A 57,671-nucleotide genomic window follows, 5' to 3' on the forward strand; every position below is an offset into this window, starting at 1 on the left:
ACTGTCTGGCACGCCGCCGCGGCTGTTAAGCCGCTTACAGAGCTGCTGGGCCCGCTGCTGCCAGTTCCCCTGATTGCGCGAAAACGCCTGCCCCAGATCGCTGCTGCCTCCGCGCGGCGGCTCCTCAAGGATAGCCGCCAGTTTGGCCGCCGTGGCAATCTCATCCTCCCCCTGCGCGGCCACCAGCATCGCGGCCAGACGCGGATCGTTGCCCAGTGCCGCCATTTTCTGGCCGCGTACCGTCAGACGTTCGCCTTCCAGCGCACCAAGCTGGGTCAACAGGTTGCGCGCAGCGGTGAGGTTCACGGCTGGCGGGGAATCAAGCCAGGTAAGCTGTCCAGGATCCGGGCAGCCCCACTGCAGCAGATCCATCACCAGGCCAGACAAATCGCTTTGTAAAATTTCCGGTGTGCTTTGCTGCGTCGCGCGTTCCGCCTGCTCTGCGCTGGTCAAATGCAGGCAGATACCCGGCTCAAGTCGCCCCGCGCGGCCCGCGCGCTGCACCATTGATGCCTGGCTGATGCGCTGCGTCAGGAGTTTAGTCAACCCGGTGCGCGGGTCAAAGCTTGCCACCCTCTCCTGCGCGCTATCAACCACCAGGCGAATACCTTCGATGGTCAAACTGGTTTCAGCAATATTGGTTGCCAGTACCACCTTGCGCTGTCCAACCGGGGCAGGAAGGATAGCTTTACGCTGCTCCTGCAGCGACAGCGCGCCGTAGAGCGGGCAGAGCAGTACATCACCGCCTACGCGAGAGGAAAGCTGCTCCTGCACGCGCTGGATCTCCCCGACGCCCGGCAAAAACAGCAGCAGCGAGCCGGGTTCCTGACGCAGCAGTTCTGCGGTGGCAATGGCGACCGCTTCGTCAAAACGCTGATGGGAGGGAAGCGGTTGATAGCGGCGTTCAACAGGAAACGCCCGCCCTTCAGAGCTGATGACAGGCGCATCGGGTAGCGCCTGCCGTAGCCGCGCATTGTCCAGCGTGGCCGACATTATCAGCAGCCGGAGATCGTCACGCAGTCCCTGCTGAACGTCCAGCAACAGCGCGAGGGCCAGATCCGCCTGCAGGCTGCGCTCGTGAAATTCATCCAGGATCACCAGCCCGACGCCGGTCAGCTCCGGATCGTTTTGCAGCATGCGGGTGAGAATGCCCTCGGTGACCACCTCAAGGCGCGTGGTCGGACCCACGCAGGTCTCGGCGCGCATCCTGTACCCTACCGTTTCGCCCGGTTTTTCATTCAGCAGTTCCGCGAGGCGCTGCGCTACGTTGCGCGCGGCCAGCCTGCGCGGCTCCAGCAGGATAATTTTCCCGCTGATGTTCCCCTCTTTCAGAATCTGCAGCGGCAGCCAGGTGGACTTACCCGCCCCCGTCGGGGCATTCAGCAAAACCTGCGGGGAATGGCGTAAGGCAGCGAGAAGGTCAGGAAGAACAACGGCGACCGGCAATGAGGACACTAACAGCTCCAGAGGGTTAACATTCGTCGGCGTACATTGTAGCATCGGCGCATATCATTACCGAGTCCTCCGTATGCCTGAGTCGAAACGGCTGTTTTTTGCCATTGAATTGCCCCCCCCCTTACAGCGTCAAATTGTTCGCTGGCGCGCTGACCACTTCTCGCCGGAGGCCGGTCGCCCTGTCGCGGCGGCCAACCTGCACCTGACGCTGGCCTTTTTGGGCGACGTCAGTGCCGAAAAACAGCGGGCGCTAGCCGCCATGGCAGGACGTATTGCCCAGCCGGAATTTACGCTGCACCTCGACGACGCGGGCCAGTGGCTGCGTTCGCGCGTGGTCTGGCTGGGTACGCGACAGCCTCCGCGCGGATTATTACAGCTGGCGAACATGCTGCGCGCGCAGGCGGCGCGCAGCGGCTGTTATCAAAGCCCACAGCCGTTTCATCCGCACATCACCCTGCTGCGCGATGCCGGTCAGGCCGTTGCCATCCCGCCGCCGGGTTTTCACTGGGCCTTTCAGGTCAACACATTCGCGCTTTATGAATCCGTCTTTATTCAGGGACGCACCCGCTATACGCCGCTACAGCGCTGGACGCTGGGCGACACCGAAAGGAATTCTGATGAAGTTTAGTCCTCCCCTGCAGCACGCTACGCTTGTCCAACGCTACAAACGCTTCCTCGCCGATGTGATCACGCCAGAAGGCGAACAGCTCACCCTGCACTGCCCCAATACCGGTGCCATGACGGGCTGTGCGACGCCGGGCGACAGGGTCTGGTATTCCACATCAGAAAATACTAAACGCAAATATGCTCATACCTGGGAAATGACCGAAACCCAAAACGGGGCATTTATTTGCGTTAATACCCTGCGCGCCAATCAGTTAGTTAAGGAAGCGCTGACCCATGGCGTTATTCCCGAACTGGTTGGTTATGGCACGCATAAAAGCGAAGTGAAATATGGCGATGAAGGCAGCAGAATTGACTTCATGTTACAGGCGGAAGACAGGCCGGAGTGCTATATTGAAGTAAAATCAGTGACGTTAGCGGAACAGGAAAATGGCTACTTCCCGGATGCGGTAACGCTACGTGGCCAGAAGCATCTGCGAGAGCTAATGAGTGTTGCGGCGGCGGGCAAACGCGCCGTATTGCTGTTTGCGGTATTGCATTCAGCCATTGAACGTTTCTCCCCTGCCCGCCATATTGATCCTAAATACGCGCAATTGTTGAATGAGGCACAAAAGCAGGGGGTAGAGGTTTTCGCTTATAAAGCGGAACTTTCTGCCGATAATATGACTCTGAGATCCTCTCTTCCCATTGTCTTATAAGGGATTAGACGATTGACTATTAAGTGTTCTGGCCGCGTGCGCAAATACGCTTTTCCTCACAGGCTTGTCAAGTGTTACGTTTAGATAATTGCCATACGGAAAAGCATCTGCTATTTATAGCGACCTGATTTTTCCCCCAACACGGGGATCGATAGTGCGTGTTAAGGAGAAGCAACATGCAAGAAGGGCAAAACCGTAAAACATCGTCCCTGAGTATTCTCGCCATCGCTGGGGTGGAGCCGTATCAAGAGAAACCGGGCGAAGAGTATATGAACGAAGCCCAGCTGTCGCACTTCAAGCGTATTCTTGAAGCATGGCGTAATCAACTCAGGGATGAAGTCGATCGCACCGTTACTCATATGCAGGATGAAGCTGCTAACTTCCCGGATCCGGTAGACCGTGCCGCTCAGGAAGAAGAGTTCAGCCTCGAACTGCGTAACCGTGACCGCGAACGCAAACTGATCAAAAAGATCGAGAAAACGCTGAAAAAAGTCGAAGACGAAGATTTTGGCTACTGCGAATCCTGCGGTGTTGAAATTGGCATTCGTCGCCTGGAAGCGCGTCCAACCGCCGATCTGTGCATCGACTGCAAAACGCTGGCCGAAATCCGCGAAAAACAGATGGCCGGTTAACACCAGCGCTGTTTACACACTCCAAAGGCGGGAGTCTCTCCCGCCTTGTTACTGTTGATATGTCTGAATCACACTATATTGGGCGCTTCGCGCCATCTCCTTCCGGTGAATTACACTTCGGCTCATTAATTGCCGCGCTCGGCAGCTACCTGCAGGCTCGCGCCCGTCAGGGAAAATGGCTCGTCCGCATTGAAGATATTGACCCTCCGCGTGAAGTTCCCGGTGCAGCAGAGACAATTCTGCGTCAGCTGGAACATTACGGTCTTCACTGGGATGACGAGGTTCAGTGGCAGTCGACACGTCACGAGGCGTATCGGGAACGTCTGGCCTGGCTTCGCGCTCAGGGGCTTTCCTATAACTGCACCTGCACCCGCGCGCGTATCCAGAGCGCAGGCGGCGTCTATGACGGCCACTGCCGCACGTTGAACAACGGTCCTGAAAATGCCGCCGTGCGAATACTGCAGCGCTCGCCGGTGACGCACTTTAACGATTTACTCTCCGGTGAGATTCATGCCGATGAACGTCTGGCGCGTGAGGATTTTATTATTCACCGTCGCGATGGCCTGTTCGCCTACAACCTGGCCGTGGTGGTGGACGATCATTTCCAGGGCGTGACGGAAATTGTGCGCGGGGCGGATCTGGTCGAGCCGACCGTACGGCAAATCTCGCTGTATCACCAGTTTGGCTGGACGGCACCGGACTATATTCATCTGCCGCTGGCGGTTAATGCGCAGGGCTTAAAATTATCAAAGCAGAACCACGCCCCGGCCCTGCCAGACGGCGATCCGCGTCCTGTTTTGATCGACGCGCTGCGTTTTCTCAACCAGAATGTAACCAACGAATGGCAGGATCTGCGTATTGACGAACTGCTGAAAATGGCCATCGCCAACTGGACGCTCAGGGCTGTGCCAAAAATCCAGCATTCTCAAATGCGTTGCGCTGAGCTATGATTAGCCGCTTTTTTCATAACAAAACACACTACGAGGTGTACCATTTTTACCCGAGTCGCTAATTTTTGCCGTAAAGTGCTAAGCCGCGAAGAGAGCATGGCGAATGATGCTATTGCACAGCCACACATGTCGGTTATTCCGCGTGAGCAGCACTCTATTTCCCGCAAAGATATCAGTGAAAATGCCCTCAAGGTACTCTATCGTCTGAATAAAGCGGGCTACGAGGCCTATCTCGTCGGCGGTGGGGTGCGTGATTTACTGCTGGGCAAAAAACCGAAAGATTTCGACGTGACGACCAGCGCCACGCCTGAGCAGGTGCGCAAATTATTCCGCAACTGTCGTCTCGTTGGCCGCCGCTTCCGTCTGGCTCACGTGATGTTTGGGCCGGAAATTATCGAAGTGGCGACCTTCCGCGGCCACCACGAAGCGGGCGCATCCGATCGCACCACGTCGCAGCGCGGCCAGAACGGTATGCTGCTGCGCGACAACATCTTCGGCTCTATTGAAGAAGATGCCCAGCGTCGCGACTTCACCATCAACAGCCTCTATTACAGCGTGGCGGATTTCACCGTGCGCGATTACGTCGGCGGCATGCAGGACCTGAAAGAAGGTCTGATCCGCCTGATCGGCACGCGGGAAACGCGCTACCGTGAAGATCCCGTGCGTATGCTGCGCGCCGTGCGTTTCGCCGCCAAGCTCAATATGCGCATCAGCCCGGAAACGGCCGAGCCGATCCCGCGTCTGGCGACGCTGATTAACGACGTGCCGCCTGCTCGCCTGTTCGAAGAGGCGCTGAAGCTGCTGCAGGCCGGCCACGGTTTTGAAACCTATAATCTTCTGCGCGAATACAACCTGTTCCAGCCGCTGTTCCCGACCATTACCCGCTACTTCACCGAAAACGGTGACAGCCCAATGGAGCGGATGATTGCGCAGGTGCTGAAGAATACCGATACCCGCATTCGCAACGACATGCGCGTGAACCCGGCGTTCCTGTTTGCCGCGATGTTCTGGTATCCGCTGCTGGAAACGGCCCAGCGCATTACCCAGGAGAGCGGGCTCGCCTATTACGATGCGTTCGCGCTGGCCGCCAACGACGTGCTGGACGAAGGCTGCCGCACGCTCGCCATTCCGAAACGTATTACCACTCTGGTGCGCGACATCTGGCAGCTTCAGCTGCGCATGTCACGTCGTCAGGGCAAACGCGCCTGGAAGCTGATGGAGCATCCTAAGTTCCGTGCCGCCTTCGATCTCCTGTCGCTGCGCGCTGAAATTGAACGCAACCAGGAGCTGCAGCGTCTGGCGCAGTGGTGGGCTGAATTCCAGGTCTCCGCCCCGCCAGAGCAGAAAGATATGCTGACCGGGCTGGATGAAGAGCCGGAACCGCGTCGCCGTCATCGTCGCCCGCGCAAACGCGCGCCGCGTCGTGAAGGGACAGCATGACCCTCGCGTATATCGCCATCGGCAGCAATTTAGCCTCACCGCTGGAGCAGGTGAATGCTGCCGTAGAGGCGCTGGGTGAGATCCCGCAAAGCCGCATCGTGGCGGTCTCCTCGTTCTATCGCACCCCGCCGCTGGGGCCGCAGGATCAGCCAGACTACCTCAACGCCGCCGTGGTTCTTGAGACTGAGCTGGGTCCCGAAGCGCTGCTGGACAATACCCAGCGTATTGAGCTTCAGCAGGGCCGCGTACGCAAAGCCGAACGCTGGGGGCCGCGCACGCTTGATCTCGATATTATGCTGTTCGGCCATGAGGTGATTAACACTGAACGCCTCACCGTACCGCATTACGACATGAAAAATCGCGGGTTTATGCTCTGGCCGCTGTATGAAGTTGCCCCTTCCCTTACCTTTCCTGACGGGCTCTCGCTAAAGGCCGTTCTCAACAGTCTCGGTGCGGAGAAACCCGCCCGCTGGTAAGGCTGTTTTTTTAGCGATTAACCATAAAATATTTATGGTTAATCGTTTACCTAAAATCATTGTTCCCTCGAATGTTACTGTTAGAATGCGCAAAGATTCGCTTTTGGGCTATCAGGAAACAGTATGAAACCAACCACCATCTCCTTACTGCAGAAATGCAAACAGGAAAATAAACGCTTCGCCACCATCACCGCGTATGACTACAGCTTCGCCAAACTGTTTGCCGAAGAGGGGATCAACGTCATGCTGGTCGGGGACTCGTTAGGGATGACGGTACAAGGACATGATTCCACCCTGCCGGTAACGGTTGAGGATATCGCTTACCATACCCGCGCCGTGCGCCGTGGCGCCCCAGCCTGCCTGCTGCTTTCCGATCTGCCGTTTATGGCCTATGCCACGCCGGAACAGGCATTCGAAAACGCGGCGGCAGTGATGCGTGCCGGTGCCAATATGGTCAAAATTGAAGGCGGCGCCTGGCTTGTGGATACGGTGAAGATGCTCACCGAGCGCGCCGTGCCGGTGTGCGGGCATTTAGGCCTGACGCCGCAGTCCGTCAATATCTTTGGCGGCTATAAGGTGCAGGGCCGTGGCGATGCAGCCCAGACGCTGCTGGATGATGCCCTGGCGCTGGAAGCCGCAGGTGCCCAGCTGCTGGTGCTGGAGTGCGTGCCGGTTGAGCTGGCGAAACGCATCACCGACGCGCTGTCCATTCCGGTGATTGGTATCGGTGCAGGCAACGTCACCGACGGTCAGATTCTGGTGATGCACGACGCCTTCGGTATCACCGGCGGACACATCCCGAAATTTGCCAAAAATTTCCTCGCCGAAGCGGGCGACATGCGCGCTGCGGTCAGGCAGTATATTGCCGACGTTGAATCCGGTGTTTACCCGGGTGAAGAACACAGTTTCCATTAAGGAGTCTCGTTGTGCTAATCATTGAAACCCTGCCGCTGCTTCGCCAGCATATCCGCCGCGCGCGACAGGAAGGTAAACGTATCGCACTGGTCCCGACCATGGGCAATCTGCATGACGGCCACATGAAGCTCGTCGACGAAGCCCGTGCGCGAGCAGATATCGTGGTGGTCAGTATCTTCGTGAACCCCATGCAGTTTGACCGTGCCGACGATCTGGCACGCTACCCGCGTACCCTGCAGGAAGATTGCGAGAAGCTCAAAAAACGCCATGCGGATATCGTTTTCTCACCTGCACCGGCGGATGTTTACCCGCAGGGTACCGAAGAGGCAACCTACGTTGACGTCCCGGGCATTTCCACCATGCTCGAAGGCGCGAGCCGCCCGGGCCATTTCCGCGGCGTTTCCACCATCGTCAGCAAGCTGTTCAACCTGGTACAGCCGGACGTAGCCTGCTTTGGCGAGAAAGATTTCCAGCAGCTGGCGCTGATCCGCAAGATGGTTGCGGATATGGGTTACGATATCGAGATTGTCGGCGTACCGATTGTACGCGCCAAAGACGGTCTGGCACTCAGCTCGCGAAATGGCTACCTGACTGCCGAACAGCGTAAAATCGCGCCGGGCTTAAGCAAGGTCATGAACACCATGGCAGAGCAGATGCTGGCAAAAGAGTTAACAGCAGAAGAGATTATCGCCCTTGCCGAGCAGGCGCTTAACGATAAAGGCCTTCGTGCTGACGACGTACAAATTCGTGATGCTGATACGCTGCTGGAATTAACCCAGAACAGCAAGCGCGCAGTCATCCTGGTGGCGGCCTGGCTAGGTCAGGCGCGTCTGATCGACAATAAAGTGGTTGAGCTGGCGTAGTTCCCTTCCCCCCTGATAATGATAGGTAAACGTAATGATTCGCAAAATGCTGCAAGGTAAGCTTCACCGTGTGAAAGTCACACAGGCCGACCTGCACTATGAAGGCTCCTGCGCCATTGACCAGGATTTCCTTGATGCAGCAGGTATCCTCGAAAACGAAGCGATTGATATCTGGAACGTGAACAACGGCAAACGCTTCTCTACCTACGCGATTGCCGCCGAGCGCGGGTCCAAAATCATCTCCGTTAACGGCGCAGCCGCGCACTGCGCGGACGTGGGTGATATCGTGATCATCGCCAGCTTCGTGATGATGTCTGACGAAGAAGCCCGCCGCTGGCAGCCTAAAGTGGCCTACTTCGAAGGCGACAATGAAATGAAGCGCACCGCAAAGGCGATTCCGGTTCAGGTTGCATAAGCACTACCCCTGCGGCTGATTGCTGATCAGCCGCGACATCGTCTCCAGCGAATCCGTTCTTAAGATGTACAGGCGTTTCAGTAAGAACGGATTATCCCCCGGCTTCACCTTTCCTTTCACCGTCGTCACCGCCAGATGGAAACCGGCATCATTCGCCGCCTTTATCGCTTTATTGTCGTAGCCGCCGAAGGGGTAAGAGACATACAGCACGCGCGGGTTAAACTGCGCCAGCGCGCGACGCGAGCGTTCAAAATCAAACAAAATCACGTGATAGCTGCGGCTCAGTAAAATCGGATGCTTATTGGCATCCACGCGGTGCAGGAAGTGGGTATGAGACTGAATATCGAACACATCCTGAATCCCCTTAATCTCCTGCACGCTCATAAACTGCAGCGATTTAGGGTCCCACTTCTGCGGATGGCCTTTTATGCGGGAAGAGATAATAAACGCGGTAGCCTTGAAGCCGTACTCTTTCAGCACAGGATAAGCATAGCGGCTGACAGATTTCAGGCCATCGTCAAAGGTTATCACCACCGATTTCGCAGGCAGGTTCATTTTGTTACGCACGTACCCTTCCAGCTGGTACATCGTCAGGGTGGTATAGCCCTGATCGCGAAGCCATGCCATCTGGTTATTAAACGCACGTACGCTGGTCGTTGTGGACGTATGTCGAAAGCGCGTGTTTTCTTCATCGCGCAAAATATGATGGTAGGTCAGAACAGGAAGGCCGTTATCTTCCTGCGCATCCAGGCTGCTGATCCACGCCAGACGATTACCGATGCGGATCTGAAACCAGGTCTGGTTTAAACGGTCTTTAAGTTTGTTCAGGATCGGATAGCGAAGATTGGCGCTTAAGGTGCCGAAGGGTGCGCTGCCGTTGTTCGGGGCGTTATAAACGGGCGTGTCTTTCCACGTTATCAGGTTTTGATTGCTCAGCGGTTTGTTCAAATCCCCCAGGCCATCCTCGACGCGCTGTTTGCCCTGAACCGGCTCCAGATGCCCCTTGTCGATAAAGCCCGTGCCAAATCCGAAGCGAAATTCATAGTAGTCCGCCGCCGCAGGCACCACCGCGAGGATCTGCCCTGCCCGCACGTTGCCAACGTTAATGACGCTGTTGCCGATCTGCGCCCAAATCGCCGCATCTTCGGTGGTTTGCATATATTGAGCAGGCAGTCTTTGCTGACTTAATAAACTGGCAGAAACAGTGCCGGACACGAACATCAATAGCAGGAAAACAATACGCGTGAACATGAGGGTCTTATTCGAAGCGGAAATACTTACGCCATTGTAGCAAAAGCGACATCAATACCAATGTTTAATTCTTATACAGGTCATGCAGCAGGACAAAGGGAGGATTTTTTTGCTGTTGATGCCACAAGCTGCTGACGCCCGGGGTACCCAGCGAAACGATAGCGTTACGGAACGCTGCGCTGGTTAAGGTCTCGCGATGGGGATACATCATTTCAAGCAGTGGAAAGCTAATACCGGAGATCACCTCGCAGCAGTCGTGCTTATGGCTCATCAGGGCCGCAGCACGGTACGGCGCCGCGCCGGATTTATCGGTAAGGAAAATCACGCCGTCTCCGGTGTCGGTTTCATGAAGGGCATCGCACATCATCCGGCCAAGCATGTTGGTACTCAAGCCGCGCCAGTAGTTAACCGCGCGACACTGTGGCAGCGGACCAAACCTGGCTTCCAGCTTCAGCAGCATGTCCTGCGCCCGTTCATCGTGGCAGGTGATAACCCATCCCAGCATAACTCTCTCCTTAGCAGGCAAGTAGTTTAGCGGAGTGAAGGTTAGCTTTCGGTGATAACTGTCAAAGAAAGTGCCCGGCAGACAGAATGTCGCCGGGCTGAGGGCTAGCTGCGCAGACCGCGTCCACGCTGGATCAGATACCAGCACAGCAGGTAGAAGACGATGATGAACACCACCAGCACCGCCACCGTGGTAAACAGCGGCACATCGGTGATGCCGAGGAAGCCAAAGCGGAAACCGCTGATCATGTAGACGATCGGGTTCAGGTGCGACAGCGCCTGCCAGAACGGCGGCAGCAGCGTCAGGGAGTAGAACACCCCGCCGAGATAGGTCAGCGGCGTCAGCACGAAGGTCGGGATCAGGCTGATGTCGTCAAACGTTTTGGCAAACACGGCGTTCAGCAGACCGGCCAGCGAGAAGAGGATCGCCGTCAGGAGCAGGGTCAGGGCCACGAAAAGCCAGGAGTGCACCTGGAACGGCACGAAGAACAGCGAGATGGCCGTCACCAGGATCCCAACACACAGACCGCGCGCCACGCCGCCACCGACGTAACCGGCAATGATCACATGCGTTGGCACCGGTGCCACCAGTAGTTCCTCGATATTGCGCTGGAACTTGGCGCTGAAAAAGGACGACGCCACGTTGGCATAGGCGTTGGTGATCACCGCCATCATGATCAGGCCAGGCACGATAAACTGCATATAGGTAAAGCCGTGCATCTCACCAATCCGGGAACCAATCAGGTTACCGAAGATGATGAAATAGAGCGTCATCGTGATGACTGGCGGCACCAGGGTTTGCACCCAGATGCGCATAAAACGGTTAATCTCTTTCGCCCAGATACTTTTCAGCGCGACCCAGTAAAGATGCGTCATGCCTTGTCTCCTTGTTTATCCTGCACCAGAGAGACAAACAGCTCTTCCAGTCGGTTCGCTTTGTTACGCATACTTAAAACCTGAATACCCTGCGCGCTCAGCTGGGAGAACACGCTGTTAATCCCCTGCTCGCGCAGCACTTCCACTTCCAGCGTCGAGGTATCCACCAGACGATACTGGTACCCTTCAAGCTTCGGTAGCGGGCTCTTTGCCGCCAGATCGAGAATAAAGGTTTCTGATTTCAGCTTGGAGAGCAGGTTCTTCATCGAGGTGTTTTCCACCAGCTCGCCGTGCTGAATGATGCCGATGTTGCGGCACAGCATTTCCGCCTCTTCCAGGTAGTGGGTAGTCAGAATGATGGTGGTGCCTTTGTCATTGAGGTCTTTCAGGAAGCCCCACATGGAGCGGCGCAGCTCAATGTCTACGCCCGCCGTCGGCTCATCGAGGATCAGCAGCTTTGGCTCGTGCATCAGCGCACGGGCAATCATCAGGCGGCGCTTCATCCCGCCGGATAACATCCGGGCGCGTTCGTTACGCTTTTCCCACAGATCGAGCTGCTTGAGGTATTTTTCGCTCCGCTCCAGGGCCTCTTTACGCTCAACGCCGTAATAACCCGCCTGGTTAACGACGATCTGCTGCACCGTCTCAAACGGGTTGAAGTTGAATTCCTGCGGTACCAGACCCAGCTGGCGCTTGGCGTTGACCACATCTTTTTGCAGGTCGTATCCGAACACGCTGACGCGGCCGGAGGTTTTGTTCACCAGCGAGCTAATGATGCCGATGGTAGTCGATTTCCCCGCCCCGTTCGGCCCCAGAAGCGCGTAAAAATCACCGGCCTCTACTTTAAGATCTATTCCGCGCAGCGCCTGAACGCCGCCCGGATAGGTTTTTTTAAGCTGCTCAAGCTCCAGTGCAATTGCCATGAAATTAACTTACCTTCAGTTCTGACACACGTTGTGTGGTTTCATTAAAAGTCGGGTTACCCTATAGTAGCGCAACGCAATTACTCGGTTACAGGTCGCTAACCTCCATGAACAACATAGATACACTCATCAGCAACAATGCACTATGGTCAAAAATGCTGGTGGAGGAAGACCCCGGATTTTTTGGAAAACTCGCGCAGGCGCAAAACCCACGCTTTCTCTGGATTGGATGCTCCGACAGCCGCGTACCGGCGGAGCGCCTGACCGGCCTCGAGCCCGGCGAACTGTTTGTTCACCGCAACGTTGCCAACCTGGTGATTCACACCGATCTCAACTGTCTTTCTGTTGTTCAGTATGCCGTTGACGTTCTGCAAGTCGAGCACATCATCATCTGCGGCCACTACGGCTGCGGCGGCGTGCAGGCGGCGGTTGAAAACACGGAGCTGGGGCTCATTGATAACTGGCTGCTCCACATCCGCGATATCTGGTTCAAACATAGCTCACTGCTGGGCGAAATGCCGCAGGAGCGCCGCATGGATACCCTGTGCGAACTCAACGTGATGGAGCAGGTGTATAACCTGGGCCACTCAACGATCATGCAATCGGCGTGGAAGCGCGGGCAGAAGGTCTCGATCCACGGCTGGGCGTACGGTATTCACGATGGTCTGCTGCGCAACCTGGAAGTGACCGCCACCAACCGCGAAACGCTGGAGCAGCGTTACCGTTCGGGAATTGCCAACCTTCAGCTTAAGCACGTAAACCATAAATAAACAAAGCCGGGTGGCGGCTGCGCCTTACCCGGCCTACATGTGCCCATTCTTAGGCCCGGTAAGCGCAGCGCCACCGGGCAACAAACCGCAATTACTCGTCCAGCAATACCACTTTCCCAACATACGGCAGATGACGATAACGCTGTGCGTAGTCAATGCCGTAACCGACGACGAACTCGTCCGGGATAGAGAAACCAACAAACTCCACCGGCACCTGCACTTCACGGCGGTCAGGCTTATCCAGCAGGGTGCAAATCGCCAGCGATTTTGGCTCACGCAGGCTCAGGATCTCGCGCACTTTTGACAGCGTGTTGCCGGAGTCGATGATGTCCTCAACGATCAACACATCTTTGCCACGAATATCTTCATCCAGATCTTTCAGGATTTTCACATCACGGGTGGTGGACATGCCGCTGCCGTAGCTGGAGGCGGTCATAAAATCGACCTCATGGGGCACATGCACCTCACGGCACAGGTCTGCCATGAACATGAAAGAGCCGCGCAACAGACCGACCAGCACCATTTCGCTGCCGCTGTCCTTGTAATGTTCGGTGATTTGACGACCCAGTTCGGCGATACGCGCTTTGATCTCGGCTTCCGGGATCATCACTTCAACAGTATGTTTCATATTACTAACCAAATGATTTTAATGAAAATCTCTCAATACGGATGCGTTAATATCCAGCATTGATACGCAAGCCAGCCATTATATCAGCAAATGGATAACCCTGGCGTATGAGTTATAAAAAGCAAATATTGTGATTCCGATCACACTTGTTAATACCTATAATTAGTTGCTAGCAAATTATTAACAAAAACTGACGAGTACACTTTCTATGGCTGAAACAAACTCTAAACAGCCGCGTCTACTGGTGACATTAACAGCGCTATTCGCCGCCTTCTGCGGCCTGTACCTGTTAATCGGTGGCGTCTGGCTGGTCGCGATCGGCGGCTCTTGGTACTACCCGATTGCGGGCCTGGTTATGCTTGGCGTAACCGTCCTGCTCTGGCGTAGAAAACAATCTGCACTGTGGCTGTATGCCGCACTCCTTCTTGCCACCATGATCTGGGGCGTCTGGGAAGTCGGCTTTGACTTCTGGGCGCTGACGCCGCGCAGTGACATCCTGGTCTTCTTCGGCATCTGGCTGATCCTGCCGTTCGTCTGGCGTCGCCTGATCGTGCCGTCCAGCGGTGCGGTCGCGGCGCTGGTGGTAGCGCTTTTAATCAGCGGCGGTATCCTGACCTGGGCTGGCTTCAACGATCCGCAGGAGATCAACGGTACGCTGAACGCAGAATCGACGCCTGCGGCGGCGATCTCTCAGGTTGCTGACGGCGACTGGCCTGCCTATGGCCGCAACCAGGAAGGTCAGCGCTACTCTCCGCTGAAGCAGATCAACGCGGACAACGTTAAAAACCTGAAAGAAGCCTGGGTATTCCGTACCGGCGATCTGAAGATGCCGAACGATCCGGGTGAACTGACCAACGAAGTGACGCCAATTAAAGTCGGCGATATGCTTTATCTCTGTACGGCGCACCAGCGTCTGTTCGCGCTCGACGCGGCCACCGGTAAAGAGAAATGGCACTTCGATCCGCAGCTGAACTCCAACCCGTCCTTCCAGCACGTGACCTGCCGTGGCGTCTCTTATCACGAAGCGCGCCCGGATAATGCGAGCCCGGAAGTCATTGCCGACTGTCCTCGCCGCATCATGCTGCCGGTGAACGATGGTCGTCTGTTCGCCATCAATGCCGAAACGGGCAAGCTGTGCGAAACCTTTGCCAACAAAGGTATCCTGAATCTGCAGACCAATATGCCGGACACCACGCCGGGTCTGTATGAGCCAACCTCACCGCCCATCATCACCGATAAAACCATCGTGATTGCCGGTTCGGTAACGGATAACTTCTCTACCCGTGAAACCTCCGGCGTTATCCGTGGTTTCGACGTGAATACCGGTAAACTGCTGTGGGCCTTCGACCCGGGCGCGAAAGATCCGAATGCGATCCCGTCGGACGAACACACCTTTACCTTTAACTCGCCAAACTCCTGGGCACCTGCAGCGTATGACGCGAAGCTGGACCTGGTCTACCTGCCGATGGGCGTTACTACGCCAGATATCTGGGGCGGTAACCGCACGCCGGAGCAGGAACGTTATGCCAGCGCTATCGTGGCATTGAACGCGACCACCGGTAAGCTGGCCTGGAGCTACCAGACCGTTCACCACGATCTGTGGGATATGGATATGCCGTCCCAGCCGACGCTGGCGGACATTACCGTTAACGGCAAAACCGTACCGGTGATTTACGCTCCAGCGAAAACCGGCAACATCTTCGTGCTGGATCGCAGCAACGGCAAGCTGGTTGTGCCTGCACCGGAAAAACCGGTTCCGCAGGGTGCGGCGAAAGGCGATTACGTCAGCAAAACGCAGCCGTTCTCTGACCTGAGCTTCCGTCCGAAGAAAGATCTCAGCGGTGCAGACATGTGGGGTGCCACCATGTTTGACCAACTGGTATGCCGCGTGATGTTCCACCAGCTTCGCTACGAAGGGATTTTCACCCCACCGTCAGAGCAGGGTACGCTGGTCTTCCCAGGTAACCTGGGGATGTTCGAATGGGGCGGGATCTCCGTTGACCCGAACCGTCAGGTCGCTATCGCTAACCCAATGGCGCTGCCGTTCGTGTCCCGTCTGATCCCACGCGGTCCGGGTAACCCAATGGAGCAGCCTAAAGACGCGAAAGGCAGCGGTACCGAAGCCGGTATTCAGCCGCAGTATGGCGTACCGTTCGGCGTGACGCTGAACCCGTTCCTGTCGCCGTTCGGTCTGCCGTGTAAACAGCCTGCCTGGGGTTATATCTCCGGTCTGGATCTGAAAACTAACCAGATCGTGTGGAAAAAACGTATTGGTACGCCACAGGACAGCATGCCGTTCCCAATGCCGGTTCCGGTGCCGTTCAATATGGGTATGCCAATGCTGGGTGGCCCAATCTCCACCGCCGGTAACGTGCTGTTCATCGCGGCAACCGCAGATAACTACCTGCGCGCGTACAACATGACCAACGGTGAAAAACTGTGGCAAGGCCGCCTGCCAGCGGGTGGACAAGCCACGCCGATGACCTATGAAGTGAATGGCAAGCAGTACGTTGTCATCTCTGCGGGCGGTCACGGTTCGTTTGGCACGAAGATGGGCGACTATATTGTCGCGTATGCGTTGCCTGACGAAAACAAGTAACTGAAAAGCCCGGTGGCGCTTACGCTTACCGGGCCTATGGATACGCTATGTAGGCCGGGTAAGGCGAAGCCGCCACCCGGCTTTTTTTATACGGTAAAGCCCAGCATCATCCCCGTATCTTCATGCTCCAGCAGATGGCAGTGCGCCATATAGGCAAACTCCTTCGGCGCATCGTGGTCAAACTTCACCAGCACCTCGCTGACGCCGCCTTCCACCTTCACCGTATCCTTCCAGCCCGCGCGATGCGCGTCCGGGGCTTTGCCGTTCTCAGAGAGAATGCGGAACTGCGTGCCGTGGATATGGAACGGGTGCAGCATCATGTCCCCTTCACCTGAAATCACCCAGCGCTCAAGCTGCCCTTTTGTCGCAGCAAACATCGGCGTGTTCATGTCGAACGCTTTGCCGTTGATCATGTTGGCGTTGTGGAAATCAAAGCCATGGTCGCCGTGATTCATGTTCCCCATGCCGCCCATTTTGCCGTGATCCATATTCATATGGCCCATCATCTGCCCGTGGTGCATCCCCGCCATCGCCTTATCGCCATATTTCGCCATCAGCGCCTGCATGCCCATCATATCGAGCATCGGGTTCATGGAGAGCTGCAGTTTCCGTTGCGTAAGCCCATCCAGCGACGGAAGTGCCGGCAGCGTGGTTAACGTATCAGGGAGCGTGCCGGAAGCGGTCACCCGTAACGGCTGGATACGCAGCACCGGATGCGGCTTGTCAAACGGCGCGACCGCCATCCCCATCTGGCTAACCGGCAGGGTCACAAGATCGAACGGCTTGCCGTCGCTGATATCCACCAGCACCTCAAAGCGCTCCCCCATCAGCATCGGCAGTTCGTTGACCTTCACCGGCTCAGGCAGCAGCCCGCCGTCGCTGGCGACCACGTACAGCGGACGCTTATCGCTGGTGGCGAAGTTGAGGGAACGCGCGTTACAGCCGTTAAGCAGACGCAGGCGCAGCCAGCCTTTCGGCGCGGCGTGCTGAGGATAAAGGGTGCCGTTGGTCAGAAGCGTGTCGCCAAACCAGCCGACCGCCGCGCTCATCACGTCCAGCTGGTAGTCAATTTGCCCGTCAGCGGTGAATTTCTTGTCCTGCACAATCACCGGCACATCATCGATGCCCCACTGCTTCGGCAGGCGCAGCAGGCGGCTTTCGTCGTCTTCAATCAGCACCAGCCCCGCCAGCCCCATCGCTACCTGATGGCCCGTTTTGCCATGCTGATGCGGATGGAACCAGCAGGTCGCGGCGCGCTGGTTGGGCGTAAAGGTGACGCTGCGCGTGCCGCCCGCTTTGATGATGCCCTGCGGCCCGCCGTCTACCTCGCCCGGCACTTCCAGTCCGTGCCAGTGCACCGTCGTCTCTTCAGCAAGCGTATTGTGGATATCCACCGTCACCGCTTTACCTTTGCGCAGCTGTAGCGCAGGACCGAGAAGATTGCCGTTATAGCCCCAGGTTGTCGCGTTGTGCGCACCGAACAGCATGTTACCGGACTGAACGACAAGCTGGATACGGCTGCGGGCGTCAGCGGTCAGCAAATCAGGGATGGGTAAGGCAGGCCTGTCAGCCGCGAAAACCGCACGGCTCCAGAGGGGTAAGGCGCTGGCAGCCCCCAGCGCCACGGAATATTTTAAAAAATCACGACGTTGCATGTTCATTTCCTTATTTCCAGCAGGCGATCTTTTGAGCATAAACCCTCCCCTTACCGGAAGGTCAAGTAAAGCGGCAATAATAAAGATCGTCGCACTGGCATCAAGTATGCTAACGTTAATTTTCCGTGAAGAAGTGGTAGAAGCAATGAAGACGTTTTTCAGGACAATTTTGTTCGGTAGCCTGATGGCAATGTGTGCGAACAGCTATGCGCTCAGTGAAAATGAAGCGGAAGATATGGCCGATTTAACGGCGGTTTTTGTATTCCTGAAAAATGATTGTGGCTACCAGAATTTACCCAACGGGCAAATTCGCCGCGCGCTGGTCTTTTTTGCCCAGCAGAACCAGTGGGATCTCAGCAACTACGACAGCTTTGACATGAAGGCGCTCGGCGAAGACAGCTACCGTGACCTAAGCGGTATTGGCATTCCCACGGCTAAAAAATGCAAAGCGCTGGCTCGCGATTCGCTCAGCCTGCTCGCCTACGTCAAATAACCTTCCCGACGCCTCCTGTTAAACCTATAGCCGTGCAACCACGGTTATAGTTAGCTATCATGTTTCGCTCATTTTTTGTGAGCGTAACGGATGTTAACAAAGGAGGAGTCCGCGTATGGCCGACCACACGTTGTGGCATGAAACACTGCATGACCAGTTTGGTCAGTACTTTGCCGTTGATAACGTGCTCTATCATGAAAAAACCGATCACCAGGATCTCATCATCTTCGAGAATGCTGCCTTTGGCCGCGTGATGGCGCTGGACGGCGTCGTGCAAACGACCGAGCGAGATGAGTTTATCTATCATGAGATGATGACCCACGTCCCGCTGCTGGCGCACGGCCATGCAAAGCATGTCCTGATTATCGGCGGTGGCGACGGTGCAATGCTGCGCGAGGTTTCCCGCCATCGCTCGATTGAAACCATCACCATGGTGGAAATCGATGCGGGCGTCGTCTCGTTCTGCCGCAAGTACCTGCCCAACCACAATGCCGGTAGCTATGACGATCCGCGTTTTAATCTGGTGATTGATGACGGGGTTAACTTTGTTAACCAGACAACCCAGACCTTTGACGTCATTATCTCCGACTGCACCGACCCTATCGGCCCTGGCGCGTCGCTGTTTACCTCCTCGTTCTACGAAGGCTGCAAGCGTTGCCTGAACCCGGGCGGGATCTTCGTCGCCCAAAACGGCGTCTGCTTCCTGCAACAGGATGAAGCGCTGGATAGCCATCGCAAGCTCAGCACCTATTTCGAGGATGTCAGCTTCTATCAGGCGGCCATTCCGACGTACTACGGTGGGATCATGACCTTTGCCTGGGCGACGGATAACGACGTATTACGTCATCTTTCCACCGAAATTATTCAGGCCCGCTTCCATCAGGCCGGTCTACAGTGCCGATACTACAATCCGGCTATTCATACCGCAGCGTTTGCTCTGCCGCAGTACCTGCAAGACGCATTATCCACTAAGGGGGTGAGCTAATTGAAAAAGCTTAAACTGCATGGCTTTAACAATCTGACCAAAAGCCTGAGTTTTTGTATTTACGATATCTGCTATGCCAAAACAGCGGAAGAACGCGATGGTTACATCGCCTATATCGACGAACTCTACAACGCCAACCGTCTGACCGAGATCCTGTCAGAAACCTGTTCCATTATCGGCGCCAACATTCTGAATATTGCCCGACAGGATTATGAACCCCAGGGCGCCAGCGTGACCATACTGGTCAGCGAAGAGCCGGTCGATCCGAAGCTTATCGACAAAACGGAACATCCGGGCCCGCTGCCGGAAGTAGTGGTTGCTCACCTGGATAAAAGCCATATCTGCGTCCATACCTACCCGGAGAGTCACCCGGAAGGCGGGCTGTGTACGTTCCGCGCCGATATTGAAGTGTCGACCTGCGGCGTGATTTCCCCGCTGAACGCACTGAACTATCTCATCCACCAGCTGGAATCGGATATCGTCACGATTGATTACCGCGTGCGCGGCTTTACCCGTGATGTCAACGGCATGAAGCACTTCATCGACCACGAGATCAACTCTATTCAGAACTTTATGTCCGAGGACATGAAGTCGCTGTACGACATGATGGACGTGAACGTGTATCAGGAAAACATCTTCCATACCAAGATGTTACTTAAGGAGTTCGACCTTAAGCACTATATGTTCCACACGAAGCCGGAAGATTTGAGCGAAGAAGAGCGTAAGGCGATTACTGACCTGCTCTGGAAAGAGATGCGCGAGATCTACTACGGCCGCAACATTCCGGCCGTGTAAGTGTTGCCCGGAGCAGGGATGCTTCGGGAAATTACCGCTGTTTCATGAACTCGCGGTAGGCATTCACCACCTGAAGGAAGTCTTCTACGCCGCACAGCGACAGGCTTTCTTCGTCATAGTAGCTCATCCCCTCTTCCATCTCGTCGCCTGAAAACTCGAGCTGGTTGGCACGCACCATGACCTCTTCACCGTCCATCCACAGCGTGTATTCGTGCCCGGCGCGTTGCCAGGAGCGCTCACTGCCTTTCACCGTCTTTGCCGCCTGTTCAACCTCATCAAGAAGGGAGAGATTTTCTTTCACCTCTTCGTTAAACCAGTGTCCAACGGCTTCGTGGCCCATCGACATACGCACTTTCACCACTCCGGTGATGTCGCGCAGAAATTCGTAATCCATAGTGTTTTCCTCTGCAAAGCCATTAAGGTAATTATCGCAGCAGCGAGGAAGAAAAAAAGCGTGGGAGGTGGGAGGAATGAAAATAAAAAACCCACCGTAGTTGCGATGGGTTTTGTAGGCCCGGTTAGCGTAGCGCCACCGGGCAATGGGTCAGGTGCGGTCTGGTGCCCTCACCCCCAGCCCCTCTCCCACGGGAGAGGGTAGCATTTATACTGCCGTCTGGAAGATAACCCCGTCTGCCTTCTCGGTGTACTGAGAGAGCTGGTCGAAGTTCAGGTAGCGATAGGTATCCACCGCCGTCTTATCCACCTGAGCCACAAAGGTCTGGTACTCTTCCGGCGTTGGCAGTTTGCCAATCAGCGCCGCAACCGCCGCCAGCTCCGCAGAGGCCAGGAAGACGTTCGCACCGGTACCTAAACGGTTCGGGAAGTTACGGGTCGAAGTGGAGACCACCGTCGCGCCGTCGGCTACGCGCGCCTGGTTGCCCATACACAGGGAACAGCCAGGAATTTCAATACGCGCCCCGCTCTTACCAAACACGCTGTAGTAGCCCTCTTCGGTCAGCTGAGCCGCGTCCATACGGGTTGGCGGCGCCACCCACAGACGGGTTGGCAGCTGGCCTTTGTGGGTATCCAGCAGCTTACCGGCCGCGCGGAAGTGACCGATGTTGGTCATGCACGAACCAATGAACACTTCGTCGATCTTCTCGCCCTGGACCTCAGACAGCGGACGCGCGTCGTCCGGATCGTTCGGTGCACACAGGATTGGCTCTTTGATATCCGCCAGATCGATGTCGATCACCGCCGCGTACTCTGCGTCAGCATCGGCTTCCAGCAGCTGCGGATCGGCCAGCCATTTTTCCATGCCCTGGATACGACGCTCCAGCGTACGACGGTCGCCGTAGCCTTCTGCAATCATCCACTTCAGCAGCACGATGTTAGAGTTCAGGTACTCAATGATCGGCTCTTTGTTCAGCTTGATGGTACAGCCCGCAGCCGAACGCTCGGCGGAGGCATCGGTCAGCTCGAACGCCTGCTCTACTTTCAGATCCGGCAGACCTTCGATTTCCAGGATACGGCCAGAGAAGATGTTTTTCTTCCCTTTCTTCTCAACGGTCAGCAGACCCTGTTTAATCGCATACAGCGGGATCGCGTGAACCAGGTCGCGCAGGGTGATACCCGGCTGCATTTTACCTTTGAAGCGAACCAGCACCGATTCCGGCATATCCAGCGGCATCACGCCGGTCGCGGCAGCAAACGCCACCAGACCGGAGCCCGCCGGGAAGGAGATACCGATTGGGAAACGGGTATGGGAGTCACCGCCGGTACCCACGGTATCCGGCAGCAGCATGCGGTTCAGCCAGGAGTGGATAACGCCGTCGCCCGGACGCAGGGAGACACCGCCGCGGTTCATAATGAAGTCAGGCAGCGTGTGGTGCGTGGTCACGTCAACCGGCTTCGGATAGGCCGCGGTGTGGCAGAAGGACTGCATCACCAGATCGGAAGAGAAGCCCAGGCACGCCAGGTCTTTCAGTTCGTCACGGGTCATTGGGCCAGTGGTGTCCTGAGAGCCCACGGAGGTCATCTTCGGCTCGCAGTATGCGCCAGGACGGATACCGGCTACGCCGCACGCGCGACCCACCATTTTCTGTGCCAGCGAGAAGCCGCGGTTGCTTTCTGCCACGTCTTTCGCGTGACGGAAAACGTCGGAGTGCGGCAGACCCAGCGCTTCACGCGCTTTGGTGGTCAGGCCGCGCCCGATGATCAGCGGAATACGGCCACCGGCGCGCACTTCGTCAATCAGCACGTCGGTTTTCAGTTCGAAGCTTGCCAGCAGCTCGTTGGTGTCGTGGTTACGCACTTCACCTTTGTACGGGTAAACGTCAATCACGTCGCCCATGTTCAGGTTGGAGACGTCCACCTCGATCGGCAGTGCGCCCGCATCTTCCATGGTGTTGAAGAAGATCGGTGCAATTTTACCACCGAGGCACAGGCCGCCACCGCGTTTGTTTGGCACATGCGGGATGTCGTCACCCATGAACCACAGCACGGAGTTGGTCGCGGACTTACGGGAAGAACCGGTACCCACAACGTCACCGACGTAAGCCAGCGGGAAGCCTTTTTTCTGCAACGCTTCGATCTGTTTGATCGGGCCGACAACGCCCGGCTGATCCGGCTCAATGCCTTCACGGGCGTTTTTCAGCATCGCCAGGGCGTGCAGCGGGATATCCGGGCGAGACCACGCGTCCGGTGCCGGAGAGAGGTCATCGGTGTTGGTTTCACCGGTCACTTTGAAAACAGTAACGGTAATTTTTTCAGCCAGCGCTGGACGATTCAGGAACCATTCGGCATCGGCCCAGGACTGCATCACCTGCTTCGCATAGACGTTGCCTGCTTTGGCTTTTTCTTCCACATCGTAGAAGTTATCGAACATCAGCAGCGTAGACGAGAGCGCTTTAGCGGCAATCGGTGCCAGCTTGTCATTATCCAGCGCGTCAATCAGCGGATGAATGTTGTAACCACCCTGCATGGTGCCGAGCAGTTCGATGGCTTTTTCAGGAGTAACCAGTGGGGAGGTGGCTTCGCCTTTGGCGATAGCAGCAAGGAATCCGGCTTTTACGTAGGCAGCTTCATCTACGCCAGGCGGTACGCGGTTGATCAGCAGATCTAACAGGAATTCTTCTTCGCCCTTAGGCGGGTTCTTCAGCAGCTCGACGAGCGCGGCCATTTGGGTTGCATCTAAAGGTTTGGGTACAATTCCCTCGGCGGCACGTTCTGCTACGTGCTTACGGTATTCTTCTAGCACGACGGTTCTCCTCGCTCTCATTGTCATATGCGGCGGGCGTTCTCTTCACGCTCCTGTGAGACAGCAGTTTGTAGGGTAAATGCCCGATACCGCGTCGGGCAGCATAGCAGGATTTCTGCACAGTGTTAATCCGTTTACAAAAAAGCAACATTAAAAAGTTTGCTGAATCGTTAAGCATGGTGTAGCGGGGATTTAGGGCATCATCTTGCGGTTCTTCTGCACCGTGACGCTTCAGTTTTTTCTTCATCAGATATAATTGTGTAATAAATACTCACACTCTTTATCCGGACGTACCGGACGCTTCCCAATAAAAGTCAAAACAGTAAAAGACGGGTGAATAATACTCACGCCAACCGTAACGCCTCACGGCACAGCGCTGGTCTCGTTGGAGTCATTTTATGAAGTTGCCCTTTAAGCCACATCTGCTCATCCTTCTGTGCAGTGCCGGGCTGCTTGCCGCCTCAGGCGTCTTGTTTGTCAAAAGTCGTGCAACGGAACCCGTTGCGCCAGCCCCCGTCGCTCAACAACCGGCGGCGCCTGCCGTAGCCCAGCCCGCCCCTGTGGTCGCGCCGACCTACACTGCCGCGCAAATCGATCAGTGGGTTGCCCCCATTGCGCTCTACCCTGACGCCCTGCTTTCACAAATTCTGATGGCCTCGACTTACCCGGCCAACGTGATTCAGGCGGCTCAGTGGTCAAAAGACAACCCTAAAATGGAAGGGGACGCCGCCATTCAGGCCGTTGCCAGCCAGCCCTGGGATCCGAGCGTAAAATCGCTGGTCGCGTTTCCTCAGCTCATGTCGCTGATGGGTGAAAACCCGCCGTGGGTACAAAATCTGGGCGATGCGTTTCTCGCGCAGCCGAAAGACGTGATGGATTCCGTTCAACGCCTGCGCGCGCTGGCACAGAAGACCGGTGCTTTACAATCTACGCCTCAGCAGACGGTCACCACCGTGACAAAGCCAGCACCAGCGAAAACCCGCGCCACCGAGGCAACGACAACAACCACGTCTGCGCCCGCCCCAACGGTGATCAAAATTGAATCTGCCGATCCGCAGGTCGTTTATGTTCCCACCTATAACCCCAATACGGTTTACGGGACCTGGCCCAACACGGCCTATCCACCCACCTATCTCCCGCCCACGCCCGGAGAGCAGTTTGGCAACAGCTTCGTCAACGGCTTAGGCTTCAGCCTGGGCGTTGCCACAACCTATGCCATTTTCAGCAATATCGACTGGGATGACGACGATGACTGGGACCACCACCATGACGGTGACTGGGATAATCACGGCGGCTATAACCGCAACGGTGATAACAACATCAATATCAACGTTGAGAACTTCAATAAAATCAGTGGACAGCGTCTGACGGACGCCAACCGTACCTGGCAGCATAACCCGGCCTACCGGGAGGGTGTGCCCTATCCGACTAACCAGCTCAACACCCGTTTCCACTCCACCAGCACAGTCACCGGGCTAAGCTCAACGCAGCAAAAACCGGTTAACCGGGATAGCCAGCGTCAGGCGGCCCTGAGCCAGATGGAGAAATCCACGGGGAAAACCTTCCCGCAAACGGCACGTCCCGGCACGAAGGATGTGCAGCGTCAGGCCTCGAGTGAACAGCTGAAGCAAATTTCGCAGCGCAACAACTACCGTGGCTACGACACCAAACCGCAGACGGCGAAGCGGACCACCACGCAGCAGCGAGAAAATCGTCAGGCTGTAACCCAAAGACAGGAGAAACGCGCTTCACAGCCCGCGCAGCAACGCGCTCTGCAGCAGCGAAACGGTCAGCCCCGGGCCAATGCGCTAAGCGGCAACGACAGCCGTTCCGCGAACTGGCAGGCGCAGCAGCAGCGCGGTGCGCAAAGCAGGCAGCTTGCGGCTCGCCAGCAGCAGCCCCGTCAGGTGTCTGGTGGACGCGCTGAACGCCGTGAATTTAGACATCGCTAAGGGAACCGACATGAAAAGTAAACTACTCAGTGGAATGGTGTTGTTCATGCTTTCGGCCTCGGCGATAGCGCAGCAGTCCTTTAGCACGCCCGACCAGGCGACCGATGCGCTGGCCAGCGCCATTAGTGAGCATAATGAGCGCGCGATGAGCAATCTGCTTGGAGAGAACTGGCGCGATTTTCTCCCCCCCGAAGGCGTTGATCCGGATGCCGTCGATCGTTTCCTGCGCGACTGGAAAGTTCGTCATAACACCGTTGTCGAAGGAGATACGGCGCATCTTGTTGTTGGAGACAACGACTGGCAGCTTCCCATCCCGGTGATCAAAACCGCCGCCGGCTGGCAATTCGATATCAAAGAAGGGGCTGAAGAGATCCTGACCCGTGAAATCGGGCGTAACGAACTTGCCGCCATTGAAGCCCTGCATGCCTATGTTGATGCGCAGCAAAGCTACTTTGCGATGAACCAGAAATACGCGCAGAAGATTGTCAGCTCGGAAGGGAAGAAAGACGGTTTGTACTGGCCCGTCTCACCCGGCGAAACGCCCAGTCCGCTCGGACCGGCATTTAGCCCGAAAGAGCCGGGTACCGGCTATCACGGCTATCGCTTCCGGATCCTGCCGGATAATAACGGTTTCGCGATGGTGGCGTGGCCGGTCAGCTACGGTCAAACGGGCGTGATGAGCTTTGTGATAAATCAGGACGACAAGGTGTATCAGTCCGATCTCGGCAAGGATTCTGAGCAGAAAGCCCGGGCGTTAACCGCCTATAACCCGGATAAAACCTGGCAACCCGTGGCTCCCTGAACGCAGCGCATAAAAAAAGCGGCCTCAGGCCGCTTTTTTTCATCTGAAGAAACTTATTTCTTCTTCGCTTTCGCGTTTGGCAGGTCGGTGATGCTGCCTTCAAACACTTCTGCCGCCAGGCCCACGGACTCGTGCAGAGTTGGGTGAGCGTGGATGGTCAGCGCGATGTCTTCAGCGTCACAACCCATTTCGATAGCCAGACCGATTTCACCCAGCAGCTCGCCGCCGTTGGTACCGACAATCGCACCACCGATTACGCGGTGAGTCTCTTTGTCGAAGATCAGTTTGGTCATACCGTCTGCGCAGTCGGACGCGATAGCACGGCCAGAAGCCGCCCACGGGAAGGTGGCGGTTTCGTAGCTGATGCCTTTCTCTTTCGCTTCTTTCTCAGTCAGACCCACCCATGCCACTTCTGGCTCGGTATACGCGATAGATGGGATCACTTTCGGATCGAAGTAGTGCTTCATGCCGGCGATAACTTCAGCGGCAACGTGACCTTCGTGAACACCTTTGTGCGCCAGCATTGGCTGACCGACGATATCGCCGATAGCAAAGATGTGCGGCACGTTGGTGCGCAGCTGTTTGTCAACGCGGATGAAGCCACGGTCGTCCACTTCCACGCCAGCTTTGCCCGCGTCGAGGTTCTTACCGTTCGGCACACGGCCGATCGCCACCAGCACGGCGTCGTAACGCTGTGGTTCGGATGGGGCTTTTTTGCCTTCCATGGAAACGTAAATACCGTCTTCTTTCGCTTCAACGGCAGTCACTTTGGTTTCCAGCATCAGGTTGAATTTCTTGCTGATGCGCTTGGTGAAGACTTTAACGATGTCTTTGTCAGCAGCCGGGATAACCTGGTCGAACATTTCAACCACGTCGATCTCTGAACCCAGCGCGTGGTAGACGGTACCCATTTCCAGACCGATGATACCGCCGCCCATCACCAGCAGACGCTTAGGAACGGTTTTCAGCTCCAGCGCATCGGTGGAATCCCACACGCGCGGATCTTCATGTGGAATGAATGGCAGTTCGATTGGGCGAGAGCCTGCCGCGATGATCGCGTTGTCGAAGTTGATCACGGTTTTGCCGTTTTCGCCTTCCACTTCCAGGGTGTTCGCACCGGTGAATTTACCCAGACCGTTTACCACCTTCACTTTACGGCCTTTGGCCATACCCGCCAGACCGCCGGTCAGCTGAGTGATAACTTTCTCTTTCCAGGTACGAATTTTGTCGATGTCGGTTTTCGGCTCGCCGAAGACGATACCGTGTTCAGCCAGCGCTTTGGCTTCTTCGATAACTTTCGCTACGTGCAGCAGCGCTTTAGAAGGGATACAGCCGACGTTCAGACAAACACCGCCGAGGGTGCTGTAACGTTCTACGATGACGGTTTCCAGACCTAAATCCGCTGCGCGAAATGCTGCGGAGTAACCTGCCGGGCCTGCCCCAAGTACTACGACCTGAGTTTTGATTTCTGTGCTCATCATGACCTCTTAGTTTATACCCGTCGTCCACCGGGTCGTTCTATCCGCCCGCAGTTTACAAAATTGTTAACAATTTTGAAACAACAAACGGCTCACGAATTGTCGCTTTCGCCAATAACCTCACAAACGCCATGAGATTATCAGAAAAAAGCCGGCCGACTGGCCGGCTTTTCGATTACATCACCAGGCGGCGAATGTCGCTCAGCATGTTGTTGATGATGGTGATGAAACGCGCACCATCAGCACCGTCGATCACGCGGTGGTCGAAGGACAGAGAGATTGGCATCATCAGACGCGGCACGAACTCTTTGCCATTCCACACCGGCTCCATCGCGGACTTGGACACACCGAGGATAGCCACTTCCGGCGCGTTCACAATCGGCGCGAAGTGGGTGGTACCCAGACCGCCGATGCTGGAGATGGTGAAGCAGCCGCCCTGCATTTCGCCGGCAGTCAGCTTACCATCACGCGCTTTCTTGGAGATGGTGGTCAGTTCACGGGACAGCTCAGTAATGCTCTTCTTGTTCACGTCTTTGAAGACCGGAACAACCAGACCATTTGGCGTATCAACCGCAACACCGATGTTGATGTATTTCTTCAGCGTCAGCTTCTGGCCGTCTTCGGACAGGGAGCTGTTGAAGCGTGGCATCTGTTCCAGAGCCGCAGCAACCGCCTTCATGATGAAGACCACTGGGGTGAATTTCACGTCCAGTTTACGCTTCTCAGCTTCGGCGTTCTGCTGTTTACGGAACGCTTCCAGATCGGTGATATCGGTCTTATCGAAGTGCGTAACGTGCGGGATCATCACCCAGTTACGGCTCAGGTTCGCACCAGAGATTTTCTGGATACGGCCCAGCTCCACTTCTTCGATTTCGCCGAACTTGCTGAAGTCCACTTTCGGCCATGGCAGCATGCCCGGAATACCGCCGCCAGCGGCTGCAGCTGGTGCAGCTTCGGCGCGTTTCACCGCGTCTTTCACGTAGGTCTGAACGTCTTCGCGCAGGATACGACCTTTACGGCCAGTCCCTTTCACTTTCGCCAGGTTCACGCCGAATTCGCGCGCCAGGCGACGAATCAGCGGGGTCGCGTGGACGTAAGCGTCGTTTTCAGCGAACTCTGATTTTTCTGCTTTTGCAGCAGGGGCAGCGGCTGGTTTAGCAGCCTGAGCCGGTGCAGCAGCCGGTGCAGCAGCCGGTGCTGGAGCAGCCGCGGCAGCCGGAGCTGCGGCACGCGCAGCGCCTTCCACTTCGAAGACCATGATCAGAGAGCCGGTAGACACTTTGTCGCCGGTGCTGATTTTGATCTCTTTAACGGTACCCGCGAACGGCGCAGGCACTTCCATAGAAGCCTTGTCGCCTTCAACGGTGATCAGTGACTGTTCCGCGGCAACTTTGTCGCCCACTTTTACCATCACTTCGGTCACTTCAACTTCGTCACCGCCGATGTCAGGAACGTTAACGTCTTTCGCGCCGCCAGCAGCAGCTGGTGCTGCGGCTGGCGCCGGAGCAGCGGCCTGTGCAGGCGCGGCAGCAGGTGCAGCACCTGCCACTTCGAAGATCATGATCAGGGAGCCAGTAGACACTTTGTCACCGGTGTTGATCTTGATCTCTTTAACGGTACCCGCAAACGGTGCTGGCACTTCCATAGAGGCTTTGTCGCCTTCTACGGTGATCAGTGACTGCTCGGCCGCAACGGTATCGCCCACTTTCACCAGGATCTCAGTGACTTCAACTTCGTCACCGCCGATGTCAGGAACGTTAACGTCTTTCGCGCTCGCGGCAGCTGCTGGAGCAGCGGCGGCCGGAGCGGCTTTCTTCTCTTCCTGCGCAGGTGCAGCAGCTGCTGCACCGTCGGCGGAATCGAAAATCATGATCAGTTTGCCAGTCTCGGTTTTATCGCCAACAGAGACTTTGATCTCTTTAACGATGCCAGCCTGAGGAGACGGGACTTCCATAGAGGCTTTGTCGCCTTCTACGGTGATCAGCGACTGTTCAGCTTCAACTTTGTCGCCTACTTTGACCAGGATCTCGGTGATTTCAACTTCATCAGCCCCGATGTCCGGTACATTGATTTCGATAGCCATTATTCTTTTACCTCTTACGCCAGACGCGGGTTAACTTTTTCTGCATCGATGTTGAATTTGGTAATTGCGTCTGCAACCACTTTCTTATCGATTTCGCCACGTTTAGCCAGTTCGCCCAGTGCTGCTACAACCACGTAAGAAGCATCAACTTCGAAGTGGTGACGCAGGTTTTCGCGGCTGTCAGAACGACCGAAGCCGTCAGTACCCAGAACGCGATAATCATCAGCTGGAACGTAAGTACGAACCTGCTCAGCGAACAGTTTCATATAGTCAGTAGACGCCACCGCTGGCGCGTCGTTCATCACCTGAGCGATGTACGGTACGCGTGGGGTTTCCAGTGGGTGCAGCATGTTCCAGCGCTCACAATCCTGGCCATCACGCGCCAGTTCAGTGAAGGAGGTCACAGAGTACACGTCGGAACCGACACCGTAGTCTTTCGCCAGGATCTGCGCTGCTTCACGAACGTGACGCAGGATAGAACCGGAGCCCAGCAGCTGAACTTTACCTTTGCTACCTTCGATGGTTTCGAGTTTGTAGATACCTTTACGGATACCTTCCTCGGCACCTGCTGGCATTGCCGGCATGTGGTAGTTTTCGTTCAGGGTGGTGATGTAGTAGTAAATGTTCTCCTGCGCTTCACCGTACATGCGCTGCAGACCGTCATGCATGATGACTGCCACTTCATACGCGTAAGACGGGTCGTAAGAGATACAGTTAGGGATAGTCAGAGACTGAATGTGGCTGTGACCATCTTCGTGCTGCAGACCTTCACCGTTCAGGGTCGTACGACCGGAAGTACCACCGATCAGGAAGCCGCGAGCCTGCTGGTCGCCTGCCTGCCAGCACAGGTCACCGATACGCTGGAACCCGAACATGGAGTAGTAAATGTAGAACGGGATCATCGGCAGGTTGTTGGTGCTGTAAGAGGTCGCAGCGGCCAGCCAGGATGCGCCTGCGCCCAGCTCGTTGATACCTTCCTGCAGGATCTGACCTTTCTCGTCTTCTTTGTAGTATGCAACCTGCTCACGGTCCTGCGGGGTGTACTGCTGGCCGTTCGGGCTGTAGATACCGATCTGACGGAACAGACCTTCCATACCGAAAGTACGCGCTTCGTCGGCGATGATTGGCACGAGGCGATCTTTGATCGACTTGTTCTTCAGCATCACGTTCAGGGCACGAACGAAAGCGATAGTGGTAGAGATCTCTTTGTTCTGCTCTTCCAGCAGCTGAGAGAAGTCTTCCAGCGCTGGCAGTTCCAGCTTCTCGGTGAAGTTAGGCTGACGAGCTGGCAGGTAGCCTTTCAGCGCCTGACGACGTTCGTGCAGGTACTTGTGCTCTTCGGAGCCTTCCGGGAAGGTGATGTAAGACAGGTTTTCGACCTGCTCATCGGTCACTGGAACGTTGAAACGGTCGCGGATATAGCGCACGCCGTCCATGTTCATTTTCTTAACCTGGTGAGCGATGTTTTTACCTTCTGCGGTATCACCCATGCCGTAACCTTTGATGGTGTGGGCCAGGATTACAGTCGCTTTACCTTTGGTTTCACGCGCTTTTTTCAGTGCAGCGTAAATTTTCTTCGGATCGTGACCACCGCGGTTCAGGGCCCAGATCTGCTCATCAGTCCAGTCTGCAACCAGGGCTGCGGTTTCTGGATATTTGCCGAAGAAGTGCTCACGCACGTAGGCACCGTCTTTGGATTTGAAGGTCTGGTAGTCACCGTCAACGGTTTCGTTCATCAGCTGGATCAGTTTACCGCTGGTGTCTTTACGCAGCAGTTCGTCCCAACGGGAACCCCACATGACTTTGATCACGTTCCAGCCAGCACCTGCGAAGATGCCTTCCAGTTCGTTGATGATCTTGCCGTTACCGGTTACCGGACCATCCAGACGCTGCAGGTTACAGTTGATGATGAAGCACAGGTTGTCCAGCTTCTCACGGGTCGCGATGGTGATCGCGCCTTTAGATTCTGGCTCATCCATTTCGCCGTCGCCCAGGAAGGCGTATACGGTCTGCTCAGAGGTGTCTTTCAGACCACGGTGTTCCAGATACTTCAGGAATTTCGCCTGGTAGATCGCACCGATTGGGCCCAGACCCATGGATACGGTTGGGAACTGCCAGAATTCAGGCATCAGTTTAGGGTGCGGGTAAGAAGACAGACCTTTACCGTGAACTTCCTGACGGAAGTTGTTCATCTGCTCTTCAGTCAGACGACCTTCCAGGAATGCACGTGCATAGATGCCCGGAGAGATGTGGCCCTGGAAGTACACCAGATCGCCGCCGTCTTTCTCGTTCGCTGCACGGAAGAAGTGGTTGAAGCACACTTCGTAAACGGTCGCAGAAGACTGGAAGGACGCCATGTGGCCACCCAGTTCCAGGTCTTTCTTGGATGCGCGCAGAACGGTCATGATGGCGTTCCAGCGGATTGCAGAACGGATACGACGTTCCAGATCCAGATTGCCCGGGTATTCCGGTTCGTCTTCAACGGCAATCGTGTTTACGTAGTTGCTAGCCCCTGCACCTGAAGCAACCTTCACGCCGCCTTTGCGGGCTTCAGAAAGCAGCTGATCAATCAGATACTGAGCGCGCTCAACACCTTCTTCACGGATGACCGATTCGATCGCCTGTAGCCAGTCGCGAGTTTCGATCGGATCCACGTCATTTTGGAGACGTTCTGACATGGGGGTATTCCTTATCTATCTAATACGTTGATTTGTCTGGAACCTGTCCCATTGTGCTCTTGGGCAAGAACACAATAAGACAGGTTCTGCGTTTAGTTGCCGCGCTCTAAAAGTACCTGGCGCTTAATCCTTTCGTTGCTGTATGCGGCGTAATGAACGTTCGCGACGCGATTGTTCACGGCTGCGGTCCAGCAAGATTTCCTCAATGAAAGCCAGATGGCGGTGCGACGCTTCGCGCGCCTGCTCCGGTTCCCCGGCCATTATCGCCTCGAATACTCGGGTGCGATGGTTGCTTACCAGTGGGAGCATGTCCCGACGGGCATACAACAATTCAAAATTTTGACGAACGTTCTGGGCCAGCATCGGCTCCATGCAGCGTAGCAGATGGAGGAGCACCACGTTGTGGGCCGCTTCGGTGACGGCAATTTGATACTGGACGACGGCGCTGGACTCGGCGTCTAAATCGCCGGACTGCTGTGCCCGTTCAATGGCCTGATGCAGCTCGCGGATACGCACGCGATCTTCATCAGTGCTGCGAAGGGCGGCGTAATAGGCCGCAATACCTTCCAGCGCGTGACGGGTCTCAAGCAGGTCAAACTGGGATTCTGGGTGGTCAGAGAGAAGTTCTACCAGCGGATCGCTGAAGCTCTGCCACAGGCTGTTTTGCACAAAGGTTCCGCCGCCCTGGCGACGAAGCAGCAAGCCCTTTGCTTCGAGACGTTGAATCGCCTCACGCAGAGAGGGACGTGAAACGTCGAACTGTTTTGCCAGCTCGCGTTCTGGCGGAAGTTTCTCACCCGGGCGCAGAGTCCCTTCGAGGATTAAAAACTCCAGCTGCTGCTCAATCACATCAGATAGTTTTGGTTGGCGAATTTTGCTGTAGGCCATATTCCCTGTCTTACGCCTTTTTGCCCGGAGTCAATTGGTCTTACCAATTTCTATTTCGTATCGCTAAAGTAACAAAGTATTCACCTTCTGTCCATATTGGTTTTGATTGAAATCAGTAAACCCTGCACATTTTAACAACCTTACAGAAATAACGTTTCAGAAATGTAACTTTGCACAAATGAGTTGATTACCCCCAAAGAGGGAGTTTTAACCATAATGAAACGAGGGTTTTTGCAATCTGAAGCGATTCAACAAGGCAAATAATGAAAATTCGCCCACTTAAGGCGCATTTCTATTCTATAGGTTGGGTGAGGAACAACGAGCGGGCCGATTTACAAATGCTTTCTTTTTATTCAAGTCGTCATCACCCCTTCATAAAGCAGGTGCATTCGCAGGCACTTACCACTATTCTGGCGCTTACGGAAGTCATCTCCGCTTTTTTCGGTCTCGTTTACCGTAAAGAAATAAATACAGAATATGGATTTTCATAATTACACACGCTCAGCGTGAACATAACAACCACACACGAGGTTTCAAATGGAAGCTCAACAGCACGGCGATCAGCTAAAGCGCGGGCTTAAAAACCGCCATATTCAGCTCATCGCACTGGGCGGTGCGATTGGTACCGGCCTGTTTCTGGGCAGCGCATCCGTTATCCAGTCTGCCGGTCCGGGCATTATTTTGGGTTACGCGATTGCGGGTTTCATTGCTTTTCTGATCATGCGCCAGCTGGGCGAAATGGTCGTGGAAGAGCCGGTCGCGGGCTCCTTCAGCCACTTTGCCTATAAATACTGGGGCAGCTTTGCCGGTTTCGCCTCGGGCTGGAACTACTGGGTGCTGTACGTTCTGGTTGCCATGGCCGAACTGACCGCCGTCGGGAAATACATTCAGTTCTGGTATCCCGAAATCCCAACCTGGGCTTCTGCTGCAGCCTTCTTCGTCATTATCAACGCCATTAACCTGACCAACGTTAAAGTGTTCGGGGAGATGGAGTTCTGGTTTGCCATCATCAAGGTCATTGCCGTGGTGGCGATGATTATCTTCGGCGGCTGGCTGCTGTTCAGCGGCAACGGCGGCCCGCAGGCCACGGTGCGCAACCTCTGGGAACAGGGTGGCTTCCTGCCTCACGGCATGACCGGCCTGGTGATGATGATGGCGATCATTATGTTCTCCTTCGGCGGCCTGGAGCTGGTGGGCATCACCGCTGCTGAAGCCGACAACCCGGAGCAGAGCATCCCGAAAGCCACAAATCAGGTTATCTACCGCATCCTGATCTTCTATGTGGGCTCACTGGCGGTGCTGCTCTCGCTGCTGCCGTGGACGCGCGTGACTGCTGACACCAGCCCGTTTGTGCTGATCTTCCACGAGCTGGGCGATACCTTTGTCGCCAACGCGCTGAACATCGTGGTGCTGACCGCAGCGCTCTCCGTTTACAACAGCTGCGTATACTGCAACAGCCGCATGCTGTTCGGCCTGGCCCAGCAGGGTAACGCGCCGAAGATGCTGCTTAACGTTGATAAACGTGGCGTGCCGGTGAATACCATCATCGTTTCCGCCATCGTGACCGCCCTGTGCGTGCTCATTAACTACATGGCACCGGAATCGGCGTTTGGCCTGCTGATGGCGCTGGTGGTCTCTGCGCTGGTCATCAACTGGGCGATGATCAGCCTGGCGCACATGAAGTTCCGCCGCGCGAAGCAGCAGCAGGGCGTCACCACGCGCTTCCCTGCCCTGCTCTATCCGCTGGGTAACTGGATCTGCCTGCTGTTCATGGCGGCCGTGCTGGTGATCATGCTGATCACCCCAGGTATGGCGATTTCCGTCTACCTGATTCCGGTCTGGATTGCAGTACTCGGCGTTGGCTATCTCTTCAGTCAGAAAAGCCGTAATGCCATGAAGGCGCACTAAGCCTCCCACCGCGGTGCCTGCTTTTGCGGGTGCCGCGCGTTGTTACCTCCTTCACACTTTCACGCCCACAGCGCATTTATCCATATCACCGCCCTGATACTGCAACGCATATATCCCTTCGCCAGCGAATAATTCTCTCCATACCGTAAACCGGAGAGCTGTCGATGGATAACAACACACTGTCAGTAAAAGAAAAGATCGGCTATGGGATGGGCGACGCCGGATGCAACATTATCTTTGGCGCCATCATGCTGTTTGTTAACTATTTTTATACGGATATTTTTGGTCTGGCTCCTGCGCTGGTCGGCGTGCTGCTGCTGTCTGTCCGCGTGATTGACGCCGTAACGGACCCGATCATGGGTGCGATTGCCGACCGCACCCGCAGCAAATATGGCCGCTTTCGTCCATGGCTGCTGTGGATCGCTTTCCCGTACGCGCTGTTCAGCATCCTGATGTTCACCACGCCAGAGTGGAGCTATAACAGCAAAGTTATCTATGCCTTTGTCACCTACTTCCTGCTGTCGCTCACCTACACCGCCATCAACATCCCCTACTGCTCGCTGGGCGGGGTGATCACTAACGATCCAAAAGAACGTGTGGCCTGCCAGTCGTACCGCTTCGTGCTGGTCGGCATCGCCACGCTGCTGCTCTCATTAACGCTGCTGCCCATGGCAGACTGGTTTGGCGGGGACAACAAAGCCAAAGGCTACCAGATGGCCATGACCGTGCTGGCGCTGATTGGCACCTGCATGTTCCTGTTCTGCTTCGCCACCGTCCGCGAGCGCGTGCGCCCGGCAGTCCAGACCAATGACCAGTTGAAAAACGACCTGAAAGACGTGTGGAAGAACGACCAGTGGGTGCGCATTCTGCTCCTGACGCTCTGCAACGTCTGCCCGGGCTTTATCCGCATGGCGGCCACCATGTATTACGTCACCTGGGTGATGGGCCAGAGCACCCACTTCGCCACGCTGTTTATCAGCCTGGGCGTTGTCGGCATGATGCTCGGCAGCGTGCTGGCAAAAGTGCTGACCGACCGCTGGTGCAAGCTGAAGGTCTTCTTCTGGACCAACATCGTGCTGGCGATTTTCTCCTGCGCCTTTTATTTCTTCGACCCGAAAGCGACCGTCACCATCGTGGTGCTCTACGTCCTGCTGAACATCCTGCACCAGATCCCGTCTCCGCTGCACTGGTCGCTGATGGCCGACGTGGATGACTACGGCGAGTGGAAAACCGGGAAGCGCATCACCGGCATCAGCTTCTCGGGCAACATCTTCTTCCTCAAGCTGGGGCTGGCGATTGCCGGGGCGATGGTCGGTTTTCTGCTCTCCTGGTACGGCTACGACGCGGGGGCGAAAGCGCAAAGCGCAGACGCCATCAACGGGATTGTGCTGCTGTTTACCGTTATCCCGGGGGTGGGTTATTTGATTACCGCGGGCGTGGTGCGCCTGCTGAAGGTGGATCGTGAAACCATGAAGCAGATCCAGCTCGATCTGGAAAAACGCCGCAACAACTACCACGAGCTGAACGATTATCAGGAACTGAAAGCCGCTGAGACTAAATAAGGAAAGCCGAATGCAAACCTGGCCAAACCCGTTTATTGAACAACGCGCCGACCCGTATATCCTGCGCCACGATGGGCAATATTACTTTATCGCCTCCGTGCCGCAGTACGACAGGCTGGCGATCCGCCGCGCGGACTCGCTGGAAGGCTTACGTCATGCCGCAGAGGTGGTGGTCTGGCGTAAACCCGACGCCGGACCAATGAGCCAGCTGATTTGGGCACCGGAACTGCACCACATTGACGGAAAGTGGTACATCTATTTTGCCGCGACGCACACCCAGGCGCTCGACGCGCTCGGGATGTTCCAGCACCGCATGTTTGCCATTGAATGTACCGACAGCGATCCGCTCACCGGCAGGTGGGTAGAAAAAGGGCAGATCAAAACCCCGTTCGACACCTTCGCCCTGGACGCCACTACCTTTGTGCATCAGGGCAAACGCTGGTATCTGTGGGCGCAAAAAGCGCCGGATATCACCGGGAACTCCAACCTTTATCTGTGCGAAATGGCGAACCCGTGGACGCTGAAAGGCGAGCCGGTGATGCTCAGCAAGCCGGAGTATGACTGGGAGTGTCGCGGGTTTTGGGTCAACGAAGGCCCGGCGGTGTTGGTTCACGGCGATAAGCTGTTTATCAGCTACTCCGCCAGCGCCACCGACGAGAACTACTGCATGGGGCTGCTGTGGATAGACCTGAACGCCGATCCGCAAAACCCTGCAAACTGGCATAAATCCCCGCGTCCCGTATTCGCCACCAGCTACGAAAATCGCCAGTACGGCCCGGGACACAACAGCTTTACGCAAACGCCGGAAGGGGAAGATATGCTGGTGTATCACGCGCGGAACTACACCGAAATTGAGGGCGATCCGCTCTACGATCCAAACCGCCATACTCGCCTGAAGCTCGTCCGCTGGAATGAAAACGGGATGCCTGATTTCGGCATCCCGCCTGCGGACACGCTTTAATCGTTACGGCGCGCTGGCTTACACCAGCGTGCCGTAGATCGTCAGCAGCGCCACGATAACCACGACCACAAACGACGTTTTCTTCGCCATGGAGACAGCGGCTTTCGGCGTTTCAATCTTGTCGGTATGCGGCTCGCGCGCCAGCGAGAACTGCGCCAGACGCGTTAACACCTGATACTGCGACGTATGGCGATCGGCAAGCGAGGCGAACCACGCGGGCAGCGCTTTTTCACCGTGGCCAATTAACGCGTACACCACGCCCACCAGACGCACCGGAAGCCAGTCAACCACGTGCAGGATGGCATCAATGCCGGACAGCAAACGCTCGTGCGGCGTCAGATAGCGGGCAAGCCAGGTCTGCCAGGCGCGCAGGAACGCATACCCCATCAGCAAGACCGGTCCCCATGGACCGCCCACCACAAACCAGAACAGCGGCGCCAGGTAGTAACGGAAGTTAATCCACAGCAGCGCGTTCTGCAGTTCGCGCAGGAACTCGCGTTCGTCGCAGTCCGGCGGCACGCCGTGGATCATCGTCAGCTCGCTCGCCATGGCATTGCGCGCATGGGCATCGTCACGGGAGGCAGCTTTCAGGTACGCGTGATAGTGCAAACGCACCTTGCCCGCACCAATGCACAGCACACCGAGCAGGATCCACACCACCAGCAGCGGCACGTTGAAAAAGAGTCCATACAGCGAGCGCAGCAGCAGGAACGTAATCACCATCACGCCCGCCATCATCAGCAGCGTGCGCAGCATGGAAAAGTGCTTGATACGGCGGAATAACACCTCCAGCCGGTGATCCAGATGCCAGTGCTCACCGAGCTTGAACAGGCGTTCAGCGATGATAACCAGCAGTATGGTAAACAACGTCATGGTATCTCCTTATTCTGACGACGCGGTGAGCATGGCGCGGAACCGCGGCCAGTCAAATGCCGGGCCGGGATCGGTTTTTCTCGCCGGAGCGATATCGCTGTGCCCGGTAATATTGTCGGCAATGGCCGGGTAAAGTCCGATAAGCGTGCGGGTCACAGCCGCTAGCTGTTGATACTGTGAATCGGTGTAGGGCGTGGTATCCGTGCCTTCCAGTTCGATCCCGATAGAAAAATCGTTGCACCGTTCGCGCACGTGATACATCGACACCCCGGCATGCCAGGCGCGCTTATCAAAGGGAACATACTGAACCACTTCACCATCGCGACGAATCAGGCAATGAGCCGACACGCGTAGATGCGCAATCTCAGCAAAGAAAGGATGGGCATCGGGATCTATCGTTCCCGTGAATAACGCATCGATCCACGGGCCGCCGAATTCCCCCGGCGGGAGACTAATATTATGAACCACCAGCAGTGTGGGCTTTTCATCCTCCGGGCGGCAGTCGTGGTGCGGCGAAGGCACATGCCGCGCATCCACCAGCCATCCGTTTTCTAACAACATGCTGGAACTCCTTATGTATGGTGCTGTTACTCGGTTCAGAGTAGCATGTTTCAATATTTTGATTCGTTACCAATTTGGAGTTTTATCATGCCGCCTCGCCGCTACAACCCCGACCACCGACGTGAAGCGCTTCTGGAACGTATTAATATGGATATTCCGGCAAGCGTTGCCCATGCTTTGAAAGAAGATCTGGGCGGTGACGTCAATGCCGATAAAGATATTACCGCACAATTGTTGCCGAAAGAGACGCGCTCCCACGCGGTCATTATCACCCGCGAAGAAGGTGTGTTTTGCGGCAAGCGCTGGGTTGAAGAGGTCTTTACCCAGCTGGCGGGCGATGATGTGCAGGTCACATGGCACGTGGAGGACGGCGATAGCGTCACGCCAAACCAGCCGCTGTTCGAGCTGGACGGCCCTTCCCGCGTCTTGCTGACCGGCGAACGTACCGCGCTTAATTTTGTACAAACGCTCTCTGGCGTCGCCAGCGAAGTGCGTCGTTACGTTGACCTGCTGGCCGGCACCCGAACCCAGCTGCTGGATACCCGCAAAACGCTGCCGGGCCTGCGCACGGCGCTGAAGTACGCGGTGCTCTGCGGCGGCGGCGCAAACCATCGTCTGGGCCTGTCCGACGCTTTTCTGATTAAAGAGAACCACATTATTGCATCGGGTTCCGTACGTCAGGCAGTGGAGAAGGCCTTCTGGCTGCATCCGGATGTGCCGGTTGAAGTAGAAGTGGAAAACCTGGACGAACTGGAGCAGGCGATTAAGGCCGGGGCCGATATCATCATGCTCGATAACTTCGAAACCGAGCAGATGCGTGAGGCGGTAAAACTGACCAATGGCCGGGCCCAGCTCGAAGTCTCCGGGAACGTCACCTTCGAAACGATCCGTGAATTCGCCGAAACCGGCGTGGATTACATCTCCGTCGGCGCGCTGACCAAGCACGTTCGCGCCCTCGACCTCTCGATGCGTTTTAAATAGTGATTCCTCCCCTCTCCGCCTGGAGAGGGGAATTTCAGCCCCGCTCGCAAATCCGCTGTTCTTTCCTGCAACACCGCATTAATTCTCTGAACGCGCTTTCCCGTTCCCTTTTTTGCCCGTCGTTTCTGCCCTTTTGCGCTGACAGAGTAGCGCCACTTAACGTAAGGAGCAGATATGAACAGACAACACGGATTCACTCTTATTGAGCTGATGGTGGTCATCGGCATTATTGCGATTCTGAGCGCCATCGGCATACCTGCCTATCAGAACTACCTGCGCAAAGCGGCGCTGACCGATATGCTGCAAACCTTCGTTCCCTACCGCACCGCCATTGAACTTTGCGCGCTGGATCACGGTGGTGTGGAGAGCTGCGATGCCAACAGCAACGGCATCCCTTCCCCCACCACGACACGCTACGTTTCCGGAATGAGCGTAGCGAAAGGGATCGTGACCTTAACAGGACAGGAAAGTCTTAACGGGCTGGAAGTGGTCATGACGCCGCAGTGGAACAACGGCAACGGGATGACGGGCTGGACGCGCGTCTGCAACATCAGTGCTGATAGCGCTCTGAAGCAGGCCTGCGAAGACGTTTTCCGCTTCAACAATAACTGAGGAGCGGATAATGAATACCGATCAACTCGTGGCGCTTTGTCTTCGCCATCACGCACTGCTGCTATCCAGCGACAGTGAGAGGATCAACATTGCCGTCGTGGGAAAGCCCGCGACCGAACTCATGGAGGCGCTGCGTTTCGCGACCCAGAAACGGATTGATATTGAGTGCTGGAGCGCGGAGCGCATGGAAAAACACCGGCAGCTAACGTCACAATCGTATCTGCCCGGCGTTTCGCAAACACACTCTACGGTAGATGTCCTTAACCACACGCTGCAGCAGGCAATCAACCAGCGCGCCTCTGATATTCATCTCGAACCGATGGAGCACGCGTGCCAGATTCGTTTACGTATCGACGGCGTACTTTGTCCGCAGCCTCCGCTTGCCGCTGAACTGGCTAACCTGTTAAGCGCACGTTTAAAAGTGCTGGGTAACCTGGATATTGCAGAACGCCGACTGCCTCAGGACGGCCAGTTTACGATTGAACTGGCCAATGAGCCGGTCTCGTTTCGGATCGCGACGCTTCCCTGCAGCGGCGGCGAAAAAATTGTGCTGCGCCTCCTGCATCAGGTTCCGCAGGCCCTTGAGCCGAAAGCGCTTGGCATGAATGCTGAACAGTTGGCCTGTTTTAATGCGGTTCTCCACCAGCCGCAGGGGCTGATTCTGGTCACCGGCCCTACCGGCAGCGGCAAAACCGTGACGCTGTACAGCGCGCTGCAGTCGCGTAACACCCCTGACGTCAACATCTGCAGCGTGGAAGATCCTATTGAGATCCCCCTTGCCGGATTAAACCAGACGCAGATTAATCCCCGGGCGGGTTTAACCTTCCAGAACGTGCTGCGCGCACTGCTACGTCAGGATCCCGACATCATTATGGTCGGCGAAATCCGTGACGGAGAAACGGCCGGGATTGCCATTAATGCTGCCCAGACCGGGCATCTGGTGCTGTCGACCCTGCACACCAACTCGACGACGGAAACGCTCATTCGCCTGGAGCAGATGGGCGTCGCGCGCTGGATGATTTCTTCCGCGCTGACGATGGTGATTGCCCAGCGACTGGTCCGGCGTTTGTGCCCACATTGTCGCCGGGAAACCCGCGATCAGGCTCAACTACCTCGCTCAGTATGGCCCAGGCCGCTTCCACGCTGGCAGCCCACCGGCTGCGATCGCTGTTATCACGGCTTTTATGGCCGCGTGGCCATTTTTGAAGTACTTGCCATCGACAATGCCCTCCGGCAGGCCATTGCCAGCGGGGCGGGAACTGACGTCATAGAGGCGAGCGCCCGGCAGGCGGGGATGGTTTCTCTTTTTGAACACGGCTGCAGAGCCGTCGAACAAGGGCTAACCACGATTGAAGAGTTGTTGCGCGTCCTGGGAATGCCCAATGGCGGCTAATCAGCTCTGGCGCTGGCGTGCGCTCACCAAAGATGGAGAGCCCCGAAGCGGGACACTCTGGGCCACAGACCGCAATGCGGTCTTCACCCGGCTGATGCGTAACGACCTCCATCCTCTGACGCTGACCCGATGCACGCAGCGACACCGCTGGCGTCCACACCACTGCGGCGAGATGTTTCATCAGCTCGCCTCGCTGCTGCAGGCTGGTCTGACGCTGTCCCACAGCCTGCAAATGCTGGCAGAGCAACATCCGTTAAAACCGTGGCAGGCGCTGCTGCAAAGCATTGCCGATGAGCTCAGTGAAGGATGCCCGTTTTCTGAGTCGCTAAAAAAGTGGCCAGCCGTTTTTAGCCCGCTGCATGTCTCGATGGTGAAAACCGGAGAGCTGACGGGGAAGCTGGAGGTGTGCTGTCGTCAGCTCGCGCAGCAACAAAAAGCGCAGCAGCAGCTCAGTGCAAAAGTGAAAAAGGCGCTGCGCTACCCGGCGATCGTCCTGACGCTGGCTGTGCTCGTCGTGCTGGCGATGGTCACTCTGGTCCTGCCCGAGTTTGCCGCGATCTACAAAACGTTTAATACCCCGCTTCCCGTGCTGACACAGATGGTTATGGGGATGGCCGCCTTTATGCAGTCATATGCCCTTGCGTTGTTCGTCCTGCTATTAGCCCCCTTAGCCGTCGCCTGGGCTCTGCGGCAGAATCCTCGCTGGCAGTGCATCCTGCTGCATACGCCCGTGATGGGCGCACTGGCAAAAGGTCAAAAGCTGGGACACGTCTTTACCGTGCTGTCACTCACGCAACAGGCGGGTATCCCCTTTTTACAGGGCCTGGAGAGTGCCGAGGAGACCGTTGAAAGTCAGTACTGGCAGGGAATACTGCGCGGCGTGCGGGAGGACATTGAAAAAGGCCTTCCCGTCTGGTCATCCTTTCAAAGAGCGGCAATCTTTACCCCGCTCTGTGTTCAGCTTTTACGAACCGGTGAAATGTCAGGTGCGCTGGATATCATGCTGGCAAACCTTGCCCGCCATCATACGGAACAGACCTTTCAACGTGCAGAGAATCTGGCGGCGCTTCTGGAGCCAGTGCTTCTGATAGTGACGGGGGTCATTATTGGTACGCTGGTGGTGGCAATGTACCTGCCGATATTCCACCTGGGAGATGCGATGAGCGCGGGATAGTACAACAGGGCTGGCGCACGGGCATGCGCCAGCGATAGCCATTACAGGCTGTTGAATACGCGGTTTTCTTGTTCCTGAACGCGAATAAACGTCGTACGCTTTGTCAGCTCTTTCAGGCGGGAGGCGCCAACGTAGGTGCAGGCAGAGCGCAGGCCGCCGAGGATATCGCGTGCGGTGTTTTCAACCGGGCCGCGCAGAGGCAGCTTGACGGTTTTACCTTCTGCCGCACGGTATTTTGCCACGCCGCCGACGTGACGGGTCATCGCAGACTCAGAGCTCATACCGTAGAACAGCATAAATTTCTCGCCGTTCTCTTCTACTACGGTACCGCCGCTCTCTTCGTGACCTGCCAGCATGCCGCCGAGCATCACGAAGTCCGCGCCGCCGCCGAAGGCCTTTGCGACATCACCCGGCATGGTGCAACCACCGTCGCTGATGATCTGGCCGCCCAGCCCGTGCGCCGCATCGGCACATTCAATGACGGCAGAGAGCTGCGGATAACCGACGCCGGTTTTGACGCGCGTGGTGCATACGGAGCCCGGACCGATGCCCACTTTCACGATATCGGCACCGGAGAGGATCAGCTCTTCACACATTTCACCGGTCACCACGTTGCCCGCGATGATGGTTTTCGTCGGCCAGGCCTCACGCGCCTTGCTGACGAACTGTACGAAGTGCTCGGAGTAACCGTTCGCCACATCAATACAAACGAAGTTCAGCGCCGGGTTAGCCTTCAGGATCTGTTTGGTCTTCTCGAAATCCGCATCGGAGGTACCGGTGGAGACCATCACGTGCTTCACCACATCAGCAGAGGCGGACGCCACAAACGCATCCCACTCTTCAGGGCTGTAATGTTTGTGTACGGCGGTGAGGATGTCGAACTGTGCCAGCGCGGTTGCCATCTCAAAGGTTCCCACAGTATCCATGTTGGCAGCGATGATCGGCACGCCAGACCAGGTCTGACCGGAATGCTTAAAGGTGAATTGACGTTCGAGTTCAACGTCTGAGCGACTTTTCAGTGTAGAGCGTTTAGGGCGGATAAGAACGTCTTTGAAACCTAACTTCAGATCTTCTTCGATACGCATGTGCGGATTCCTGGGGTTAGAGGCAAATATGTTAAAAGCACAACTCCAGTGACGCTATCATACGCACTAATACCTGCTCCGCAAGACTGCGAAATTCTCTTTTTTTACGCTACAATCCTATAAATTTACCTGGTAAAAAGCCGGTAAACAGGGCTAAACAGTTGCTGGCGCACCTGAGAGTTTTAATCAACTGATTTTAATAATGAATAATTCCCAGGATTTGATTTAATGGGGTATATCGTTGCATTAACCGGTGGCATCGGTAGTGGCAAAAGTACCGTTGCAGACGCGTTTTCTCGTTTGGGTATCACGATTATCGATGCCGATATTATTGCCCGCCAGGTGGTAGAGCCCAATACACCCGCGCTTAAGGCCATCGCAGAACATTTTGGCCAGGCAATCATCAATGCCGATGGCACGCTAAATCGCCGTCAGCTTCGCGAATGCATTTTTTCCGATTCAGCGGAAAAAGCCTGGCTTAATTCCCTGCTCCATCCCATTATCCACCAGGAAACACAGCGTCAGATAGCCGAAGCCCGCTCGCCCTATGTCTTGTGGGTGGTTCCGCTGCTGGTGGAAAATCAGCTGCATCAGAAAGCCGATCGGGTACTGGTGATTGATGTCACACCCGAGACGCAAATCCAGAGAACCATGATGCGAGACCATGTCTCGCGCGAGCATGCTGAACATATTCTCGCCGCTCAGGCCACGCGCGCTCAGCGCCTTGCCGTGGCGGATGATGTTATTGATAATAACGGCGCACCAGATGCTATTGCATCGGATGTTGCCCGTCTGCACGCGCAGTATCTGACGTTAGCCGGGCAGGCCGTTGCACAGGAAAAACCATAATGTCGACTCACATCCTTTTTGAGCATCCGCTCAACGAAAAAATGCGTACCTGGCTGCGCATCGAATTCCTCATTCAGCAGCTTTCACAACATCTGCCGGTTAACGATCATGCTACGGCGTTGCACTTCTTCCGCAATGTAGGCGATCTGCTGGATGTGATTGAACGCGGCGATGTCCGCACAGAATTGCTTAAAGAGCTGGAGCGCCAGCAGCGTAAATTGCAGGCATGGGCTGAGGTTCCGGGGGTGGACGTAAGCCGTATCGATTCCCTTCGTCAGCAGCTTAAAACCAGCAGCAGCATCCTGATGGCCGCACCGCGCGTCGGGCAGTTTTTGCGTGAGGACCGCCTGATTGGCCTGGTGCGCCAGCGCCTGAGCATCCCTGGCGGTTGCTGCAGCTTCGACCTGCCGACGCTGCATATGTGGCTCCATATGCCACAAGCGCAGCGTGACGCGCAGGTGAACAGCTGGCTGGCAAGCCTGGAGCCGATGCACCAGACGCTGTCGCTGATCCTCGATCTGATCCGTAACTCAGCGCCGTTCCGCAAGCAAACCAGCCTGAACGGTTTCTACCAGGACAACGGTGATGATGCCGATCTTCTGCGCCTGAATTTATCGCTTGGCGAACAGCTTTATCCGCAAATTTCCGGGCATAAGAGCCGCTTTGCGATTCGCTTTATGCCGCTGGACAGCGAAAATGGCACCGTGCCGGAACGCCTCGATTTTGAACTGGCCTGTTGTTAAGGAGTGCCGATGTCTGATGTCACCACCGTAAACTGCCCGACCTGTGGCAAAACCGTTGTCTGGGGCGAAGTGAGTCCGTTCCGCCCATTCTGCTGCAAACGCTGCCAGCTTATTGACCTGGGCGAATGGGCGGCGGAAGAAAAACGCATTCCGAGTAAAGGCGATCTTTCGGACAGCGATGACTGGAGTGAAAGCCAGCAGTAATCCGTAGAGCCTGCTGGCGCGTCGCTTAGCAGGCCTTCGGTTGTTCGACTAACCGCAGGATCACAGGCTCATTAGCTGGCGGGAATTTTTCGGCATCACTTGCCTGAAGCTCCACCCAGTTACCCGGCTGCCCCTCTTTCCCCCAGGGTTCACCTTCCCAGTTTTCCACCAGCCAGAACCACAGCGTGATGTGTCTGTCCGGAAACTGGTACTCAAGCTTATCAAACAGCGTTGCGCCAAGCGGGGTGATCCCCACCTCCTCCTGAAGCTCGCGAACCAGCGCCTCTTCCGGCGTTTCACCTGACTCGATTTTACCGCCTGGAAACTCCCACTTGTTCGCCATATGGGCGTCGGCAGCGCGCTGGGTGATGAAGATTTGATTTTGCGGGTTGCGAATAATCCCGACGGCAATTTGCAGTATTTTCATATTGTCACTTCCATAAAAAAGGCGCAGAAATCTGCGCCTTTTTGTTTTTTTATGAACTTAGCTCAGACGGCCGTGGCACGCCTTGTACTTTTTACCAGAACCGCACGGGCATGGATCGTTACGACCCACTTTACGATCGCCGGTTTGCGCGGCGATTGCCGCTGCGGCTTCGCTGTCGTCGGTCTGATGGCTCAGCTGTTGCATTTGTGCCAGACGCTCGGCTTCTTCACGACGCTGCTGCTCCATCGCTTCCACTTCTTCCGGCATGCGCACCTGAACCTTGCTCAGGGTGCTGATGACTTCATACTTCAGCGACTCAAGCATAGAGGCAAACATGGAGAAGGACTCACGCTTGTATTCCTGCTTCGGATCTTTCTGCGCATAGCCACGCAGGTGGATACCCTGACGCAGGTAGTCCATCGCCGCCAGGTGCTCTTTCCACAGGGAATCCAGCGTCTGCAGCATCACGCCTTTTTCGAAGTGACGCATCATCTCAGCGCCAACGACCTCTTCCTTGCGCTTGTAGACGTCCAGCGCGGTTTCGTAGATACGCTCGCGCAGGGTCTCTTCGTGCAGCTCAGGCTCTTTATCCAGCCACTCTTTGATAGGCAGATCGAGGTCAAAGTCGTTTTTCAGGCGTTCCTGCAGGCCTTCGATGTCCCACATCTCTTCCAGAGACTGCGGCGGAATGTGCGCATCAATCGTGGCTTTAAACACATCTTCGCGGATGCTGTTGATGGTTTCGCTCACGTCGGACACGTCCAGCAGTTCGTTACGCTGGGTGTAGATCGCACGACGCTGGTCGTTAGCCACGTCATCGTATTCCAGCAGCTGCTTACGAATATCAAAGTTGCGGCTTTCCACTTTACGCTGTGCGTTCGCGATCGCTTTGGTAACCCACGGGTGTTCAATGGCTTCACCCGGCTTCATGCCCAGCTTGCGCATCATGCCGGACACGCGGTCGGAGGCGAAAATACGCATCAGCGCATCCTCCATCGACAGATAGAAGCGGGAAGAACCGGCATCACCCTGACGACCCGCACGACCACGCAGCTGGTTATCGATACGACGCGATTCGTGACGCTCGGTACCAATGATATGCAGACCGCCGGATGCCAGCACCGCGTCGTGACGCACCTGCCAGTCGGCCTTAATCTGAGCAATCTGTTCAGGCGTTGGGTTTTCCAGCTCAGCCACCTCGGCCTGCCAGCTTCCGCCCAGCATAATATCGGTACCACGACCCGCCATGTTGGTGGCGATGGTTACCGCAGCCGGATAACCTGCCTGCGCAACAATATCTGCTTCTTTGGCGTGGAATTTGGCGTTCAGTACGTTGTGCTTGATGCCCGCTTTCGTCAGCTCGTGAGAAACCACTTCGGATTTTTCAATGGAGATGGTCCCCACCAGAACCGGCTGGCCTTTAGCAGTACGCTCGCGAATGTCTTCGATGATCGCCTGAATTTTTTCCGCTTCGGTCATGTACACCAGGTCCGGCATATCCTTACGGATCATCGGACGGTTGGTTGGAACGACCACGGTATCCAGCTTGTAGATAGAGCTGAATTCAAACGCTTCGGTATCGGCTGTACCGGTCATGCCCGCCAGCTTCTCGTACAGACGGAAGTAGTTCTGGAAGGTGATAGACGCCAGCGTCTGGTTTTCGTTTTGAATATCCACGCCTTCTTTGGCTTCTACAGCCTGGTGCAGACCGTCAGACCAGCGACGTCCCTGCATGGTACGACCGGTGTGCTCATCGACAATGATCACTTCGCCGTCTTTTACGATGTAGTCGACGTCGCGGGTGAACAGCGCGTGGGCACGCAGCGCTGCGGTCACGTGGTGCATCAGCATGATGTTGCTCGGAGAGTACAGAGACTCGCCCTCTTCCATAATGCCTTCAGCCACCAGCAGCTCTTCGATTTTCACCAGACCACGCTCGGTCAGGTTCACCTGGCGCGCTTTTTCATCCACGGAGAAGTGACCTTCACCCTGGAAGGTATCCGAGTCTTCTTTCTCCTGGCGCAGCAGGTGTGGAATGATTTTGTCGACTTTACGGTACATCTCGGAGCTGTCTTCAGCCGGGCCGGAGATGATAAGCGGAGTACGCGCTTCATCGATCAGGATGGAGTCCACCTCATCCACCAGCGCGTAGTGCAGCTTACGCTGGACGCGCTCTTCAGGGCTGAACGCCATGTTGTCACGCAGGTAGTCGAAGCCGTATTCGTTGTTGGTACCGTAGGTAATGTCCGCGTTATACGCTTCACGCTTGGCTGGTGCAGGCAGGCCAGACATGTTGATGCCGACGGTCATGCCGAGGAATTCGAACAGTGGACGGTTGTTTTCGGCGTCACGCTGCGCCAGATAGTCGTTGACGGTAACGACGTGAACGCCTTTACCGGTCAACGCATTCAGGTAAGCCGGCAGCGTTGCGGTCAGGGTTTTACCTTCACCGGTACGCATTTCCGCGATGCAGCGTTCGTTAAGCACCATCCCGCCCAGCAGCTGAACGTCGAAGTGACGCATGCCGAACACGCGCTTACTTGCTTCACGCACGACCGCAAATGCTTCCGGGATCAGGCTTTCTAAGGTTTCACCTTTTTCCAGACGCGCACGGAATTCCGCCGTTTTCGCTTTCAGCTCATCATCAGAGAGCTTCTCCATCGCCGGTTCCATACCGTTGATGACGGCAACAGCTTTGCGCATACGGCGCAGGGTACGATCGTTACGACTACCAAAAACTTTAGTTAATAATTTGATTAGCATAATAAATTCTCAAACGCCCCATCATGGGCAGATAAATTAAGGTATTGAAAAAGTTAATTTAGCTGAGGCGTTGAGGCCCGGCGCGAATGCCGTGAACCTGGCTAATCCAGGTTGAAACAGAGAATGAAACAGGAGGAACGAGCGCGCGTTGCGCCGTCTGGCGAACCATAACCGGCGGCTGGCTGTCCTGCGTGAGCAGCGCGTTGAGCGTGTCCAGCAGGGCAAGATGCTGCGCCTGCACCGGCAGCGCCTCTTCCGCAACAGGCATTGCCTGCGGCGCCATCGCGAAGGAGAGATGGCGGATAACCGTGCGGATAGCGTGCTGGTGCCAGTAATCAACGGAGAAATTCGGGCGGCGACTGGCTTCAAGCCAGGCGAGATTTGTAAAGTTAACCCGCGTATTGAGATCGTGTTTGCTGGTAGAGGTCTTCGTCGGCGTCGCCGCTTCGGCACTGTTGCAGAGCGCAGGCAAGCCGAAACTCGCCGCGACCATCCCTAATAAGAGATGCGGCCAGAAGTAACGTCTGCCAAATTGTCGCCAGCGCGTCAGTATTCCGCTCACTTGCTCCACCACATAAGCCAGCCTGCTACAGGCTATCTTCAGTTATTTTTTTAAGCGCCCAGATATTACCACTAAAGCCAATGCACATCAGCAGGAATGAGGCGCCGCCGCGGGGAAAAACGGTCAAGAATGCAGCTAACGCACACACTTTCTGCGCAAGACAGACTAGAAATAACGCTGGGGCAAACAAAGAAGGGTAAAAATAAAAACGACTGGTCTTCCTGGCCGGAGAGAGTACCAGGTTAACCAGTCGATTTTTTACGAAACGGCGTGAACCGTTACGCCAGAACCATGCTTGGCGCTTTGAAAGCCAACGGCAGTTCTGCTTCGTCTTCGAAGGTCACATATTCCCAGGCTTCCTGTTTTGCCAGGACGGCCTGCAACAGTTTGTTGTTCAGCGCATGACCGGATTTGAACGCGGTAAATGCACCAATGATGTTGTGACCACACATGAACAGGTCGCCGATAGCGTCCAGCATTTTGTGACGAACGAATTCATCTTCGAAACGCAGGCCGTCTTCGTTCAGTACGCGATAATCGTCAACAACGATGGCACAATCGAAGCTGCCGCCCAGGCACAGGCCGCGGGACTGCAGATATTCGATATCACGCATGAAGCCAAACGTACGGGCTCGGCTGATCTGGCGCATAAACGCATCGGCAGAGAAGTTCATCGCATAGCGCTGGGTGCTGGAATCAATCGCCGGATGGTTAAAGTCGATGGTAAAGTCCAACGAGAAACCATTGTACGGTTTAAATTCAGCCCACTTGTCGCCATCTTCGACGCGAACGGTCTCTTTGATGCGGACAAATTTCTTCGCGCAGTTCAGTTCTTCGATGCCGGCATCCAGCAACAGATAGACGAACGGTGCAGCACTGCCATCCATAATCGGGATTTCTGGCGCGTCGACTTCAACAATAATGTTGTCGATACCCAGACCCGCCAGGGCGGCGTTCAGGTGCTCTACGGTAGAAATCCGCACGTCATGCTCGTTCACCAGACAAGTACAGAGCATAGTATCACGCACAGATTTGGCATCGGCCGGAAAATCTACCGGTGGATTCAAGTCGGTGCGACGATAGATGACCCCGGTATTGGCCGGCGCAGGGCGTAACGTCAGCGTGACTTTCTTGCCGGTATGTAAACCGACACCCGTCGCCTGAACGATACGTTTAAGTGTCCTTTGTTTGATCATCGTATAATCTCGCCAAATTAACTATCCAACCGAGAGTGTATATCACTAACGGTGGGCCAGTTTAGCACAAAGAGCGCAAATCCCCTAATTCCAGCCAATTCTTAATCAGCTTGCTTACGCAGGAACGCCGGGATATCCAGATAATCTGGCTCTTTCGCCGTTTGCGGCGTTGGGTCGTTCACCACTTTCGCGGCCGGTTTCTGCTCCTGAGTCAGCGGAGACATACCGTGCTGCTGGTAACGATCCATTACCGGTTGCTGAGTCTGCTTGTTAGTCACTAAGGTAATCTCAGGACGCTTGTCCATACCGATACCGGTTGCCACAACGGTAACACGCAGCTCGTCGTTCATTTCAGGGTCAAGTGAAGTACCGATTACCACGGTAGCGTTGTCAGAGGCGAACGCACGGATGGTGTTACCCACGGTTTCGAACTCATCCAGACGCAGGTCAAAGCCAGCGGTAATGTTGACCAGCACGCCGCGCGCACCAGACAGGTCGATATCTTCCAGCAGTGGAGAAGAGATAGCCATTTCAGCCGCTTCTTCTGCACGGTCTTCGCCGCTCGCCACGCCAGAGCCCATCATCGCGTAGCCCATTTCGGACATCACGGTGCGAACGTCTGCAAAGTCAACGTTCATCAGGCCAGGACGGGTAATCAGTTCAGCGATACCCTGAACCGCGCCTTTCAGCACGTCGTTTGCTGCGCCGAAGGCGTCCAGCAGGGAGATACCGCGACCCAGAACCTTCAACAGTTTGTCGTTCGGGATGGTGATCAGCGAGTCCACATGTTTGGACAGCTCGGTGATACCCTGCTCCGCGAAGGCCATACGCTTCTTGCCTTCAAAATTGAAAGGCTTGGTCACGACAGCAACGGTCAGAATACCTAAATCTTTAGCAACTTCAGCCACAACAGGTGCTGCGCCGGTACCGGTACCGCCACCCATACCTGCTGCGATGAAGACCATGTCCGCACCTTCCAGTGCAGCGCGCAGGGCTTCACGATCTTCTTCAGCCGCATTGCGACCCACTTCCGGGTTAGCCCCAGCTCCCAGCCCTTTGGTGATACCACCGCCGATCTGGATAGTCTGGCCTACCGCCGTCTTACGCAGTGCCTGCGCATCGGTGTTAACCGCGAAGAATTCAACACCTTCAATGCGTTCACGCACCATATGCTCTACGGCGTTACCGCCGCCGCCACCGACGCCGATGACTTTAATCACCGCGTCGTTGGTCAGTTCCATAGGTTCAAACATAATTTCTCTCTCCGTTGTGCCTGTCGCCCGAGACCGCTAATTCTCTCCGGTCTCTTAAAAAAATTAAAACTCTTTTCGCAACCAGTTGTTCAGTCGTTTGACCCACGACCCCACTGAGACGCGTTTTTCCACTTCCGCTTCACCACTGAGATGAGATTCCTTCCCGTAGTGGAGCAGGCCCACAGCCGTTGAATAATACGGCTCCTGAGCATAATCCGTTAAACCGGTAATATTCAGCGGCGCCCCAATACGTACCTGCGTATGGAAGACGCGCTGCGCACAGGCCGCAAGACCTTCAATTTGCGCTGCACCGCCGGTTAATACAATCCCCGCCGCAAGATGATGTTTAACACCCTGCTGACGAAGCTGTTCCTGTAACTGTAAAATTTCTTCGTTGACCAGGTTGAGCAGCTCGGTATAGCGCGGCTCGATCACCTCAGCCAACGTCTGGCGCTGCAGGCTGCGCGGTGGACGACCACCGACGCTTGGCACTTCAACGCTCTCATCTTTGCCAACGATAGAACCCAGCGCACAGCCGTGGCGCACTTTAATCGCTTCTGCATCGCTCGGTGGCGTACCAAAAGCGTAAGCAATATCGCTGGTCACGACGTTCCCTGCGTACGGGATCACTTTGGTGTGGCGCAGCGCACCGCCGGTATACACGGCCATGTCCATTGTACCACCACCAATATCGACCACACAGACACCCAGTTCACGTTCATCTTCGGTCAGTACGGAATAACTTGCCGCCAGACCGGCGAAAATAAGTTGGTCAACTTTCAGGCCACAACGTTCAACGGCTTTTACAATGTTCTTCGCCATATCGTTGTGACATGTGATCAGGTGCACTTTTGCCTGCATACGAACGCCTGACAGACCAACCGGGTTTTTGATCCCTTCCTGGTAGTCAATCGCATATTCCTGCGGGATCACGTGCAATACGCGATGCTCATCGCGAACACGCACGGACTTCGCCGTATGCACAACGTTTTCAACGTCTTCCTGCGTCACTTCCTCTTCGGAAATCGGCACCATGCCGATTTCGTTCTGGCAGCTAATGTGCTTACCAGAAAGGGCAAGATAGACAGAAGAAATCTGGCAATCTGCCATCAATTCAGCCTGATCGATGGCGCGCTGGACGCATTTCACCACCGATTCAAGATCGTTTACCCCACCTTTATCCATACCACGTGACGGGCAACTGCCCACGCCAATGATATTGACCATACCGTCGGGCAGAACTTCCCCTACTAAAGCGGCAACCTTCGCGGTGCCAATCTCCAGTCCAACTACCAGTTTTCTGTCCGTCGCCTTGATCATTGTTGTTCTGCCTGTACCTGTGCCTGATTCTGTTGCTGATTAGGTTCCTCGACCGGAGCCGGTACCCAACCGACTGCTGCGCCTGAGTCATAGCGCAAATCAACGTAGCTTATCCGTTTGCCGTCAGTCTGTGCCTGCTGCTGTAAAACCGGGTAAAGTTCGACAAAACGCGCCAGACGCTTCATGGTGTCCCCGCGTCCCAGGTTGAGCTTAATGCCGTTCGTTAACGTAAGCTGCCAGGAGCGGCGCGCCGTCATTGCAGCATCTTTTAACGTAAACCTGTCCTTCGCCAGCACCTGACCCATTTCACGAAAACCCTGTAAAACCTCGTTTTCGCTGCCTTCAGGGCCATACAACATCGGTAAATTCTGCTTGTTGACACGATCGGTCGGGACGCTGAAGGAATTTCCGTCGACGTCAACCATGTGCTGATCATTCCAACGCGCAATGGGCACATATTCAACCAGATGAATCTTCAATTCATCAGGCCATTGCTTTCTTACGCTCGCCTGTTTTATCCATGGCAGACGTTCAATCTGGCTTTGGATAATATTGACGTCCTGCGTCATAAAGGTGCCAGGCGAGCCCAGCGCCAGTATTGACTGGCGAATATCGTCGTTACGCGTGTAGTGACGCTCACCGGTGACCACCAGCTTAGAAAGCGGCAACCGCTGCGCATCTTCCATCCAGCCCAGGACCATCCAGCCGCTGATAAACACGGTGCACAGCACCCCGAGCAGGAAAATGATGCCTGCAAGACGCGTTCCATTACTGCGGCGTGAAGAGGTGTATTCTTCCTCGTCATCGCGGTTGCGCGTGTTCAATGCAGCCTGAGACATATCAGCCCGCCTGGTCCAGAATGCGTACGACTAACTGCGAAAAGCTCATCCCCGCCTGACGCGCAGCCATCGGCACAAGGCTGTGGCTCGTCATACCCGGAGAGGTGTTGGCTTCCAGCAGATAAAATTGTCCATCTTTGTCCTGCATCACGTCGATGCGTCCCCAGCCCTGGCAACCCAGAACATGCCAGGCTTTAAGCACCAGGGACTGTAAATCGGCTTCACGCTCAGCTTCAAGACCACTTGGGCAGAAATATTGCGTCTCATCAGAGAGATACTTCGCCTCATAATCATAGAAGACTCCGGCGGGTTGGATACGGATTGACGGTAAAATTTCTTCGCCAAGCATCGCGACGGTAAATTCCGGCCCGCTAAGCCATTTTTCTATCAGAACTTCATCATCATGTTGAAATGCCAGCGCTAAAGCGGACGCTAAATCGTCAGCTTTGTCGACTTTGGACATTCCCACGCTGGAGCCTTCCCGGCTGGGCTTTACAATAACCGGTAAGCCCAGTTCAGCAATGCGTGCATTAACGCTATCCGGCAGGCCCAATTCAAATTCGCGACGCGTCAGTGCCACCCATGGCGCAACAGGTAAACCTGCGCCCTGCCACAGCAGCTTGCTGCGCAGTTTATCCATCGAGATAGCAGACGCCATCACGCCGCTGCCGGTGTATGGCAGACCGATCAGATCCAGAAGCCCCTGCAGGGTGCCGTCTTCGCCGCCACGACCGTGTAAAGCGATAAAGACTTTATCGAAGCCCATGGCTTTTAACTGCGTCACGTCGACCTCTTTTGGATCGACCAGGTGCGCATTAACGCCACCTTCACGCAGGCCCGCCAGTACAGCGGCGCCGGAATTCAGGGAAACCTCGCGCTCGGCGGAGGTGCCGCCAGACAGGACAGCAATCTTATCAGCCATGATGCTCATCCTCCTGGTTTTGCGGCTTCAGTTTGATTTCAGCTAAGGTACGGGCGATTTTGCCGATATTTCCCGCGCCCTGAATCAGAATCAGATCGTTACCTGTCAGGACCGGTGCCAGAATTTCCGCCACCTGCGCAGAGTCAGAAACCAGAATAGGGTCAACTTTACCGCGTCCACGAATGGTGCGACACAGAGAACGACTGTCTGCACCAGGAATCGGCGTCTCGCCTGCGGCGTACACATCCAGCATTAACAGGGTGTCTACCTGTGACAGGACGCTGGCGAAATCGTCATACAGATCGCGCGTACGCGTGAAGCGGTGCGGCTGGAACACCATCACCAGATTTTTGTCTGGCCAGCCTGCTCGAGCGGCTTTAATGGTGGCGTCCACTTCGGTCGGATGGTGGCCATAGTCGTCCACCAGCATCGCCGTACCGGCTTTACCGTTCACGGCATCCAGCGGGAATTCACCGAGGAAATCGAAACGACGCCCGGTGCCCTGGAAGCTTACCAGTGCGCGCAGAATCGCATCATCATCAATGCCTTCTTCCGTCGCGACGGCCACTGCCGCTGCGGCATTGAGCGCGTTATGGCGCCCTGGCGCATTCAGCGTCACGTGCAGCAGCTCTTTGTCCTGACGCGCCAGCGTGAAGTGTCCCTGCGCGCCAATCTGTTTGTACTCTTCCACGCGGACGTCAGCGTCTTCGCTGAAGCCGTAGGTGGTGATTTGACGACCCACGCGCGGCAGCAGCTCGCGGATCACCGGATCGTCCACGCACATCACCGCGCGCCCGTAGAACGGCAGGTTGTGCAGGAAGTTGATAAAGGTCTGCTTTAAGTTCTCGAAGTCACCCTGGTAGGTATCCATATGGTCAGCTTCGATGTTGGTGACAATCGCCACCATCGGCTGCAGGTGCAGGAACGACGCGTCGCTCTCGTCCGCTTCAGCAATCAGATAACGACTGTGGCCCAGACGCGCATGTACGCCCGCGGCTTTGACCAGACCGCCGTTGACGAACGTCGGGTCGAGACCCGCTTCTGCATAAATACTGGAAACCATCGCCGTGGTCGTGGTTTTACCGTGGGTCCCGGCAATCGCGATGCCGTGGCGGAAGCGCATCAGTTCCGCCAGCATTTCGGCACGGCGGATCACCGGAATGCGCGCGTCGTGAGCGGCAACGATTTCCGGGTTGTCAGAAGAGATGGCGCTTGAGACCACCACCACGCTCGCATCGCGCACGTTTTCCGGGCGATGGTTAAAATAGATAGTCGCCCCAAGCGACGCCAGCTGCTGCGTTACAGGGTTTGGCGCCAGGTCAGACCCGCTGATCTGATAGCCTTCGTTAGCTAACACTTCGGCAATACCGCCCATGCCGGCACCACCGATGCCAACAAAGTGAATGTGCCGGACGCGACGCATCTCGGGCACGATTGAACGCAGTTTTGCCAGTTGTTGTGTATTCATTCTCTAAACGCCATCGACTACTTAAAATTCGTGCCGCGCTTCACGCGCTGCGAGGGTTAAGCCTGGGCTGCCAGGCTCACTTCTTTTGCCACCCGTTCCGTCGCATCAGGGATAGCCGCCGCGCGCGCGCGTTCAGCCATCTCAAGCAATACGTCTCTGTTCCAGCCCGCCAGGGTGGTGGCGACCGCGTCAGCGGTAAATTGTGGCTGCTCAAAAATTTTCGCCGCACCGGCTTTCTCAAGCGGCAGGGCATTCCAGTACTGCTGTCTGTCTTTGTGCTGGAAAGGCACAAACAGGGCTGGCAGACCCGCGGCAGCGATTTCGCTTACCGTTAAGGCGCCAGAACGACAGACCACGACATCGGCCCAGGCATAGGCTGCAGCCATGTCGTCGATAAATTCCGTCACGTTATGCTGCGGCTGCCCCGCCTCGGCGTAAGCCTGCTCAACGGTCTGCTGAGCGCCTTTTCCGCTCTGGTGCCAGATGGTGACGGCATCCCCCAGCTTTGCAGCAACCTGCGGCATCGTCTGGTTTAAAATGCGTGCCCCCTGAGAGCCACCGACGACCAGCACACGAACCGGCCCTTCACGACCCGCCAGGCGAGCGTCCGGCAACGGCAGCGCCAGTACGTCCACACGGACCGGGTTACCTACCACGTCCGCTTTCGGGAACGCGCCGGGAAACGCCTGCATGACTTTGGTGGCGATTTTCGCCAGCCATTTGTTGGTCAGACCGGCAATACCGTTCTGCTCATGCAGTACGACGGGAATACCTAACGACCACGCTGCCAGCCCGCCCGGACCCGAGACATAGCCGCCCATGCCCAGCACCACATCGGGCTTAAAGCGCTTCATAATGGTGCGCGCCTGACGCCAGGCGTTAAAAATGCGCACCGGAGCCAGCAGCATTGCCTTGAGGCCTTTGCCGCGCAGGCCGGAAATACGAATAAAGTCGATCTCAATACCGTGTTTCGGTACCAGGTCGGCCT

Annotated in this window: 53 protein-coding genes (2 of these 53 cut by a window edge); 27 read left to right on the plus strand and 26 right to left on the minus strand. The window is 55.9% G+C overall.

Going from position 1 to position 57,671, the window contains the following annotated elements:
• Positions 1–1,455, minus strand: the 5' portion of a protein-coding gene (hrpB, locus tag C6A40_RS02685; protein ID WP_045335703.1) for an ATP-dependent helicase HrpB. Its footprint begins 975 nt before the window's first position; the window shows 1,455 of its 2,430 coding nt (coding positions 1–1,455); its start codon is at positions 1,453–1,455; its stop codon lies beyond the left edge, outside the window.
• A gap of 73 nt (positions 1,456–1,528) precedes the next feature.
• Between hrpB and thpR the strand changes: the two genes are divergently transcribed.
• From thpR to panD, 9 genes are all read left to right on the plus strand, one after another.
• Positions 1,529–2,083, plus strand: a complete 555-nt coding sequence (gene thpR / locus C6A40_RS02690; RefSeq protein WP_045335701.1) for an RNA 2',3'-cyclic phosphodiesterase — start codon at positions 1,529–1,531, stop codon at positions 2,081–2,083.
• On the plus strand, positions 2,073–2,777 hold the full coding sequence (gene sfsA / locus C6A40_RS02695) for a DNA/RNA nuclease SfsA (protein ID WP_021240498.1): 705 nt from the start codon (positions 2,073–2,075) through the stop codon (positions 2,775–2,777). The genes thpR and sfsA overlap by 11 nt, the downstream gene beginning before the upstream one ends.
• A 176-nt stretch (positions 2,778–2,953) precedes the next feature.
• On the plus strand, positions 2,954–3,409 hold the full coding sequence (gene dksA, locus C6A40_RS02700) for an RNA polymerase-binding protein DksA (RefSeq protein ID WP_001155232.1): 456 nt from the start codon (positions 2,954–2,956) through the stop codon (positions 3,407–3,409).
• A 59-nt stretch (positions 3,410–3,468) separates the two neighbouring features.
• Complete coding sequence (gluQRS, locus tag C6A40_RS02705; RefSeq protein WP_114191230.1) at positions 3,469–4,359, plus strand: tRNA glutamyl-Q(34) synthetase GluQRS; 891 nt, start codon at positions 3,469–3,471, stop codon at positions 4,357–4,359.
• 42 nt (positions 4,360–4,401) lie between these two features.
• On the plus strand, positions 4,402–5,799 hold the full coding sequence (gene pcnB, locus C6A40_RS02710) for a polynucleotide adenylyltransferase PcnB (RefSeq protein ID WP_204690079.1): 1,398 nt from the start codon (positions 4,402–4,404) through the stop codon (positions 5,797–5,799).
• The gene (gene folK, locus C6A40_RS02715; RefSeq protein ID WP_021240500.1) at positions 5,796–6,275 is read left to right on the plus strand and encodes a 2-amino-4-hydroxy-6-hydroxymethyldihydropteridine diphosphokinase; all 480 of its coding nucleotides are present in this window, start codon (positions 5,796–5,798) and stop codon (positions 6,273–6,275) included. The genes pcnB and folK overlap by 4 nt, the downstream gene beginning before the upstream one ends.
• Before the next feature lie 123 nt (positions 6,276–6,398).
• Complete coding sequence (panB, locus tag C6A40_RS02720) at positions 6,399–7,190, plus strand: 3-methyl-2-oxobutanoate hydroxymethyltransferase (protein WP_045335696.1); 792 nt, start codon at positions 6,399–6,401, stop codon at positions 7,188–7,190.
• An 11-nt stretch (positions 7,191–7,201) separates the two neighbouring features.
• Positions 7,202–8,053, plus strand: coding sequence for a pantoate--beta-alanine ligase (gene panC / locus C6A40_RS02725; protein WP_008501942.1), 852 nt, complete (start codon positions 7,202–7,204; stop codon positions 8,051–8,053).
• A 34-nt stretch (positions 8,054–8,087) separates the two neighbouring features.
• On the plus strand, positions 8,088–8,468 hold the full coding sequence (gene panD, locus C6A40_RS02730) for an aspartate 1-decarboxylase (protein WP_003856284.1): 381 nt from the start codon (positions 8,088–8,090) through the stop codon (positions 8,466–8,468).
• Positions 8,469–8,471: 3 nt separating this feature from the next.
• Here panD and C6A40_RS02735 read toward each other — a convergent pair whose 3' ends face one another.
• The 4 genes from C6A40_RS02735 to C6A40_RS02750 all read right to left on the minus strand — a co-directional run bounded on the left by C6A40_RS02735 (position 8,472) and on the right by C6A40_RS02750 (position 12,022).
• On the minus strand, positions 8,472–9,719 hold the full coding sequence (locus C6A40_RS02735; protein ID WP_008501943.1) for a polysaccharide deacetylase family protein: 1,248 nt from the start codon (positions 9,717–9,719) through the stop codon (positions 8,472–8,474).
• A 64-nt stretch (positions 9,720–9,783) separates the two neighbouring features.
• Positions 9,784–10,224, minus strand: coding sequence for a PTS sugar transporter subunit IIA (locus C6A40_RS02740; protein ID WP_008501944.1), 441 nt, complete (start codon positions 10,222–10,224; stop codon positions 9,784–9,786).
• Between the two features lie 104 nt (positions 10,225–10,328).
• Positions 10,329–11,099, minus strand: coding sequence for an ABC transporter permease (locus C6A40_RS02745; protein ID WP_008501945.1), 771 nt, complete (start codon positions 11,097–11,099; stop codon positions 10,329–10,331).
• Positions 11,096–12,022, minus strand: coding sequence for an ABC transporter ATP-binding protein (locus C6A40_RS02750; protein WP_008501946.1), 927 nt, complete (start codon positions 12,020–12,022; stop codon positions 11,096–11,098). Before C6A40_RS02750 ends, C6A40_RS02745 begins: the two co-directional genes overlap by 4 nt.
• 107 nt (positions 12,023–12,129) lie before the next feature.
• On the opposite strand from C6A40_RS02750, the gene can reads away from it, so the two are divergent.
• On the plus strand, positions 12,130–12,792 hold the full coding sequence (gene can, locus C6A40_RS02755) for a carbonate dehydratase (RefSeq protein ID WP_008501947.1): 663 nt from the start codon (positions 12,130–12,132) through the stop codon (positions 12,790–12,792).
• Positions 12,793–12,883: 91 nt separating this feature from the next.
• Here the strand turns inward: can and hpt are convergent, their stop codons facing one another.
• Complete coding sequence (hpt, locus tag C6A40_RS02760; protein ID WP_008501948.1) at positions 12,884–13,420, minus strand: hypoxanthine phosphoribosyltransferase; 537 nt, start codon at positions 13,418–13,420, stop codon at positions 12,884–12,886.
• A 208-nt stretch (positions 13,421–13,628) separates the two neighbouring features.
• On the opposite strand from hpt, the gene C6A40_RS02765 reads away from it, so the two are divergent.
• A complete protein-coding gene (locus tag C6A40_RS02765; RefSeq protein WP_023293268.1) occupies positions 13,629–16,019 on the plus strand; it encodes a glucose/quinate/shikimate family membrane-bound PQQ-dependent dehydrogenase in 2,391 nt (796 codons plus the stop codon).
• Positions 16,020–16,105: 86 nt separating this feature from the next.
• Here the strand turns inward: C6A40_RS02765 and cueO are convergent, their stop codons facing one another.
• Positions 16,106–17,674 carry a multicopper oxidase CueO gene (cueO, locus tag C6A40_RS02770; protein ID WP_045335693.1) on the minus strand — a complete coding sequence of 523 codons (1,569 nt, stop codon included), beginning with the start codon at positions 17,672–17,674 and terminating at the stop codon, positions 16,106–16,108.
• 145 nt (positions 17,675–17,819) lie between these two features.
• Between cueO and C6A40_RS02775 the strand changes: the two genes are divergently transcribed.
• The 3 genes from C6A40_RS02775 to speD all read left to right on the plus strand — a co-directional run bounded on the left by C6A40_RS02775 (position 17,820) and on the right by speD (position 19,947).
• Positions 17,820–18,167, plus strand: a complete 348-nt coding sequence (locus C6A40_RS02775) for a YacC family pilotin-like protein (protein WP_014882582.1) — start codon at positions 17,820–17,822, stop codon at positions 18,165–18,167.
• 115 nt (positions 18,168–18,282) lie between these two features.
• Complete coding sequence (gene speE / locus C6A40_RS02780; RefSeq protein WP_045335691.1) at positions 18,283–19,152, plus strand: polyamine aminopropyltransferase; 870 nt, start codon at positions 18,283–18,285, stop codon at positions 19,150–19,152.
• Complete coding sequence (gene speD / locus C6A40_RS02785; RefSeq protein WP_008501953.1) at positions 19,153–19,947, plus strand: adenosylmethionine decarboxylase; 795 nt, start codon at positions 19,153–19,155, stop codon at positions 19,945–19,947.
• Between the two features lie 31 nt (positions 19,948–19,978).
• Here speD and yacL read toward each other — a convergent pair whose 3' ends face one another.
• Together yacL and acnB are read right to left on the minus strand one after the other, a co-directional pair.
• A complete protein-coding gene (yacL, locus tag C6A40_RS02790) occupies positions 19,979–20,341 on the minus strand; it encodes a protein YacL (RefSeq protein ID WP_008501954.1) in 363 nt (120 codons plus the stop codon).
• A 207-nt stretch (positions 20,342–20,548) separates the two neighbouring features.
• Positions 20,549–23,146, minus strand: coding sequence for a bifunctional aconitate hydratase 2/2-methylisocitrate dehydratase (gene acnB, locus C6A40_RS02795; RefSeq protein ID WP_032675958.1), 2,598 nt, complete (start codon positions 23,144–23,146; stop codon positions 20,549–20,551).
• Positions 23,147–23,544: 398 nt separating this feature from the next.
• Here acnB and C6A40_RS02810 point away from each other — a divergent pair, with 398 nt between their 5' ends.
• Together C6A40_RS02810 and C6A40_RS02815 are read left to right on the plus strand one after the other, a co-directional pair.
• A complete protein-coding gene (locus C6A40_RS02810) occupies positions 23,545–25,098 on the plus strand; it encodes a DUF3300 domain-containing protein (RefSeq protein ID WP_045335689.1) in 1,554 nt (517 codons plus the stop codon).
• Positions 25,099–25,108: 10 nt separating this feature from the next.
• A complete protein-coding gene (locus tag C6A40_RS02815; protein WP_025912181.1) occupies positions 25,109–25,900 on the plus strand; it encodes a DUF2950 domain-containing protein in 792 nt (263 codons plus the stop codon).
• 53 nt (positions 25,901–25,953) lie between these two features.
• Here C6A40_RS02815 and lpdA read toward each other — a convergent pair whose 3' ends face one another.
• The 4 genes from lpdA to pdhR form a co-directional block, all read right to left on the minus strand.
• The gene (lpdA, locus tag C6A40_RS02820) at positions 25,954–27,378 is read right to left on the minus strand and encodes a dihydrolipoyl dehydrogenase (RefSeq protein ID WP_003856313.1); all 1,425 of its coding nucleotides are present in this window, start codon (positions 27,376–27,378) and stop codon (positions 25,954–25,956) included.
• A 175-nt stretch (positions 27,379–27,553) separates the two neighbouring features.
• Positions 27,554–29,461: a pyruvate dehydrogenase complex dihydrolipoyllysine-residue acetyltransferase gene (aceF, locus tag C6A40_RS02825; RefSeq protein ID WP_114191232.1), complete on the minus strand. Its 1,908-nt coding sequence runs from the start codon at positions 29,459–29,461 to the stop codon at positions 27,554–27,556.
• Positions 29,462–29,475: 14 nt separating this feature from the next.
• Positions 29,476–32,139 carry a pyruvate dehydrogenase (acetyl-transferring), homodimeric type gene (gene aceE / locus C6A40_RS02830; RefSeq protein ID WP_008501959.1) on the minus strand — a complete coding sequence of 888 codons (2,664 nt, stop codon included), beginning with the start codon at positions 32,137–32,139 and terminating at the stop codon, positions 29,476–29,478.
• 123 nt (positions 32,140–32,262) lie between these two features.
• Complete coding sequence (gene pdhR, locus C6A40_RS02835; protein ID WP_008501960.1) at positions 32,263–33,027, minus strand: pyruvate dehydrogenase complex transcriptional repressor PdhR; 765 nt, start codon at positions 33,025–33,027, stop codon at positions 32,263–32,265.
• Positions 33,028–33,290: 263 nt separating this feature from the next.
• Between pdhR and C6A40_RS25065 the strand changes: the two genes are divergently transcribed.
• From C6A40_RS25065 to C6A40_RS02855, 4 genes are all read left to right on the plus strand, one after another.
• Positions 33,291–33,518: a hypothetical protein gene (locus C6A40_RS25065; protein ID WP_023293274.1), complete on the plus strand. Its 228-nt coding sequence runs from the start codon at positions 33,291–33,293 to the stop codon at positions 33,516–33,518.
• A 46-nt stretch (positions 33,519–33,564) separates the two neighbouring features.
• On the plus strand, positions 33,565–34,935 hold the full coding sequence (gene aroP, locus C6A40_RS02845) for an aromatic amino acid transporter AroP (protein ID WP_008501961.1): 1,371 nt from the start codon (positions 33,565–33,567) through the stop codon (positions 34,933–34,935).
• A gap of 164 nt (positions 34,936–35,099) precedes the next feature.
• Positions 35,100–36,497, plus strand: a complete 1,398-nt coding sequence (locus C6A40_RS02850; protein WP_039265684.1) for a glycoside-pentoside-hexuronide (GPH):cation symporter — start codon at positions 35,100–35,102, stop codon at positions 36,495–36,497.
• Positions 36,498–36,507: 10 nt separating this feature from the next.
• The gene (locus C6A40_RS02855) at positions 36,508–37,458 is read left to right on the plus strand and encodes a glycoside hydrolase family 43 protein (RefSeq protein ID WP_045335685.1); all 951 of its coding nucleotides are present in this window, start codon (positions 36,508–36,510) and stop codon (positions 37,456–37,458) included.
• Positions 37,459–37,476: 18 nt separating this feature from the next.
• Here the strand turns inward: C6A40_RS02855 and ampE are convergent, their stop codons facing one another.
• Positions 37,477–38,331, minus strand: a complete 855-nt coding sequence (ampE, locus tag C6A40_RS02860) for a beta-lactamase regulator AmpE (RefSeq protein WP_045335683.1) — start codon at positions 38,329–38,331, stop codon at positions 37,477–37,479.
• A gap of 9 nt (positions 38,332–38,340) precedes the next feature.
• Positions 38,341–38,892 carry a 1,6-anhydro-N-acetylmuramyl-L-alanine amidase AmpD gene (gene ampD, locus C6A40_RS02865; protein WP_114191233.1) on the minus strand — a complete coding sequence of 184 codons (552 nt, stop codon included), beginning with the start codon at positions 38,890–38,892 and terminating at the stop codon, positions 38,341–38,343.
• An 87-nt stretch (positions 38,893–38,979) separates the two neighbouring features.
• Between ampD and nadC the strand changes: the two genes are divergently transcribed.
• The 4 genes from nadC to hofC all read left to right on the plus strand — a co-directional run bounded on the left by nadC (position 38,980) and on the right by hofC (position 43,052).
• On the plus strand, positions 38,980–39,873 hold the full coding sequence (nadC, locus tag C6A40_RS02870) for a carboxylating nicotinate-nucleotide diphosphorylase (RefSeq protein ID WP_021240514.1): 894 nt from the start codon (positions 38,980–38,982) through the stop codon (positions 39,871–39,873).
• A 174-nt stretch (positions 39,874–40,047) separates the two neighbouring features.
• Positions 40,048–40,485 (plus strand): prepilin peptidase-dependent pilin, encoded by a 438-nt coding sequence (gene ppdD, locus C6A40_RS02875; RefSeq protein WP_021240515.1) that lies wholly within the window; start codon positions 40,048–40,050, stop codon positions 40,483–40,485.
• A gap of 10 nt (positions 40,486–40,495) precedes the next feature.
• The gene (gspE, locus tag C6A40_RS02880) at positions 40,496–41,878 is read left to right on the plus strand and encodes a type II secretion system protein GspE (protein WP_045335681.1); all 1,383 of its coding nucleotides are present in this window, start codon (positions 40,496–40,498) and stop codon (positions 41,876–41,878) included.
• On the plus strand, positions 41,868–43,052 hold the full coding sequence (gene hofC, locus C6A40_RS02885) for a protein transport protein HofC (protein ID WP_045335679.1): 1,185 nt from the start codon (positions 41,868–41,870) through the stop codon (positions 43,050–43,052). Before gspE ends, hofC begins: the two co-directional genes overlap by 11 nt.
• Positions 43,053–43,093: 41 nt before the next feature.
• Here the strand turns inward: hofC and C6A40_RS02890 are convergent, their stop codons facing one another.
• Positions 43,094–44,137 carry a GMP reductase gene (locus C6A40_RS02890; RefSeq protein ID WP_023293282.1) on the minus strand — a complete coding sequence of 348 codons (1,044 nt, stop codon included), beginning with the start codon at positions 44,135–44,137 and terminating at the stop codon, positions 43,094–43,096.
• 228 nt (positions 44,138–44,365) lie between these two features.
• Between C6A40_RS02890 and coaE the strand changes: the two genes are divergently transcribed.
• From coaE to yacG, 3 genes are read left to right on the plus strand one after another with little or no spacing between them, the layout of a single operon-like run.
• Positions 44,366–44,986 carry a dephospho-CoA kinase gene (gene coaE, locus C6A40_RS02895; protein ID WP_114191234.1) on the plus strand — a complete coding sequence of 207 codons (621 nt, stop codon included), beginning with the start codon at positions 44,366–44,368 and terminating at the stop codon, positions 44,984–44,986.
• Positions 44,986–45,729: a cell division protein ZapD gene (zapD, locus tag C6A40_RS02900; protein WP_008501972.1), complete on the plus strand. Its 744-nt coding sequence runs from the start codon at positions 44,986–44,988 to the stop codon at positions 45,727–45,729. Before coaE ends, zapD begins: the two co-directional genes overlap by 1 nt.
• Before the next feature lie 9 nt (positions 45,730–45,738).
• Positions 45,739–45,933 (plus strand): DNA gyrase inhibitor YacG, encoded by a 195-nt coding sequence (gene yacG / locus C6A40_RS02905; protein ID WP_021240519.1) that lies wholly within the window; start codon positions 45,739–45,741, stop codon positions 45,931–45,933.
• A 25-nt stretch (positions 45,934–45,958) separates the two neighbouring features.
• On the opposite strand, the gene mutT is transcribed toward yacG, so the two are convergent.
• The 10 genes from mutT to murG all read right to left on the minus strand — a co-directional run.
• Positions 45,959–46,360, minus strand: coding sequence for an 8-oxo-dGTP diphosphatase MutT (gene mutT / locus C6A40_RS02910; RefSeq protein WP_039265675.1), 402 nt, complete (start codon positions 46,358–46,360; stop codon positions 45,959–45,961).
• Between the two features lie 57 nt (positions 46,361–46,417).
• On the minus strand, positions 46,418–49,123 hold the full coding sequence (gene secA / locus C6A40_RS02915) for a preprotein translocase subunit SecA (protein ID WP_021240521.1): 2,706 nt from the start codon (positions 49,121–49,123) through the stop codon (positions 46,418–46,420).
• A gap of 58 nt (positions 49,124–49,181) precedes the next feature.
• Positions 49,182–49,685: a secA translation cis-regulator SecM gene (secM, locus tag C6A40_RS02920; protein ID WP_072204985.1), complete on the minus strand. Its 504-nt coding sequence runs from the start codon at positions 49,683–49,685 to the stop codon at positions 49,182–49,184.
• Positions 49,686–49,963: 278 nt separating this feature from the next.
• Positions 49,964–50,881 carry a UDP-3-O-acyl-N-acetylglucosamine deacetylase gene (gene lpxC / locus C6A40_RS02925; RefSeq protein WP_008501977.1) on the minus strand — a complete coding sequence of 306 codons (918 nt, stop codon included), beginning with the start codon at positions 50,879–50,881 and terminating at the stop codon, positions 49,964–49,966.
• Positions 50,882–50,982: 101 nt separating this feature from the next.
• Complete coding sequence (gene ftsZ, locus C6A40_RS02930) at positions 50,983–52,134, minus strand: cell division protein FtsZ (RefSeq protein WP_008501978.1); 1,152 nt, start codon at positions 52,132–52,134, stop codon at positions 50,983–50,985.
• A gap of 63 nt (positions 52,135–52,197) precedes the next feature.
• Positions 52,198–53,454 carry a cell division protein FtsA gene (ftsA, locus tag C6A40_RS02935; RefSeq protein WP_006173845.1) on the minus strand — a complete coding sequence of 419 codons (1,257 nt, stop codon included), beginning with the start codon at positions 53,452–53,454 and terminating at the stop codon, positions 52,198–52,200.
• Positions 53,451–54,293 (minus strand): cell division protein FtsQ, encoded by an 843-nt coding sequence (gene ftsQ, locus C6A40_RS02940; RefSeq protein ID WP_008501979.1) that lies wholly within the window; start codon positions 54,291–54,293, stop codon positions 53,451–53,453. Before ftsQ ends, ftsA begins: the two co-directional genes overlap by 4 nt.
• Before the next feature lies 1 nt (position 54,294).
• The gene (locus tag C6A40_RS02945; protein WP_023293286.1) at positions 54,295–55,215 is read right to left on the minus strand and encodes a D-alanine--D-alanine ligase; all 921 of its coding nucleotides are present in this window, start codon (positions 55,213–55,215) and stop codon (positions 54,295–54,297) included.
• Positions 55,208–56,683, minus strand: coding sequence for a UDP-N-acetylmuramate--L-alanine ligase (murC, locus tag C6A40_RS02950; protein WP_045335675.1), 1,476 nt, complete (start codon positions 56,681–56,683; stop codon positions 55,208–55,210). The genes C6A40_RS02945 and murC overlap by 8 nt, the downstream gene beginning before the upstream one ends.
• Positions 56,684–56,739: 56 nt before the next feature.
• On the minus strand, positions 56,740–57,671 hold the 3' portion of the coding sequence (murG, locus tag C6A40_RS02955; RefSeq protein ID WP_021240525.1) for an undecaprenyldiphospho-muramoylpentapeptide beta-N-acetylglucosaminyltransferase. The gene runs 133 nt beyond the window's last position; only the last 932 of its 1,065 coding nucleotides appear in the window; the start codon falls outside the window, past its right edge — the gene reads right to left on this strand; it ends in the stop codon at positions 56,740–56,742.

This window comes from Enterobacter sp. GER_MD16_1505_Eko_090 (genome assembly GCF_003331015.1).
Taxonomy (GTDB): domain Bacteria; phylum Pseudomonadota; class Gammaproteobacteria; order Enterobacterales; family Enterobacteriaceae; genus Enterobacter; species Enterobacter roggenkampii.

Coding starts and splice junctions, on each gene's coding strand:
- secA (WP_021240521.1), bottom strand. CDS start 49,123: ATGCTAATCAAATTATTAACTAAAGTTTTTGGTAGTCGTAACGATCGT.
- hofC (WP_045335679.1), top strand. CDS start 41,868: ATGGCGGCTAATCAGCTCTGGCGCTGGCGTGCGCTCACCAAAGATGGA.
- speE (WP_045335691.1), top strand. CDS start 18,283: ATGGCCGACCACACGTTGTGGCATGAAACACTGCATGACCAGTTTGGT.
- coaE (WP_114191234.1), top strand. CDS start 44,366: ATGGGGTATATCGTTGCATTAACCGGTGGCATCGGTAGTGGCAAAAGT.
- panB (WP_045335696.1), top strand. CDS start 6,399: ATGAAACCAACCACCATCTCCTTACTGCAGAAATGCAAACAGGAAAAT.
- ftsQ (WP_008501979.1), bottom strand. CDS start 54,293: ATGTCTCAGGCTGCATTGAACACGCGCAACCGCGATGACGAGGAAGAA.
- murC (WP_045335675.1), bottom strand. CDS start 56,683: ATGAATACACAACAACTGGCAAAACTGCGTTCAATCGTGCCCGAGATG.
- C6A40_RS02945 (WP_023293286.1), bottom strand. CDS start 55,215: ATGGCTGATAAGATTGCTGTCCTGTCTGGCGGCACCTCCGCCGAGCGC.
- aceF (WP_114191232.1), bottom strand. CDS start 29,461: ATGGCTATCGAAATCAATGTACCGGACATCGGGGCTGATGAAGTTGAA.
- hpt (WP_008501948.1), bottom strand. CDS start 13,420: ATGAAACATACTGTTGAAGTGATGATCCCGGAAGCCGAGATCAAAGCG.
- ppdD (WP_021240515.1), top strand. CDS start 40,048: ATGAACAGACAACACGGATTCACTCTTATTGAGCTGATGGTGGTCATC.
- sfsA (WP_021240498.1), top strand. CDS start 2,073: ATGAAGTTTAGTCCTCCCCTGCAGCACGCTACGCTTGTCCAACGCTAC.
- lpdA (WP_003856313.1), bottom strand. CDS start 27,378: ATGAGCACAGAAATCAAAACTCAGGTCGTAGTACTTGGGGCAGGCCCG.
- C6A40_RS02740 (WP_008501944.1), bottom strand. CDS start 10,224: ATGCTGGGATGGGTTATCACCTGCCACGATGAACGGGCGCAGGACATG.
- C6A40_RS02745 (WP_008501945.1), bottom strand. CDS start 11,099: ATGACGCATCTTTACTGGGTCGCGCTGAAAAGTATCTGGGCGAAAGAG.
- nadC (WP_021240514.1), top strand. CDS start 38,980: ATGCCGCCTCGCCGCTACAACCCCGACCACCGACGTGAAGCGCTTCTG.
- mutT (WP_039265675.1), bottom strand. CDS start 46,360: ATGAAAATACTGCAAATTGCCGTCGGGATTATTCGCAACCCGCAAAAT.
- folK (WP_021240500.1), top strand. CDS start 5,796: ATGACCCTCGCGTATATCGCCATCGGCAGCAATTTAGCCTCACCGCTG.
- lpxC (WP_008501977.1), bottom strand. CDS start 50,881: ATGATCAAACAAAGGACACTTAAACGTATCGTTCAGGCGACGGGTGTC.
- aceE (WP_008501959.1), bottom strand. CDS start 32,139: ATGTCAGAACGTCTCCAAAATGACGTGGATCCGATCGAAACTCGCGAC.
- C6A40_RS02810 (WP_045335689.1), top strand. CDS start 23,545: ATGAAGTTGCCCTTTAAGCCACATCTGCTCATCCTTCTGTGCAGTGCC.
- C6A40_RS02775 (WP_014882582.1), top strand. CDS start 17,820: ATGAAGACGTTTTTCAGGACAATTTTGTTCGGTAGCCTGATGGCAATG.
- C6A40_RS02855 (WP_045335685.1), top strand. CDS start 36,508: ATGCAAACCTGGCCAAACCCGTTTATTGAACAACGCGCCGACCCGTAT.
- can (WP_008501947.1), top strand. CDS start 12,130: ATGAACAACATAGATACACTCATCAGCAACAATGCACTATGGTCAAAA.
- aroP (WP_008501961.1), top strand. CDS start 33,565: ATGGAAGCTCAACAGCACGGCGATCAGCTAAAGCGCGGGCTTAAAAAC.
- C6A40_RS02735 (WP_008501943.1), bottom strand. CDS start 9,719: ATGTTCACGCGTATTGTTTTCCTGCTATTGATGTTCGTGTCCGGCACT.
- ampE (WP_045335683.1), bottom strand. CDS start 38,331: ATGACGTTGTTTACCATACTGCTGGTTATCATCGCTGAACGCCTGTTC.
- panD (WP_003856284.1), top strand. CDS start 8,088: ATGATTCGCAAAATGCTGCAAGGTAAGCTTCACCGTGTGAAAGTCACA.
- ampD (WP_114191233.1), bottom strand. CDS start 38,892: ATGTTGTTAGAAAACGGATGGCTGGTGGATGCGCGGCATGTGCCTTCG.
- C6A40_RS02815 (WP_025912181.1), top strand. CDS start 25,109: ATGAAAAGTAAACTACTCAGTGGAATGGTGTTGTTCATGCTTTCGGCC.
- C6A40_RS02890 (WP_023293282.1), bottom strand. CDS start 44,137: ATGCGTATCGAAGAAGATCTGAAGTTAGGTTTCAAAGACGTTCTTATC.
- ftsZ (WP_008501978.1), bottom strand. CDS start 52,134: ATGTTTGAACCTATGGAACTGACCAACGACGCGGTGATTAAAGTCATC.
- thpR (WP_045335701.1), top strand. CDS start 1,529: ATGCCTGAGTCGAAACGGCTGTTTTTTGCCATTGAATTGCCCCCCCCC.
- yacL (WP_008501954.1), bottom strand. CDS start 20,341: ATGGATTACGAATTTCTGCGCGACATCACCGGAGTGGTGAAAGTGCGT.
- dksA (WP_001155232.1), top strand. CDS start 2,954: ATGCAAGAAGGGCAAAACCGTAAAACATCGTCCCTGAGTATTCTCGCC.
- ftsA (WP_006173845.1), bottom strand. CDS start 53,454: ATGATCAAGGCGACGGACAGAAAACTGGTAGTTGGACTGGAGATTGGC.
- gluQRS (WP_114191230.1), top strand. CDS start 3,469: ATGTCTGAATCACACTATATTGGGCGCTTCGCGCCATCTCCTTCCGGT.
- zapD (WP_008501972.1), top strand. CDS start 44,986: ATGTCGACTCACATCCTTTTTGAGCATCCGCTCAACGAAAAAATGCGT.
- cueO (WP_045335693.1), bottom strand. CDS start 17,674: ATGCAACGTCGTGATTTTTTAAAATATTCCGTGGCGCTGGGGGCTGCC.
- gspE (WP_045335681.1), top strand. CDS start 40,496: ATGAATACCGATCAACTCGTGGCGCTTTGTCTTCGCCATCACGCACTG.
- yacG (WP_021240519.1), top strand. CDS start 45,739: ATGTCTGATGTCACCACCGTAAACTGCCCGACCTGTGGCAAAACCGTT.
- C6A40_RS02750 (WP_008501946.1), bottom strand. CDS start 12,022: ATGGCAATTGCACTGGAGCTTGAGCAGCTTAAAAAAACCTATCCGGGC.
- C6A40_RS02765 (WP_023293268.1), top strand. CDS start 13,629: ATGGCTGAAACAAACTCTAAACAGCCGCGTCTACTGGTGACATTAACA.
- C6A40_RS25065 (WP_023293274.1), top strand. CDS start 33,291: ATGAAAATTCGCCCACTTAAGGCGCATTTCTATTCTATAGGTTGGGTG.
- pdhR (WP_008501960.1), bottom strand. CDS start 33,027: ATGGCCTACAGCAAAATTCGCCAACCAAAACTATCTGATGTGATTGAG.
- C6A40_RS02850 (WP_039265684.1), top strand. CDS start 35,100: ATGGATAACAACACACTGTCAGTAAAAGAAAAGATCGGCTATGGGATG.